Source organism: Aliidongia dinghuensis (assembly GCF_014643535.1).
Taxonomy (GTDB): domain Bacteria; phylum Pseudomonadota; class Alphaproteobacteria; order ATCC43930; family CGMCC-115725; genus Aliidongia; species Aliidongia dinghuensis.
In genome coordinates this window covers 1-55,527 of sequence record NZ_BMJQ01000027.1, presented here as the reverse complement: position 1 = coordinate 55,527, position 55,527 = coordinate 1, and the positions used below count along the sequence as shown (strand labels likewise).

At 69.0% G+C, this 55,527-nt stretch carries 51 protein-coding genes and 1 riboswitch (1 of these 52 only partly in view); of the genes, 31 read left to right on the top strand and 20 right to left on the bottom strand.

What is annotated here, in order from left to right:
* On the top strand, positions 1 to 1,022 hold the 3' portion of the coding sequence (locus IEY58_RS31855; RefSeq protein ID WP_189052221.1) for an alpha/beta hydrolase. The gene continues 46 nt to the left of window position 1, outside the view; 1,022 of the gene's 1,068 nt are visible here — the last part of the coding sequence; its start codon lies off the left edge, out of view; its stop codon occupies positions 1,020 to 1,022.
* Between the two features lie 25 nt (positions 1,023 to 1,047).
* Here IEY58_RS31855 and IEY58_RS31850 read toward each other — a convergent pair whose 3' ends face one another.
* Complete coding sequence (locus IEY58_RS31850; protein WP_189052220.1) at positions 1,048 to 2,190, bottom strand: glycosyltransferase family 4 protein; 1,143 nt, start codon at positions 2,188 to 2,190, stop codon at positions 1,048 to 1,050.
* Between the two features lie 285 nt (positions 2,191 to 2,475).
* Here IEY58_RS31850 and IEY58_RS31845 point away from each other — a divergent pair, with 285 nt between their 5' ends.
* Entirely contained in the window at positions 2,476 to 4,416 is a 1,941-nt protein-coding gene (locus tag IEY58_RS31845) for a polysaccharide biosynthesis protein (protein WP_229744118.1), read from the top strand.
* 6 nt (positions 4,417 to 4,422) lie between these two features.
* On the opposite strand, the gene IEY58_RS31840 is transcribed toward IEY58_RS31845, so the two are convergent.
* The 3 genes from IEY58_RS31840 to IEY58_RS31830 all read right to left on the bottom strand — a co-directional run bounded on the left by IEY58_RS31840 (position 4,423) and on the right by IEY58_RS31830 (position 7,383).
* Entirely contained in the window at positions 4,423 to 5,064 is a 642-nt protein-coding gene (locus tag IEY58_RS31840; protein ID WP_456057537.1) for a LysE family translocator, read from the bottom strand.
* A 76-nt stretch (positions 5,065 to 5,140) separates the two neighbouring features.
* Positions 5,141 to 6,199, bottom strand: coding sequence for a class I SAM-dependent methyltransferase (locus IEY58_RS31835; protein ID WP_189052219.1), 1,059 nt, complete (start codon positions 6,197 to 6,199; stop codon positions 5,141 to 5,143).
* Positions 6,200 to 6,369: 170 nt separating this feature from the next.
* Complete coding sequence (locus tag IEY58_RS31830) at positions 6,370 to 7,383, bottom strand: aldo/keto reductase (RefSeq protein ID WP_229744117.1); 1,014 nt, start codon at positions 7,381 to 7,383, stop codon at positions 6,370 to 6,372.
* A gap of 115 nt (positions 7,384 to 7,498) precedes the next feature.
* Here IEY58_RS31830 and IEY58_RS31825 point away from each other — a divergent pair, with 115 nt between their 5' ends.
* Entirely contained in the window at positions 7,499 to 8,449 is a 951-nt protein-coding gene (locus IEY58_RS31825) for a LysR family transcriptional regulator (protein ID WP_189052218.1), read from the top strand.
* A 3-nt stretch (positions 8,450 to 8,452) separates the two neighbouring features.
* On the opposite strand, the gene IEY58_RS31820 is transcribed toward IEY58_RS31825, so the two are convergent.
* The 3 genes from IEY58_RS31820 to IEY58_RS31810 are packed head-to-tail and all read right to left on the bottom strand — an operon-like array spanning position 8,453 to position 11,479.
* Complete coding sequence (locus IEY58_RS31820) at positions 8,453 to 10,018, bottom strand: cisplatin damage response ATP-dependent DNA ligase (RefSeq protein WP_189052217.1); 1,566 nt, start codon at positions 10,016 to 10,018, stop codon at positions 8,453 to 8,455.
* A gap of 13 nt (positions 10,019 to 10,031) precedes the next feature.
* Positions 10,032 to 10,472 carry a nuclear transport factor 2 family protein gene (locus IEY58_RS31815; protein ID WP_229744116.1) on the bottom strand — a complete coding sequence of 147 codons (441 nt, stop codon included), beginning with the start codon at positions 10,470 to 10,472 and terminating at the stop codon, positions 10,032 to 10,034.
* A gap of 2 nt (positions 10,473 to 10,474) precedes the next feature.
* Positions 10,475 to 11,479 carry a ligase-associated DNA damage response exonuclease gene (locus IEY58_RS31810; protein WP_456057536.1) on the bottom strand — a complete coding sequence of 335 codons (1,005 nt, stop codon included), beginning with the start codon at positions 11,477 to 11,479 and terminating at the stop codon, positions 10,475 to 10,477.
* A 69-nt stretch (positions 11,480 to 11,548) separates the two neighbouring features.
* Here IEY58_RS31810 and IEY58_RS31805 point away from each other — a divergent pair, with 69 nt between their 5' ends.
* On the top strand, positions 11,549 to 13,993 hold the full coding sequence (locus IEY58_RS31805; protein WP_189052214.1) for a ligase-associated DNA damage response DEXH box helicase: 2,445 nt from the start codon (positions 11,549 to 11,551) through the stop codon (positions 13,991 to 13,993).
* Between the two features lie 98 nt (positions 13,994 to 14,091).
* Here IEY58_RS31805 and IEY58_RS31800 read toward each other — a convergent pair whose 3' ends face one another.
* Together IEY58_RS31800 and IEY58_RS31795 are read right to left on the bottom strand one after the other, a co-directional pair.
* Positions 14,092 to 14,565 (bottom strand): molybdopterin-dependent oxidoreductase, encoded by a 474-nt coding sequence (locus IEY58_RS31800; RefSeq protein ID WP_189052213.1) that lies wholly within the window; start codon positions 14,563 to 14,565, stop codon positions 14,092 to 14,094.
* A gap of 8 nt (positions 14,566 to 14,573) precedes the next feature.
* Positions 14,574 to 14,780 carry a TOBE domain-containing protein gene (locus tag IEY58_RS31795; RefSeq protein WP_189052212.1) on the bottom strand — a complete coding sequence of 69 codons (207 nt, stop codon included), beginning with the start codon at positions 14,778 to 14,780 and terminating at the stop codon, positions 14,574 to 14,576.
* A 146-nt stretch (positions 14,781 to 14,926) separates the two neighbouring features.
* Here IEY58_RS31795 and IEY58_RS31790 point away from each other — a divergent pair, with 146 nt between their 5' ends.
* The 13 genes from IEY58_RS31790 (at position 14,927) to IEY58_RS31730 (ending at position 27,745) form a co-directional block, all read left to right on the top strand.
* Positions 14,927 to 16,183, top strand: coding sequence for a DUF2325 domain-containing protein (locus IEY58_RS31790; protein ID WP_189052211.1), 1,257 nt, complete (start codon positions 14,927 to 14,929; stop codon positions 16,181 to 16,183).
* Positions 16,184 to 16,316: 133 nt separating this feature from the next.
* The gene (locus tag IEY58_RS31785) at positions 16,317 to 17,873 is read left to right on the top strand and encodes a S41 family peptidase (RefSeq protein ID WP_189052210.1); all 1,557 of its coding nucleotides are present in this window, start codon (positions 16,317 to 16,319) and stop codon (positions 17,871 to 17,873) included.
* Positions 17,874 to 17,984: 111 nt separating this feature from the next.
* A complete protein-coding gene (locus IEY58_RS31780; protein ID WP_189052209.1) occupies positions 17,985 to 18,569 on the top strand; it encodes a TetR/AcrR family transcriptional regulator in 585 nt (194 codons plus the stop codon).
* 370 nt (positions 18,570 to 18,939) lie between these two features.
* Positions 18,940 to 19,998 (top strand): fatty acid desaturase family protein, encoded by a 1,059-nt coding sequence (locus tag IEY58_RS31775; RefSeq protein ID WP_189052208.1) that lies wholly within the window; start codon positions 18,940 to 18,942, stop codon positions 19,996 to 19,998.
* Between the two features lie 341 nt (positions 19,999 to 20,339).
* A complete protein-coding gene (locus IEY58_RS31770) occupies positions 20,340 to 20,528 on the top strand; it encodes a DUF6726 family protein (protein ID WP_189052207.1) in 189 nt (62 codons plus the stop codon).
* A 94-nt stretch (positions 20,529 to 20,622) separates the two neighbouring features.
* Entirely contained in the window at positions 20,623 to 20,826 is a 204-nt protein-coding gene (locus IEY58_RS31765; protein ID WP_189052206.1) for a hypothetical protein, read from the top strand.
* Positions 20,827 to 20,858: 32 nt separating this feature from the next.
* Positions 20,859 to 21,521 carry a DUF3313 domain-containing protein gene (locus IEY58_RS31760; protein ID WP_189052205.1) on the top strand — a complete coding sequence of 221 codons (663 nt, stop codon included), beginning with the start codon at positions 20,859 to 20,861 and terminating at the stop codon, positions 21,519 to 21,521.
* A gap of 72 nt (positions 21,522 to 21,593) precedes the next feature.
* Positions 21,594 to 22,454, top strand: a complete 861-nt coding sequence (locus tag IEY58_RS31755; RefSeq protein ID WP_229744115.1) for an intradiol ring-cleavage dioxygenase — start codon at positions 21,594 to 21,596, stop codon at positions 22,452 to 22,454.
* 55 nt (positions 22,455 to 22,509) lie between these two features.
* Positions 22,510 to 23,292, top strand: coding sequence for a ligase-associated DNA damage response endonuclease PdeM (gene pdeM, locus IEY58_RS31750; protein ID WP_229744114.1), 783 nt, complete (start codon positions 22,510 to 22,512; stop codon positions 23,290 to 23,292).
* The gene (locus tag IEY58_RS31745; RefSeq protein WP_189052204.1) at positions 23,289 to 24,092 is read left to right on the top strand and encodes an MBL fold metallo-hydrolase; all 804 of its coding nucleotides are present in this window, start codon (positions 23,289 to 23,291) and stop codon (positions 24,090 to 24,092) included. The genes pdeM and IEY58_RS31745 overlap by 4 nt, the downstream gene beginning before the upstream one ends.
* A gap of 131 nt (positions 24,093 to 24,223) precedes the next feature.
* The gene (gene queE / locus IEY58_RS31740) at positions 24,224 to 24,856 is read left to right on the top strand and encodes a 7-carboxy-7-deazaguanine synthase (protein ID WP_189052203.1); all 633 of its coding nucleotides are present in this window, start codon (positions 24,224 to 24,226) and stop codon (positions 24,854 to 24,856) included.
* Between the two features lies 1 nt (position 24,857).
* The gene (locus tag IEY58_RS31735; protein WP_229744113.1) at positions 24,858 to 25,235 is read left to right on the top strand and encodes a 6-pyruvoyl trahydropterin synthase family protein; all 378 of its coding nucleotides are present in this window, start codon (positions 24,858 to 24,860) and stop codon (positions 25,233 to 25,235) included.
* Between the two features lie 188 nt (positions 25,236 to 25,423).
* The gene (locus IEY58_RS31730) at positions 25,424 to 27,745 is read left to right on the top strand and encodes a xanthine dehydrogenase family protein molybdopterin-binding subunit (RefSeq protein WP_189052202.1); all 2,322 of its coding nucleotides are present in this window, start codon (positions 25,424 to 25,426) and stop codon (positions 27,743 to 27,745) included.
* Here IEY58_RS31730 and IEY58_RS31725 read toward each other — a convergent pair.
* Together IEY58_RS31725 and ribB are read right to left on the bottom strand one after the other, a co-directional pair.
* Complete coding sequence (locus IEY58_RS31725) at positions 27,742 to 28,545, bottom strand: sulfite exporter TauE/SafE family protein (RefSeq protein ID WP_229744112.1); 804 nt, start codon at positions 28,543 to 28,545, stop codon at positions 27,742 to 27,744. The genes IEY58_RS31730 and IEY58_RS31725 overlap by 4 nt on opposite strands.
* Positions 28,546 to 28,689: 144 nt before the next feature.
* Entirely contained in the window at positions 28,690 to 29,352 is a 663-nt protein-coding gene (gene ribB / locus IEY58_RS31720) for a 3,4-dihydroxy-2-butanone-4-phosphate synthase (protein WP_189052201.1), read from the bottom strand.
* Positions 29,353 to 29,489: 137 nt separating this feature from the next.
* Positions 29,490 to 29,648: riboswitch (FMN riboswitch) on the bottom strand.
* A gap of 187 nt (positions 29,649 to 29,835) precedes the next feature.
* Between ribB and IEY58_RS31715 the strand changes: the two genes are divergently transcribed.
* From IEY58_RS31715 to IEY58_RS31705, 3 genes are read left to right on the top strand one after another with little or no spacing between them, the layout of a single operon-like run.
* Positions 29,836 to 30,189: a hypothetical protein gene (locus IEY58_RS31715; protein WP_189052200.1), complete on the top strand. Its 354-nt coding sequence runs from the start codon at positions 29,836 to 29,838 to the stop codon at positions 30,187 to 30,189.
* A gap of 6 nt (positions 30,190 to 30,195) precedes the next feature.
* Positions 30,196 to 30,690: a Fur family transcriptional regulator gene (locus tag IEY58_RS31710; RefSeq protein ID WP_189052199.1), complete on the top strand. Its 495-nt coding sequence runs from the start codon at positions 30,196 to 30,198 to the stop codon at positions 30,688 to 30,690.
* Positions 30,687 to 31,742 carry a CobW family GTP-binding protein gene (locus IEY58_RS31705; protein WP_189052198.1) on the top strand — a complete coding sequence of 352 codons (1,056 nt, stop codon included), beginning with the start codon at positions 30,687 to 30,689 and terminating at the stop codon, positions 31,740 to 31,742. The genes IEY58_RS31710 and IEY58_RS31705 overlap by 4 nt, the downstream gene beginning before the upstream one ends.
* A gap of 31 nt (positions 31,743 to 31,773) precedes the next feature.
* Here IEY58_RS31705 and IEY58_RS31700 read toward each other — a convergent pair whose 3' ends face one another.
* Entirely contained in the window at positions 31,774 to 32,184 is a 411-nt protein-coding gene (locus IEY58_RS31700) for a DUF2000 family protein (protein WP_189052197.1), read from the bottom strand.
* 123 nt (positions 32,185 to 32,307) lie between these two features.
* On the opposite strand from IEY58_RS31700, the gene IEY58_RS31695 reads away from it, so the two are divergent.
* Entirely contained in the window at positions 32,308 to 33,168 is an 861-nt protein-coding gene (locus IEY58_RS31695) for an AraC family transcriptional regulator (RefSeq protein WP_189052196.1), read from the top strand.
* On the opposite strand, the gene IEY58_RS31690 is transcribed toward IEY58_RS31695, so the two are convergent.
* Positions 33,144 to 34,328, bottom strand: a complete 1,185-nt coding sequence (locus IEY58_RS31690; protein WP_229744111.1) for a citrate synthase family protein — start codon at positions 34,326 to 34,328, stop codon at positions 33,144 to 33,146. The two genes, IEY58_RS31695 and IEY58_RS31690, sit on opposite strands and share 25 nt — an antisense overlap.
* Before the next feature lie 91 nt (positions 34,329 to 34,419).
* On the opposite strand from IEY58_RS31690, the gene IEY58_RS31685 reads away from it, so the two are divergent.
* Positions 34,420 to 35,508 carry a citrate synthase/methylcitrate synthase gene (locus IEY58_RS31685; protein ID WP_189052194.1) on the top strand — a complete coding sequence of 363 codons (1,089 nt, stop codon included), beginning with the start codon at positions 34,420 to 34,422 and terminating at the stop codon, positions 35,506 to 35,508.
* On the opposite strand, the gene IEY58_RS31680 is transcribed toward IEY58_RS31685, so the two are convergent.
* The 3 genes from IEY58_RS31680 to IEY58_RS31670 all read right to left on the bottom strand — a co-directional run bounded on the left by IEY58_RS31680 (position 35,475) and on the right by IEY58_RS31670 (position 39,004).
* The gene (locus tag IEY58_RS31680; RefSeq protein ID WP_189052193.1) at positions 35,475 to 35,924 is read right to left on the bottom strand and encodes an NUDIX hydrolase; all 450 of its coding nucleotides are present in this window, start codon (positions 35,922 to 35,924) and stop codon (positions 35,475 to 35,477) included. The genes IEY58_RS31685 and IEY58_RS31680 overlap by 34 nt on opposite strands.
* Positions 35,925 to 36,043: 119 nt before the next feature.
* Positions 36,044 to 37,384: a 2-hydroxycarboxylate transporter family protein gene (locus tag IEY58_RS31675; RefSeq protein ID WP_189052192.1), complete on the bottom strand. Its 1,341-nt coding sequence runs from the start codon at positions 37,382 to 37,384 to the stop codon at positions 36,044 to 36,046.
* A 150-nt stretch (positions 37,385 to 37,534) separates the two neighbouring features.
* Complete coding sequence (locus IEY58_RS31670; RefSeq protein ID WP_189052191.1) at positions 37,535 to 39,004, bottom strand: porin; 1,470 nt, start codon at positions 39,002 to 39,004, stop codon at positions 37,535 to 37,537.
* A 346-nt stretch (positions 39,005 to 39,350) separates the two neighbouring features.
* On the opposite strand from IEY58_RS31670, the gene IEY58_RS31665 reads away from it, so the two are divergent.
* The 3 genes from IEY58_RS31665 (at position 39,351) to IEY58_RS31655 (ending at position 41,865) form a co-directional block, all read left to right on the top strand.
* Positions 39,351 to 39,707, top strand: coding sequence for a LuxR C-terminal-related transcriptional regulator (locus tag IEY58_RS31665; RefSeq protein ID WP_189052190.1), 357 nt, complete (start codon positions 39,351 to 39,353; stop codon positions 39,705 to 39,707).
* A gap of 113 nt (positions 39,708 to 39,820) precedes the next feature.
* Entirely contained in the window at positions 39,821 to 40,492 is a 672-nt protein-coding gene (locus IEY58_RS31660) for a response regulator (protein WP_189052189.1), read from the top strand.
* Positions 40,486 to 41,865: a sensor histidine kinase gene (locus tag IEY58_RS31655; RefSeq protein ID WP_189052188.1), complete on the top strand. Its 1,380-nt coding sequence runs from the start codon at positions 40,486 to 40,488 to the stop codon at positions 41,863 to 41,865. The genes IEY58_RS31660 and IEY58_RS31655 overlap by 7 nt, the downstream gene beginning before the upstream one ends.
* Positions 41,866 to 41,877: 12 nt before the next feature.
* Here IEY58_RS31655 and IEY58_RS31650 read toward each other — a convergent pair whose 3' ends face one another.
* Entirely contained in the window at positions 41,878 to 42,864 is a 987-nt protein-coding gene (locus IEY58_RS31650; protein ID WP_229744110.1) for an ABC transporter substrate-binding protein, read from the bottom strand.
* A 198-nt stretch (positions 42,865 to 43,062) separates the two neighbouring features.
* Complete coding sequence (locus IEY58_RS31645; protein WP_189052186.1) at positions 43,063 to 48,165, bottom strand: diguanylate cyclase; 5,103 nt, start codon at positions 48,163 to 48,165, stop codon at positions 43,063 to 43,065.
* Positions 48,166 to 48,552: 387 nt separating this feature from the next.
* Here IEY58_RS31645 and IEY58_RS31640 point away from each other — a divergent pair, with 387 nt between their 5' ends.
* Genes IEY58_RS31640 through IEY58_RS31615 form a run of 6 tightly spaced genes read left to right on the top strand, consistent with a single transcriptional unit; the run spans position 48,553 to position 54,492 of the window.
* Positions 48,553 to 49,680 (top strand): ABC transporter substrate-binding protein, encoded by a 1,128-nt coding sequence (locus IEY58_RS31640; protein WP_189052185.1) that lies wholly within the window; start codon positions 48,553 to 48,555, stop codon positions 49,678 to 49,680.
* Between the two features lie 4 nt (positions 49,681 to 49,684).
* Complete coding sequence (locus IEY58_RS31635) at positions 49,685 to 50,554, top strand: branched-chain amino acid ABC transporter permease (protein WP_189052184.1); 870 nt, start codon at positions 49,685 to 49,687, stop codon at positions 50,552 to 50,554.
* On the top strand, positions 50,551 to 51,429 hold the full coding sequence (locus tag IEY58_RS31630; protein WP_189052183.1) for a branched-chain amino acid ABC transporter permease: 879 nt from the start codon (positions 50,551 to 50,553) through the stop codon (positions 51,427 to 51,429). Before IEY58_RS31635 ends, IEY58_RS31630 begins: the two co-directional genes overlap by 4 nt.
* On the top strand, positions 51,429 to 52,166 hold the full coding sequence (locus IEY58_RS31625; RefSeq protein ID WP_189052182.1) for an ABC transporter ATP-binding protein: 738 nt from the start codon (positions 51,429 to 51,431) through the stop codon (positions 52,164 to 52,166). The genes IEY58_RS31630 and IEY58_RS31625 overlap by 1 nt, the downstream gene beginning before the upstream one ends.
* Entirely contained in the window at positions 52,163 to 52,912 is a 750-nt protein-coding gene (locus tag IEY58_RS31620) for an ABC transporter ATP-binding protein (protein WP_229744109.1), read from the top strand. Before IEY58_RS31625 ends, IEY58_RS31620 begins: the two co-directional genes overlap by 4 nt.
* Positions 52,912 to 54,492, top strand: coding sequence for an AMP-binding protein (locus IEY58_RS31615; protein ID WP_189052181.1), 1,581 nt, complete (start codon positions 52,912 to 52,914; stop codon positions 54,490 to 54,492). Before IEY58_RS31620 ends, IEY58_RS31615 begins: the two co-directional genes overlap by 1 nt.
* Positions 54,493 to 54,507: 15 nt before the next feature.
* Here IEY58_RS31615 and IEY58_RS31610 read toward each other — a convergent pair whose 3' ends face one another.
* Together IEY58_RS31610 and IEY58_RS34515 are read right to left on the bottom strand one after the other, a co-directional pair.
* On the bottom strand, positions 54,508 to 55,197 hold the full coding sequence (locus IEY58_RS31610; RefSeq protein ID WP_189052180.1) for a hypothetical protein: 690 nt from the start codon (positions 55,195 to 55,197) through the stop codon (positions 54,508 to 54,510).
* A gap of 83 nt (positions 55,198 to 55,280) precedes the next feature.
* A partial coding sequence (locus IEY58_RS34515) for a hypothetical protein (protein WP_229744108.1) occupies positions 55,281 to 55,527 on the bottom strand: 247 nt, incomplete at its 5' end.

Sequence of the window (55,527 nt, the reverse complement as noted above, 5' to 3'; positions counted from 1 at the left end):
CCGGCATCGTCGCCGCGTCCGACGCCTCAGCCGCGGACGAGACCGACCCGCACAAGCTGCCGGTCAAGGTGGTGGCGGACCAGCGCCTGGCGGTGACCGGGGCCGGCGGCGCCGGCGTCCTGCCGCTCTATGTCACGGGCGACTGGACGCGGCCCGAGCCTGCCGTGACGCGCGCGATCATCGTCATCCACGGCCTCCTGCGTGACGCCGACACCTACCTCCGCTCGGCCGAGACGGCGCTCAGCGAAGCGGGCGACGCCGGCCGCGGCACCCTGCTGATCGTGCCGCAGTTCCTGGCCGACCTCGACATCGCGCCGCACGACCTGCCGGCCGAGACGCTGCGCTGGGGCCGGTCAAGCTGGACCGGCGGCGAGCCGGCGCACAGGCCAGCGCCGGTGAGCTCGTTCGAGGCGATCGACGCCATCCTGGCGCGGCTTGCCGATCCCGATCTGTTTCCTGCCTTGCAGACCGTCGTCGTCGCCGGCCATTCCGCCGGGGCCCAGGTGGCGCAGCGCTACGCCGTCGCCGGCAACGGCGAGGCGGCGCTCACCCAGCACGGCGTGCACGTGCGCTACGTCGTCGCGAACCCGTCGTCCTACGTCTATTTCAGCGCCGACCGGCCGCTCGCCGCCGGCGGCACGGGGCCGTTTCCGGCCGCCACCTGCCCCGACTTCAACCAGTGGAAATACGGCTTCGAGGCGCCGCCGCCCTATGTCGCGGCCAGCACGCCCGACGCACTGGAGCGGCGCTATGCGGCGCGCGATGTCGTCTATCTGCTGGGCACGGCCGACATCGACCCGAACCATCCGGCGCTCGACAAGAGCTGTGCCGCCGAGGCCGAGGGGCCCTATCGCTTCGCTCGCGGCCATGCCTATTTCGCCTATCTCCAGGCGCGCCACCCGACAGGCTTTGCCCAGAGCCTGCACGATGTGCCGGGCGTCGCCCATGACGGCGGCCGGATGCTGGGCTCTACCTGCGGGCTCGCCGCCCTGTTCGACGCGCCCGGCTGTCCCGCCGGCTGATATCCCGTCAGCTAAAGCGCCAGGGCTAAAGCGCCAAGACGCGCCGGTAGGTGTCGAGCATGCCGGCCTGGACGCGGGCGTCGGCGAATTCGGCGAGCGCCTTGGCGCGCGCGGCTTGCCCCATGCGCCGGCGGAGCTCCGGGTCGAGCGCCAGCTGTTTCAAGCGCGCCGCGACCGCCGCGTCGTCGTCGACCGGCACCAGGAACCCGGTCTCGCCGTCGACCAGCGCCTCGCGGCAGCCGGGCATATCGGTCGTGACCACCGGCCGGCCGCATGATGCTGCCTCGAGCAACGTCTTCGGCACGCCCTCGCCGTAGCGCGACGGATAGACCGCCATGTGGCAGCCCTGCCAGAACGAGACGACGTCGGAGATATGGCCGACCCATTCGACCAGCCCCTCGGCAACCCAGCTCTCGACCTCTTCCTTGGTATGGGAATCGGCGCTGCCCTTGTCGGTACCGCCGGCGAGCAGGAAGCGGATCGGCACGCCCTCGGCCTTCAAGCGGCGCATGGCCGCGACGGCGACGGCCGGCCCCTTGTCGCGCACGAGGCGGCAGGCCATGGCGACGATCGGCACGCCATCGGGCTCGGGCTTGGGGGCGAAACGGTCGGTATCGACGCCGCAGCTGCAGACGAGCGCCACCTGGCTCTGCCGCATGGCGCCGCCGGCGGCGAGCCGGTCGCCGTCATCCGGGTTCTCGAGTGTCACCAGCGCGTCCGGCCCGCGCATGCCGAGCGCCAGCGCCAGCAGCACCGGGCGGCGCAGCACTCGCGCCTTCAGGCGCTGCGAGGTGAAGACGTAACCCAGGCCCGCCACGGTCGAGACCCTGGCCCTGACCCCGGCCAGGCGCGCCATGAGCCCGCCGTAGATGATCGCCTTCAGGGCGATGGAATGGACGATGTCCGGCCGCTCGCGCCGGAACAACCGCCACAGCATCCAGAGCGTCTTGATCTCGTTCAGGAGCGGCCCGCCGCCGCGCCGCCAGGGCAGCGCCACCACGGTGAAGCCGAGCTGCTCCAGGATCTCGCGGTGGGCCTGCACGCGCGCGCAGACGAAGACGCGATATCCCGCCGCAAGCGCCGCCTGGCCGATGGCCAGGCGATGCAGCCAGAAATACCAATCCTCGGTGACCACGTAGATGAGCGTCTTCTGGCGTGCCGGCATCATGATCCGTTGTTGTGCCGTAAGGGCCGTCATCCCCGCGGAGGCGGGGATCCAGAGCGGCCGCAAAGGCTGACAGCCGTCGCTCGCCCTGGATCCCCGCCTTCGCGGGCATGACGGCAGGAAGGGCAGCGGGCGGGAGTACCATTCCCCTCCGGCGAGATCAAGCCGCCCCCAGTTGCGCGCCTAGTTGTGCCCGGGGCGCGATGCTGCCTTCTGCCGGGTGTACGGACCCTCCGCTTTTGCTATGGTCGCGCCGGATCGAGAATTCCGGCGGTTTGGGCATATCGGGTGAAGCGGATCAATCGGACATTCCTGGCGCTGGTGCACGACGCCCTCATGACGGCGCTGTCGCTGCTGCTGTCGCTTTATCTGCGCCTCGGCGCGGACATGGCGGCGCTCGACCGGACGATGCTGCTGCAGGACATGGCGCTGTTCACGGTCATCGTGCTCGTCTTCCTGCGCCTGACCGGGCTCTATCGCGGCATCTGGCGCTATGCCTCGCTCAACGACCTGTTCGCGATCGGCCGCGCCGTCACCGTGGCGGTGCTCGCCTATACGCTGGTCCTGTTCCTCTCGACCCGCCTCGAGGGGCAGCCGCGCTCGACGCTCGTCATCAACTGGTTCGTGCTGATCGGCCTCCTGTCCGGCCCGCGCATTCTCTATCGCCTGTTCAAGGACGGCCGGCTCGACCGGGTGTTCGAGCGCGACGCCCATCGCCGCATCCCGGTGCTGCTGGTCGGCGCCGGCGATGGGGCCGAGCTGTTCGTCAACGAGATGCGCCGCGACCGGCGCTCGAACTACGATCCGATCGGCATCATCGCCGTCAACGAAGGCCGCGTCGGCCGGACGATTCACCGCGTGCCGGTCGTGGGCACGATCGACCAGCTGACGGGCGCGGTCGAGAAGCTGACCGAGACCGACCGTCGGCCGCAGCGCATCATCCTGACCAACGACATGATCGACGGCGCGCTCATCAGCCGCGTGGTCGACCAGGCCTCCGCCCTCGGCATCGACATCGCACGCATGCCGCGCGTGAGCGAGCTCAAGTCCGGCGTCGGCGACGGGCTGGAGATCCGGCCGATCGCGATCGAGGATCTGTTGGGCCGGGCGCAGCGCGTGCTCGACCGCGAGGCCATGGCGCACCTCATCCGCGGCCGCCGCGTGCTGGTGACCGGCGCCGGCGGCACGATTGGCTCGGAGCTCGTCCGCCAGATCGCGGCGCTCGCGCCCTCGCACCTGACGCTCGTCGACAGTGCCGAATACCAGCTCTACCTGATCGACCTGGACCTGGCTGAGAATTTCGCGACCCTGCCGCGGACGACCAGCCTCGGCGACGTGCGTGACCGCCACCGGCTCGACGAGATCATGGCCGAGGCGCGGCCGGAGCTCGTATTCCACGCCGCCGCCTACAAGCACGTGCCGATGGTCGAGGCAAACCCGACCGAGGGCGTGCTGACCAACGTCATCGGCACGCGCAACCTGGCCGAGGCGTGCCGGACGGCCGGTGTCGCGGCCATGGTCATGATCTCGACCGACAAGGCGGTGCATCCGACCAACGTCATGGGGGCGTCCAAGCGCCTGGCCGAATGCATCTGCCAGGCGCTCGATCTCGCCGGCCGTGCCGGCGGCCAGAAGAACGCGACCCGCTTCGTCACCGTCCGCTTCGGCAACGTGCTGGGCTCGACCGGCTCGGTCGTGCCGCTGTTCCGGCGTCAGCTGCAGGCCGGCGGACCGCTGACCGTCACCCACAAGGACGTGACGCGCTTCTTCATGACCGTGCGCGAGGCGGTCGAGCTCGTGCTGCAGGCGTCCGCCGTCGCCATGTCCGACCATCCGCCCAAGGGGCTGGAGCGCGGCGGCATCTTCGTGCTCGAGATGGGCGAATCGGTCAAGATCGCCGACCTCGCGCGCCAGATGATCCGGCTCGCGGGCCTCGTGCCCGACCGCGACATCAAGATCGAGTACATCGGGCTCCGTCCGGGCGAGAAGCTCTACGAGGAGCTGTTCCACGAGGCCGAGCCGCCGGTGAAGACCGAGGCCGACGGCATCCTCCTGGCCGCCCCGCGTACCGCCGACTATGCGGTCTTGAGCCGCGCGCTCGACGAGATGGACGAGGCCGCCCGCGGCCGGGACACGGCACGCGTGCTGACGCTCTTGAGCCATCTCGTGCCGGAGCTGCAGCGCGAGGCCGGACAGATGGCCTTACCGGCGGCCGACGCCGCCCGCTGATATCGTTCAGGCCGCCGCCTTCTTCCACGCCGCCGCGAACAGGCCCGCGCCGATCAGCATGGAGCCGCCGACGCGATTGACCCGGCGCTGCACTTCGGGCCGCTTGACCGCGCGGCGGGCGGCCGAGGCGAGCAGCGCGTAGCCGATCGTGTTCACGGCCGCGAGCACCAGGAAGGTCGCTTCGAAAATCACCATCTGCGGCACGATCGGCGCGCTCGCCAGGAAGAATTGCGGCAGGAAGGCCACGAAGAACACGATGCTCTTGGGATTGAGCGCCGTCACCGCATAGGCGTGCAGAAACATGCGCCAGCCGTTGGTCTCGGCCGTCTCCTCCGTTGTCATCGCGCCGACCGGCGCGCGCCACAGCTTGATGCCGAGATAGATGAGATAGGCCGCCCCGACCCAGCGCAGGCCGGTAAACAAGGCAGCCGAGGTCGTGAGCAGAACGCCCAGGCCCAGCATTGAGGCGGTCATCGCCGTGAAATCGCCGAGCGTCACGCCGGCAACCGTCGCGAAGGCCGAGCGCCGGCCATGCCCGAGGGCATAGGACACGACCAGCAACACGGTCGGTCCCGGGAGAGCCAGCACGACCGCGGCGGCAGCGGTGAAGGCGAGCCAATGGTCGAGCGGCATTGCGGCACCCATCATGGTAAGCAAAGCCTGATCAATCCACGGCGCGGTGCCGAACGCAACCGGTTCGGCACCGACGGCCGCGGGACCCGGCCTACGGCCGAAGCTCCAGCACGATGTTGAACGGCGTCTCGGCCGCGCGCCGGAACTGCCCGTAGCCGGCCTCGTCCGCCACTTGTTTGAGGCGCGCCTCGCCCGCCTGCGCACCCAGGGCCAGCGCCACCTCCTGGCTCATCGACGCCGGCGTGCAGATCATGGTCGAGGCCGCATAGTAGATCCGCCCGACCGGGTTGAGATTGCCGGCGAGATCGTCATTGGCAAAAGGCTCGACCAGCATGAAGGTGCCGTCCGGCGCGAGGCTCTCCCGGATGTGGCGCGCGGCGCCGACCGGATCGCCCATGTCGTGCAGTGCGTCGAAGATGGTGACGAGCCCATAGCCCGCGCCCGGGAAATCCTTGGCCGACGCGGTCTCGAACCGGACACGGTCGCCCAGGCCCTGCTCGCGCGCCGCCTCGCGCGCCCGCTCGATCGAGGCGCCGTGGTAGTCGAAACCGGTGAAGCGCGAGTTCGGGAAGGCCTTCGCCATGACGATGGTCGAGGCGCCGTGGCCGCAGCCGACGTCGGCAACCGTGGTGCCGGCCTCGAGCTTGGCCTTGACCCCGTCGAGCGCCGGGATCCAGGCATCCACCAGATTGGCGTTGTAGCCGGGACGGAAGAACCGCTCGGTGCCGCGGAACAGGCACGAAGCATGCTCGTGCCATCCCATGCCCTTGCCGGTCCGGAACGCTTCCTCGACCCGTTGCTCGTCCTGGAACATGGCCGAGATGATGTCGAAGCCGCCGGCCATGAAAGCTGGCCCGTCCTCGTCCGCGAACACCATCGACTGCTCGTCGTTGAGCCAGAACTGGCCCGTTTTCGGATCGCAATCGACGTAGCCGGACGCCGCCTGCGCCGCGAGCCATTCCCTGAGATTGCGCTCGTTCATGCCGGTTTCGGCCGCGAGCATGGCCGAATTCGCCCGCCCAAGGCGCTTCAGCGCCTTGTAGAGTCCGAGATGGTCGCCCAGCACGACGAGAGCCGCGGACGCCGCCGCGCCCAGATCGCCAGCCATCTTGCCCACGAACGCCTGAAGCCTGTCCGGATCCGCCGTCATGATCGCCCTCCCGTAAGCCGCGCTCGGCCGCCTCGGCTCGAACTTGATGGGACCGAGCTCCGATGATTAAGCGCTTTTTCGGTGGGTTTGTCAGATCAACTCGACGGGATCCGGATACCGTTCAGGTGAGGCGACGATCGGCCCGATCGCCGTAACACCGTCAAGCCCGATCAGGGCTCCGCCGGACCGGACCCGGCGCCTGTGCGGTCGATGACCCCGGCGATTTCCGCGAGTTCCGCCTTGGTGAGCGACAGGCTCGCGGCGTCGATCCAGCCGTCGACCTGGGCTGGCCGGCGGGCGCCGACGATGGCGCCGGTGACGCCGGGCCAGGCAAGCGTCCAGGCGACCGCGACGGCGGCGACGCTGGTATGCCGGCGATCCGCGATGCCCTTCATGATCTCGGCGACGGCGAGATTGCGGGCGAGCGCCGGCGGCTTGAAATTGTCGTTGCGCGAGCGCCAGTCGTTTGCCGGCAATGCCGCCGCCCGCTCGGCCGTGAAGCCGCCGCTGAGCAAGCCGGCCTGCATCGGGCTGTAGACGATCACGCCCGTCTCGTGCTGGGCGCACCACGGCAGTTCGGCCACGGCCACATCGCGCCGGATCGCCGAGAACGGCGGCTGCAGCGTGTCGACATGGCCAAGAGCCTCGGCGGCAGCCAGCTGCTGGGCCGAGTGGTTGGACAGGCCGACGGCTGCCACCTTGCCCTCGCGCTTCAGGTCGAGCAGCACCTGCCAATAGACCTCGAGCGGCGTGCCGTCTTCGGTCGGCCAATGCATCTGGTAGAGGTCGATATGGTCGACGCGCAGCCGGCTGAGCGACGCCTCGAGCTCGCGGCGGAGGCTCGCCGGCGCGCCGATCCGGCTCGGCAGCGCGTTGCGATCCGTCGGATGCGGGATCAGGCCGCATTTCGTGAAGACATAGGGCCGCTCGCTCTTCGGGATGCCGGCGAGCGCTTCGGCCACGACCTCCTCGGAATGGCCGACGCCATAGATCGCCGCGGTGTCGATCCAGTTGACGCCGCGCTCGACGGCGCGCCGGATCGCGGCAACCGAATCCCGGTCGTCCTGGTTGCCCCAGCCGACCGCCCAGTCGCCGCCGACGGCCCAGGAGCCGAACCCGACCCGGGTAATATGCATGTCGGTCCGGCCGAGCCGCCGGACGGGCAGAGAATTATCGCGAGGCATGCTGTGTTCCTGGTGTGGTGAACCAATCGACGGGACGGTCGCACAGGGCTATTATGATGGTCCAACGCATTATTCTTCTCAGACTCAGCACTAATTCTGATTAATTGGACCGCCGATGGACCTGAAGCAGCTCGAGCATTTCGTGACCGTCGCCGCCGAGCAGAACTTCACGCGCGCGGCGCACAAGCTCCATATCGTGCAGTCGGGCCTGTCCGCCTCGATCCGGACGCTCGAAGAGGAGCTGGGCGCCGCCCTCTTCATCCGGACGACGCGCCGCGTCTCCCTGACCACGACCGGCCGCGCCTTCCTGATCGAGGCGCGCCGCGTGCTGGCGGCAGCGGCGGACGCGCGGCGGCTCGTCGACCAGATGCGCGGGCTCGAGCGCGGCACGCTGTCGATCGGCACGATCCAGGGCCTGTCGCCGCTCATCGACATCGCCCAAGTGCTGGGCCGCTTCCGTGCCGCCTATCCGGGCATCGAGATCCGCCTTGTCTCGGGCGGCTCGCTCTCGCTCATCGAGGGGGTGCGCACGGGCGCGCTCGACCTTGCCTTCACCCAGTTCGTCGGCACCATCCCGCCGAATACCACGGCCTGGATGCTTGCCTGCGAGCCGCTGGTCGCGGCCTCGGCACCCGACCATCCGCTCGCCGGCCGCACGGAAGTGACGCTCGCCGAGCTCACCCGCGAGACCTTCGTCGACCTGCAGCCGGATTGGGGCACGCGTCAGCTGATCGACCGCAGCTTCGCCGAGGCACGGCTCAGCCGCCGCATCGGCTTCGAGGTGAACGATCCCGCGACCCAGCTGGATCTCGTGGCCCACGGGCTCGGCATCGCGCTCGTGCCCCAGGCGGTGATCGCGAACCGGATCGCCACGCGGACACCCGCCATCGTGGGCTATGCCGAGCTCGCCGAGCCGGAGATCTGCTGGGAACTGGCCGCCGTCTTCGCCCATGACGAGCAGCGCCAGCCGCTGAGCGCCGTGACCCGGCACTTCACGGAGCTGCTGCGCGCGTCCGTCGAGATCCTCGAGGAGTCCGAGGCACCTCCCCTCGCCGCCGCCGACTGAGCATCACTCCACCAGGGCCTGCAGCGTCTCGACCCGGTCGGCCTCGGCGGCGGGCTTGTCCCAGCGGATGCGATGGACGCGCGGGAAGCGCATGGCGAGGCCGGATTTGTGGCGGGTCGAGGCTTGGACCGCGTCGAACGCGATCTCCAGCACCAGCGCCTGCTCGACCTCGCGCACCGGGCCGAAGCGGTTGGTCGTGTGATGGCGGACCCAGCGGTCGAGCTCGATCAGCTCCTCGTCGGTGAAGCCCGAATAGGCCTTGCCGACCGGCACCAGCTCGTCGCCGCGCCAGGCACCGAACGTATAGTCGGAATAATAGGATGAGCGCTTGCCGTGGCCGCGCTGGGCGTACATCAGCACGCAGTCGAGCGTAAGCGCGCCGCGCTTCCACTTGAACCACGGCCCCTTGGGCCGGCCGGCGAGATAGGGCGTGTCGCGCCGCTTCAGCATCAGCCCCTCGATGCCACGCTCGCGCGCCTCGTCCCTGAGCGTCGCAAGCTCGCCCCATTGGTCGAACGGGATGAGCGGCGACAAGTCGAGCCGCGGCCGCGGCTGGCGGCGGAACCAGGCCTCGAGCAGCGCCCGCCGCTCGGCCTGGGCCAGGCCCCGGAGGTCCTCGCCCTCGATCCAGAGCGCGTCATAGAGCCGGACGAAGGCCGGGTAGCGCTGGATCAGCTTCGGGTCCGGCTTCTTGCGGTTCAGGCGCTGCTGCAGGTCGTTGAACGAGCCGATCGCTTCGAACGAGCCGACCAGCAGCTCGCCGTCGAGCACGATGCCGTCGGGCAGGGTTGCGACCAGGTCCGGAAAGGCGGCCGAGACCTCGTCGCCGGTGCGCGAATAGAGCCGCTTCTCGCCGCCGCGCACCGCGATCTGCACGCGGATGCCGTCCCATTTCCATTCGGCGAGATATTCGGCGGCCGGCATCTGGTCGAGCTCGCCCTCGTCGAGCGGGTTCGCCAGCATGAGCGGCAGGAAGGTCGGCCGCTCGCCCGGGTCGGGCTTGGGCGCCCGGCCTTCGAGCCAGGCGAAGAGCGGCTCGTAGGGCGCGTCGAGCCCATGCCAGACCTCCTCGACCAGATCCGGGTCGACAGGTCCGAGCGAGGCGACCGCCGTCTTGGCGAGCCGGGCCGAGACGCCGACGCGCAGGCCACCAGTCATGAGCTTGAGCAACGCCCAGCGCCCGGTGGCGTCGAGCGCGTCGAGCCAGCCTTCGAGGAGGCGCCCGACCTGGCCGCGCCCGACCGTCATGAGCCCGTCGACGATCTCCGTCAGGTCGGGCACGCGGTTGGCGCCGGGCCGCTCGGGCCAGATGAGCGCCGCCGTCTCGGCCAGGTCGCCGACGAAATCGTAGGACCAGCCGAACAGTTCCTCATCGACCCGCTCCAGCACCAGCGCGCGGATCTGGGCCGCCTTTGCCTCCGGGAACGACAGCGCGCCGGTCAGTGCCGCCAGCGCCCAGCCACGCTCCGGATCGGCGGTGGTGCGGAAATATTCCTCCATCAGCCTGAGCTTGCCGTTGCGCGCCGGCGTGAACAGCAGCGCGTCGAGCAGGCGGGCGAAGGCGATCACGTCGCGCCGCCCGCTACGACGCCCCGGCCAAGAGCGCCTTCAAGCCCGGGCCGGCGCGTTCCGCCATGGTCTGGCCGAGCGCCATCAGCGCGTTGCCGGGCCGGACCATCACCTCCATCTCGACGATCAGGCCCGTGTCGTCGAAGCGGAAGATGTCGACGCCTTTCAACCGCTTGTCGCCGATGCGCGCGGAGAATTCGAGGATGACGCTGCGGCCGTCCAGGCTCAGGAACTCGCGGTGATAGGCGAAATCCTCGAACACGGTCAGCACGGTGCCAAGCACCAGCAGGATTGCCTCTCGGCCCGGATAGGGCTTGAAGAAGGCCGGCGAGCGGAACACCACATCCTCGGCGATGATCGACGGCAGGTCGGTTGCGTCCTTTGCCGCGACGATGCGATGCCAGGTTTCGAGCGTGCGGGAGATCTCGGGCGCAGGCCCGGCGGTCGTGGTCATGGTCATTCTTCCTCCCCTAGTCCGACGAGCCTGAGGGCCCGCGCCCGGCGGCCCGTGAGCGTCGCCTGGCGGATCAGCGCCTCCTCGGCCCCATGGGTCACCCAGATTTCCGGTGCCGCGACATCGTCGAACGTCCGATTGAGCTCGTCCCAATCGGCATGGTCTGAAATCACCAGCGGCAGCTCGACGCCCCATTGCTTGGCGCGCTGCTTGACCCGCATCCAGCCGGATGCCATGGCGACCACCGGGTCGGGCAGCTTGCGCGCCCAGAGATCGGCCGTGTTGCCGGGCGGCGCCAGGATGATGCGGCCCTTGAGATCCTCTTTCGCGGCGCCCTGCCAGGGCCGGATATCGCCAAAATCCTGGCCGAATTCCCGGTAGAGGTCGCAGAGCGCCGAAATCGCGCCATGGAGATAGATCGGCGCGTCATGGCCCTTGGCCCGGATCAGGGCCAAAAGGCGCTGCGCCTTCCCCAGCGAATAGGCGCCGACCAGCAAGCAGCGCTCCGGATAGAGTGCTTGCGCGTGCAGCAGCTTGTCGATCTCCTCGCCATCCGGCGGATGGCGGAACACCGGCAGGCCGAACGTCGCCTCGGTCACGAACACATCGCACGGCACCGGCTCGAACGGGGCACAGGTCGGGTCCGGCCGGCGCTTGTAGTCGCCCGAGACCACGGCCCGGCTGCCCTGCCAATCGAGCACGACCTGGGCGCTGCCCAGCACATGGCCGGCCGGCACGAGCCGGACCCGGACCTCGCCGATCGTGACCGTCTCGCCATAGGCCACCGGCTGCAGGCTCGTGCCGGCCGCCTCGCCCAGGCGATGGCGCATGATGGCGAGCGTCTCGGCCGTCGCCAGCACGGCGCCGTTGCCGCCGCGTGCATGGTCGGAATGGCCATGGGTGATGACCGCCCGCGCCGCCGCCCGCGTCGGGTCGATGAAGAAGTCGCCGGGCAGGCAATAGAGCCCGCCGGTGACTGGCTTCAGCCAGGTTTCGGGATGCGGCACGCTTGTCATGCCGGCAGGATGCCGCCATGGGGCTGGCAAAACCAGGGCCTTGAGCCAAACTAAGGCGACATGCCCGACGACGCCCCACCGCCCGACACCATCCTGCCCGAGCGTTTCCGCGCCTGGTTCACCCAACGCGGCTGGCGGCCGCACGGCCATCAGCTCGCCATGCTGGCGGCGGCCGAGGCCGGGCGATCGGCGCTGCTGGTCGCCCCCACCGGCGGCGGCAAGACCTTGGCCGGGTTCCTGCCGAGCCTGATCGAACTCGCCCGCGCGGCACCGCCCGGCCTGCACACGCTCTATGTCTCGCCCTTGAAGGCGCTCACCGCCGACATCCAGCGCAACCTGATGGTGCCGGCGAGCGAGATGGCGCTCGATCTGCGCATCGAGACCCGGACCGGCGACACGGGCGCCAAGGAGCGGCAGCGACAGAAGACCGATCCGCCGCATATGCTCTTGACCACGCCCGAGTCGCTGGCGCTGCTCGTCTCCTACCCCGAGGCGCGGACGATCTTCGCCGGCCTCAAGGCGATCGTGATCGACGAACTGCACGCGCTCGCCGGGACCAAGCGCGGCGATCTCTTGGCCTTGGGCCTCGCGCGCCTCGCGAAGCTGGCGCCGGGCGCGCGCCGCGTCGGCCTGTCGGCGACGGTCGCCTGGCCGGACGATCTCGCGGCCTATCTCGCCCCCGACGGCGCGCCGGTCGCGCGCATCAAGGGGGCGGCGACACCCGAGCCCGAGATCTCGATCCTGGAGCCCGCGGCGGAACTGCCCTGGGCCGGGCACATGGGCGTGCATGCGCTGCCCGAGATCTATCTCGCGATCAAGGCGCACCGGACCACGCTCGTCTTCGTCAATACGCGCGCCCAGGCCGAGATCATTTTTCAGGAGCTGTGGAAGCTCAACGACGACAACCTGCCGATTGCGCTGCATCACGGCAGCCTCGCGACCGAGCAGCGGCTGAAGGTCGAGGCGGCCATGGCCTCGGGCCGGCTCCGGGCCGTCGTTGCCACCTCCTCGCTCGACCTGGGCGTCGACTGGGCCGCGGTCGACCTCGTGGTGCAGCTGGGCGCCCCCAAGGGCGTCGCACGCCTGGTCCAGCGCATCGGCCGCGCCAACCACCGGTTCGATGCGCCGAGCCGCGCCATCCTGGCGCCGGCCAACCGGTTCGAGGTGCTGGAATGCCAGGCGGCGCTCGACGCGGTCGCGGCACACGAGCTCGACGGCGAGCGGCCGAAGCCGGGCGGGCTCGATGTCTTGGCCCAGCACATCCTGGGCGTCGCCTGCGCCGAGCCGGTGACGGCCGACGCGCTCTATGCCGAAGTCTCAGGGGCGGCGCCCTATCGGACGCTCGACCGCAAGACGTTCGACGACTGCCTCGAGTTCGTCGCGACCGGCGGCTATGCGCTCGCGAGCTACGAGCGCTGGCACAAGCTGTTCTGCGATTCGCTCGGCCGCTGGCAGGTTGCGGGCGAGCAGACGGCGCGGCGCTACCGCATGAACATCGGCACCATTGTCGAGGCAACCGTGCTCAAGGTGCGCCTCGGCGGCGGGCCGACCCTGGGCGAGGTCGAGGAATATTTCGCCCAGCAGCTCAGGTTCGGCGACACGTTCCTGTTCGCGGGCCAGCTGCTGCGCTTCATCGAGATCCGCGACATGGTCGTGATCGCCCAGCGCGCAACGGGCGGCGGCGCGCCGAAGATCCCGGCCTACGAGGGCGGCAAGCTGCCGCTCACGACCTACCTCGCCGACCGGGTGCGCGGCATCATCGCCGATCCCGGCCGCTGGGCGGGTCTCCCGGTCGACGTCAAGGAGTGGCTGGGCCTGCAGCGCTGGCGCAGCCAGATGCCGCCGCCGGGAGGGCTCCTGGTCGAGAGCTTCCCGCGGGGGCCGCGCTGGTTCCTCATCGCCTATTGCTTCGAGGGCCGCAATGCGCACCAGACCTTGGGCATGCTCCTGACCAAGCGCATGGAGCGCATGGGGCTCCGACCGCTGGGCTTCGTCGCGTCGGACTATGTGTTGGCGGTCTGGAGCGTCGAGCAGCCGGGCCGGCACCGGGGCGAGCTCGACGAGCTGTTCGACGAGGACATGCTGGGCGACGATCTCGAGGCCTGGATGGCTGAATCCTCGATGCTCCGCCGCACCTTCCGCAATTGCGCGATCATCGCGGGGCTCATCGACCGCAACCTGCCCGGACTCGCCAAGACCGGGCGGCAGGTGACCTTCAACAGCGACCTGATCTACGACGTGCTGCGCAAGCACCAGCCGGACCATATCCTCTTGCGCGCGACCCGCGCCGACGCGGCGACGGGCCTGACCGACATCAAGCGGCTTGGCGAGTTGCTCAGCCGCATCAAGGGCCGCATCACCCACCGAAGGCTCGACCGCATTTCGCCGCTCGCCGTCCCGGTGCTGCTGGAGATCGGCCGCGAGACCATCTACGGCAACGAGGACGCACTCCTGGAAGACGCCGAGACGCTGATCCGCGACGCAATGGGTGGGGACGAAGGCTAATTCTAACCGTCCCGCGCAGGCGGGAATCCAGGATTGCCGCAAAGGCTCGTAGCAGCCGTCGCCGGCTCCGGATCCCCGCCTGCACGGGGATTGGGGCCCTACTCCACCTCGATCTTCACGACATGGCGCACGCTGCGGCCGCCGCGTTTGTCGCCGGGCACGACGAGGCGGACGCCCTCGTCGCCGGCCAAGGGCTGGCCGTCGCGCTTGACCGCCAGGATCACCTGCTTGCCGGCAAACTCGGGATCGAGCTCGCCGATCGCGAGCAGCACGCCATAGCCATCGGCGCCGGTTACCAGGATGCCGTGGCGCAGATGCGCGCCCTTGGCCTGGCCGTCGACCAGGCCGGCCCGCTGCAGCACGGTCCAGAGCGGCACGCCGGCGTAATCCGCCGCCTCGTCGCCATGGCTGGTCGCGAATGCCACGTGCAGCGATACCAGCGGCTCGGCCGCGAGTGCTGCCGGCGTGAGCGCGAGCGGCTTCGTGACGGCGCCGGTCACGGCGACGTCAGCCCAGGCCGAGGGTGCCGCCAGCGCCAGCGCAGCCACGACCCCCGCAAGCAGGACGCGCATCGTCCGCGCTATTTCGCGACCATCACGTCGGACGCCTTGATCACGGCGACGGCGGCGTCGCCGACCGCGAGGCCCAGGTCGTCGACCGCCTCGTTGGTGATCGACGAGGTGACGATCACGCCACCGCCGATATCGATTTGCACATGAGCCGTCGTCTGTCCCTTGGTCACGGCGACGATCTTGCCCTTGAGCTGGTTACGCGCGCTGAGCTTCACGGTTTTCCCCCTTTGATCCGGTTGGCGCGATGATCCTACTCGCCGCCTCTGTTCAGAGCGCTATATTTGTACGAATATATCGATCTGGAAAGCGTGGGACGGGAGACGAACTCGTGTTTTCATCTGCAGGATCGCCGCGGCTGGTATTGGGCCAGCTTAAGGACGCGCCGGCCTTCTCCGCGGTCAGCGACGACGAGCTGGCCGCGATGCTGAATGCGCCGGCCAAGCGGCGCAGCCGGATCTGGGACCTGGCGCCGAACCTGCACTGCTCCATCGTCGGCACCTGCCTTTCGACGCGCGAGCTGCGGCAGATCGTCGGCAAGCTCGGCGGCCGCGACCTCGACGCGCTCAGCGACCACGAGATCCACGGCGAGGGCGTGCGCCTCGCCGGGCGCCACGACGACGGCGGCAAGCTGCTGCAGAAGGCGCTCGACAAGCGGCACCATGCCGCACTCAACCGTTTCGCCGCCGCCCGGTCGGCCGATGCGGTCGCAGCATTCTGGGACGAAGCCAAGCGGGCCGGCGAGATTCCCGGCGCCTACTGGGCGCTCCTCAGCCATCCGGCCGCGACCGACGCGCTGGTGAAGCAGGCCTTCGCCGATGTGCACATGCTGTCCCACCTGGTGGGCGCCGCCAACCGGGCGGACATCCGGCGCCTGACTGCGCTCGAGAAGGAAAAGGCCGAGCTCGAGCGCAAGCTCGAGAAGAGCCAGGCCCATATCCAGACCGCCGACGCGACGATCCGCCAGCTCGACGCCGCCCTGGCCGCAGCGGTCGCGCGGAATGCCGATAAGCTCGCAACCGGCAAGTCTGCAGAGACAGCAGACGACGAGGTCGCCGCCCTCCGGCGCCTGGTGGGCGAGCTCGACGCGCGGCTCAGGACCGAGGCGGCACGCGCTCTGCGTGCGGAGCGGCGCGCCGAGAAAGCGCAGCGCGACCTGGCCGCGAGCGAGACGGCCCGGCAGCAGGCCGGGGCCCGGGCCGATACCCTGGCGGAGGAACTGGCGGCGATCGAGGCCGAACTCGCTCCGCCGGAAGCCTCGTCCGCCGATTTGCCGGCCGGCGACGGTCGGCCGTCGCTGCCGCCCGGCATCGAAAGCCTGCTCTATGTCGGCGGCCGGCCGGCGGAGATCCGCCGGCTCCGCGCCTTTGCCGATCGCGCGGATATCGAGCTGCTGCATCACGACGGCGGCATCGAGGACCGGTCGGGCCTGCTGCCCGGCCTCGTCAGCCGGGCCGACGTCGCCTGCTTCCCGGTCGATTGCATCAGCCACGACGCGGCGGCAGCGGTGAAGCGCCTGTGCCGCCAGGCCGGCAAGCCGTTCTTGCCGTTGCGCAGCGTCGGCATCGGCTCGCTCCTCGCCGGTCTCGGCCGGCTCGACGCTCTGGCCGTGCGTTCGTAGTGGCCGTGCGTTCGTAGTGGCCGTTCGCCCGTGGGTAGCCTGGCTGCCGGGCCCGTCGTGAATATCCTGTTTACTTCTCTCGACGACCATTGCTGTCTGTTAACAGACCGACAGTCGGGAGCCGCACGTCACGATGCTTCGCGCGTGGTCGCACTTTTCAGCCGTTGCCCTCGCTCTCAGCGGGCTTGCCGGTTGCGTCGACCAGCCGCCGCGAGCCCGCCCCGCCCCACCAACGACCGGCCCGGAAGCGCGGCTGGACGCCGCTTGGCGCCTGACCCTCGGCAGCTATGTCGTACCGGTCGACCCGACCGTGCTGGCCGACGCCGCGACCGAGGGCATGGATGCCGCGGCCGCCGGGCGCACCCCCAACCTAACACCCGGCAGCGCGCCGCGCCCCGATTGGCCGCAACGGCCCGACCTGCAGTGGTCGAGGACGCTCGAGACCAACGTCCTCGATCATCTCCGCACGCTCGCCACCAAGCCCGACGCCAACGCCGACAAGCTGTCGGACGCGGCGATTTCGGCCATGACCGCCGTGCTCGACCCCCATTCCAAGCTGGAGCCGCCCGGCGGCGAGGCGGTGTGGGAGAAGCACGCCGACACAGCCGAGCATTACCGCGGCCTGGGATTCCAGGTTCGGCCGGTGCCGACCGGCTATCTCGTGACCCGGCTCTATCAAAACAGCCCCGCGGTCCATGCCGGGGTCCTGGTCGGCGACATCATCACCGGCTTTGACGGCAAGCGCGCGGTCGACATCGACAACAAAAGCTTCACCCGGCTCTCGCACGAGGAGACGCCCGCCGCTGCCCGGCTCGACATCGATCGCCAGGGCCGGCACCTGCACCTGACGGCGAGCCGCGCCGAGGTCGAGATCCCGCGCGTCGAAGCGCGCCTCGTCGGCGACGTCGCGGTCCTGCGCCTGAACGCCTTCACCCGTGACGCCGGCCCGGAACTGCGCCGCGCCGCTGCCCGCCTGTTCGCCGCCTCGCCGCAGCCACGCGGCCTCGTGCTCGATCTGCGCGGCAACCTGGGCGGGCTTATCTCCGAGGCGGAGGATGCCGCCGGCCTGCTGCTGCCCGACGGTGCCTCGCTCGCCACCTTCTGGAGCGTGGGCCATCCGGACGAGCATCACGTGGCCCATGCCCCCACAGGACTGCCCCGGTCGGTCCCGGTCGTGGTCCTGATCAATGCCGACACCGCGTCCGCCGCCGAGGTGCTGGCCGCGGCGCTGCGCGACCACGGGCGCGCGACGCTCGTCGGATCGCGCAGCTTCGGCAAGGGCATCAGCCAAGGCCATCAGGCTCTGCCCGACGGTCGGACCCTGGTCGCGACCGGCTGGTTCCTGCGCCGGCCGTCCGGCGCCTGGCTGCAGAGCGACGGGCTGGTGCCCGATCTGAAAGTGGCGGGGCTCGAAGAGACATATGCCGGGCACGAGGCCAGCCTGCCGGGCGCGCTGAAGCCCCCGACCCAGGTCGAAGCCGTCGCCGAGCACCCGCCGCCGGCCTCGCCCGCCTGCCTCGCCGCCGGCCGCGCTGCGGCCAACCGCCCGGGCGACCCGCAGCTGCTGGCGGCCATCGCCATGCTCGATTGCCAACATGCAATCGCCCCTGTGATGGAGGCGCATACACCGCTCCCGGCTCCGGCCCAGCCGACGCGCCAGTCCGGCGCCGTCGCGACGAAGGCGAACTGACGCGGCCGCACAAAACCGACCGAACGGATTGTTTCTCGCGCGTGCTTTAGCTACCTCTGTCGGGCTGTCTTGCGGCAATGTCGATGCCGCCCTGGTTCCGAGAGAGTCACGATGGAGAATGCCGCCCGCTCCGAACGTTCCCGCAACGCCGCCATCCAGGCCGCGCTGACCATCATCGCGCGCGATGGCCCGGGTCGGCTCACGCTCGACGCCATCGCGCGCGAAAGCGGCATCAGCAAAGGCGGCGTGATGCACCATTTCCGCACCAAGGGCGCGGTGGTGAAGGCGCTGCTCGAGCATCAGATCGAGCATTTCGAGAAATTCGGCCGCGATTATAGGGCCGCCCTGCCCCCGGGGCATCCCGAGCCGGAACTCGCGACACGAATCGCGACGTCGCGCGAGGCCATCTCCACCCAGAACTCGGTCGCCTTCGCCGTCATCGGCGCGCTCGCCGAAGAGCCTGGCCTCATGTCCATCGTTCGAGAGATCGATGCGACAGCGGTGGAACTCATCAAGGCCGAGGCAACCGATCCGGATCTGGCGCTCCTCCGCTGGGAAGCCGCCAGAGGCCTCATCATCACATCTCTGCTGGGGCATTGCCCGCTCACGGTAGAGCAGCGGCAACGCTTGTTCGATCGCCTGCTCGACAGCCGGCAATGGGCCGCACTGGCGAAGGCCGCGCCCCAGGGTGTTTAGTCCCAGTGCGTGATGGCTGGGCTGGACGTTGAAGATCTCCAGCTTTTGCTTCCAGAGCGCCTCGATGGCCGCGGCTGTACTTTCGGCTTGGAGGGCAGCAGGGACCCGAGTCGCAACCGCCCCACTCGCAACGACAGTCTTCGGCCAGCGATATCACAGGCTTGAGCCATCGGGCGCACCCAAGGCGGCGGCGAACACCGACGCAGCCTGCGGTCGCACGCCGTAATCCGCTTGCCGTGGCGCCCCGAAGGCCCGATGGTGGGCTGGATCGTCACGACCGGTTCCCGAGACGCTCGACACGGCCCCGCTTCCTCCGACCTTGCGGAGGGGCATTCCTTTGAACGACGATCCATCCGGAACGGCAGCAACCATGACCCCGAACGACCCGTCCGGCGACGAGCGCGACGCGCTTCGCCGCAGCACCCGCGCCTTCGAGCGCCCCACGCTCGGGCGCAGCCTGTGGCAGATGGCGAACTCGTTCCTGCCGTTCCTTGCCACCTGCGCGCTTATGTACTGGACGCTTACCTTCTCTCCCCTGCTGACCGCGGCCTTGGGTGTCGCCGCCGCGGGCTTTCTCGTGCGCATCTTCATCATCCAGCACGATTGCGGCCATGGCTCGTTCTTCCGCTCGCGCGCGGCCAACAACGCGGTCGGCACGCTGTGCAGCCTGGTAACCTTCACGCCCTACCTGATGTGGCGGCGCCAGCATGCCGGCCATCACAGCCATTGGAACAATCTCGACCGCCGGCTGTCGGGCACCGACATCTATTCGGGCTGCCTGACGCTCGCGGAATACCAGGCGCTGCCCGGCACCCAGCGCCGGCTCTATCGGGTCATGCAGCATCCTGTCGTCTCCTGGCTCGTCCTGCCGCCGCTCGTCTTCACGCTGCTCTACCGGCTGCCGTTCGATGCGCCGCGCTCCTGGCGCCGGGAACGCTGGGCGGTGCAACTGACCAACTTGGCACTGCTCGCTCTCTATCTGGGGCTAGGCTTCGCGCTGGGCTTCCGCACCGTGTTGCTGGTCCAGGGACCGGTTCTCGCCCTCGGCGCGATCGTCGGCGTCTGGCTGTTCTCGGTCCAGCACCGGTTCGAGGACGCGCTCTGGACGCGGCAGCCGGCGTGGCACCCGGTCTCGGCCTCGATCGAGGGCAGCTCCTATCTCGAACTGCCGGCCCTCTTGCAATGGTTCACCGGCAACATCGGCTTCCACCATGTGCACCATCTGAACCCGCGCATCCCGAACTACCGGCTCGAAGCCTGCCATGACGCGACCCCGGCCCTGCAGACGGCCTTCGTCATGAAGCCCTGGCACGCGCTCAAGTCCTGGCGCGCGGCGCTCTGGGACGAAGGCACGGCACGCATGGTGCCGATCCCGAAGTCGGTGCCGTTGTTCGCAGAGGCCGATACGGTCAGCGATCGCGTCGGGTGACGCCCGACGTCCAAGGTGCCATCGCCCGCTAGATCCGGCAGCACAACAAGAACTCCAAGCCCCTCGTTTGGACGAAGCCCGCCGCAACCATCCTCGACAGCTCAGCCGCTTCCATGAACCGTCTGAATGAGTCGGTGCACGAGCTTCGACCCCGCACCAGCCGGGCGCCTGCGGCGTGGCAAAGGCCGCGCCAATTCCAGCGCGACAAATAAAAAACCGTCTAGACGGTTTTTAAATAGGATGCTAGATATGCCCTTAGAGGTTGGTGAACCGGATTGTCTCAGCGGAGGCCGCATCGCCTGCGCTTCGAACCCGGTCCATGCCGATAAGGAGATGCCAGCATGGTCAAGCGTTACGCATGGAGCCCAGGACGAGGTCTGATGCTGATCATGGTCTTAAGCGCAGGCCTGGCCGGCTGCGGCGTCGTGGCGTTGCCGGTCCGCACGGCCAGCGCCGTGGTCAAGACGGTCCCGGTGGCAGGCCATGTTGCCGCCGCCCCCCTCGACGCGGCGGCCGACGCCATCGACTGATTTCTCCCGATCGATCGGTAACGATCGGCCGAAAAACAAACCGCCCAGACGGCTTATTGACGCTACTGCCCCGGATCAATCGGAGGGCGAGGGAATGGCAACCAGCAAACCGACGCCCGCGGCACAACTCGAACCTGCCGGCATCACCCGCGACGAAGCGGACCCGCTGTTCGAAGCACCGGACCGCTGGTCCATGGCGGACGTGTTGATCCTCGCCGCCCTCGTCACTGGCATTGCCCTGATGGCTGCGGGTGTCTGGTGCGATCCCTTATCCCCGATCACCACCCTGATCGGCTGAAACCCACGCCCATAACCCCAATGGAGATTTGAATGTCCAGTCCAGTGCCCATGCGGCCGCTGTCGATCCTTGCTGTCTGTGCCGCATTGGCCAGCTGCGCGAGTCCCGACCCTGTGTCCTACACGGGCCTTGCCTCCGCGTCCTATTTGAAGCCCAACACGCAGGATACGACCGGCCGGATTCCGTATCGTTATTCCGGTCCGACGGACTGGCGCGGCTATTCGAGGGTCATCATCGATCCGGTCGAGATCTACCAGGGTGCCGACAACCAATTCGGCGACATGGACCAGGAGGATCGTGCCGAACTCGCCAGCTATATGCGAAGCCAGTTCACCCAGAAACTGGGGCAGCGCTTCACGCTTACGGACCGGCCGGCGTCGGGCACGCTGCGCGTCAAGCTGACCCTGACGGGTGCCGCGACGAATACCGCGTTTCTCAGCACCTTCACCCGGTTCGATATCGCCGGCGGCCTCTATAACGGCGTCCAGGCCATCCGAGGGCGCGAAGGCATGATGACGGGCTCCGTGATCTACGCCGTCGAGATCTACGACGCCACCAGCAACCAGCTGCTCGACGCGTTCGTGACGAAGCAATATCCGGGCGCCTACAACGTCGGCGCCAGCATAGGATCGCTCGCGGCCGCCAAGACCGGCATCGACAAGGGTGCCGATGCGCTGGCCGAGCAGCTCACATGATTGCCCGCAATATTTAAAAAGGCCGAGTGCCCTCCGGCCCCCTATCCTTGCCCGCGATTGGAGCGGACGAGGATGAAGACAATGCCGATCACGCGGCGACAGGCCTTGACCGGGCTCGCTCTCACCGCGGCGGCCCGGCCGACCCTGGCCGCGGCCGCCGCACCGCCGGACACGGCCGGCCTGCTGCCGGCGACGAATGTCTGCGTGCTGACGGCCCAGTCGGTCGAAGGGCCGTTCTATTTCGACCCGAAGCTCGAACGGTCCGACATTACCGACGGCCGGGTCGGTGTGCCGCTGCACCTTTTGTTCCAGATCGTCGACGCCGGAACCTGCGCGCCGCTCGCGGGCGCCCGCGTCGACGTCTGGCACGCGGATGCCGACGGGTTCTATTCCGGCTACGACCAGCCGGACAATCACGGCGACACGAGCGTCAAGGCGGCCCGTTTCCTGCGCGGCACCCAGTTCGCCGACCGGACGGGCCTCGTCCGCTTCGACACGATCTATCCCGGCTGGTACCGCGGGCGGACGCCGCACATCCATTTCAAGGTCCTGCTGGACCAGACCTGCGTGCTGAACGGCCAGCTCTATCTGCCCGACGCGCTCAGCGAGTTCATCTATCAGCACGTCCCGCCCTACAACCGCCGCAAGGAAGCACGCGACACGACCAACGCCACGGACGGGATCCTGCGGATGGGCGGCGGCGGGCACGGCGCGTTCTGCTCGATCAAGGAAGAGGCCGACCGCTATCTGGCATCGCTCGTCGTCGCTACGGATCGGAACAGCAAGACGATCGCCGACCGTCCTGGAGACTTTCCCGGCGGCCCACCGCCCGAGGGTATGCCACACGGTCCGCCCCCCGGTCCCCCGCCGACTACAGCGCGGCCCCGGCCCACCGGCTGGGAGCGCTCCCTCGTTCCGGGCGCGCCCAAATAGTCGCAGGGACGCATCCCACTGGCGCGCCGTCGCCGGATGGCCTAACAACGACGGCGTGAACGCACCATTCGCCATACCGGCCCACGCCCCCGCCCCCGCCCCTGCCACGAAGCCGCTCGCCCTGTCGCTCGCCGGCGTCGATCTTCTCGCCGAGCCGAGCGGTGCGCTGTGGTGGCCCGCCGAGCGGACGCTTGTGGTCGCCGACCTGCATTTCGAGAAGGGTGCCGCCTTCGCCCGGCGCGGCACCCTGCTGCCGCCCTACGACACGCGCGCGACGCTGGCAACTCTGGCAGCACTGATCGAGCGCCTCGCCCCGGCGCGAGTCGTAGCACTCGGCGACTCGTTCCATGACGCCGACGGCGCCGAACAGATCGGCCACGACGACGCTGAGCGGCTGGCGATGCTGGTCGCGCACCAGGACTGGATCTGGATCGCCGGCAACCATGATCCGGCACCCGGCCCGGCGCTTGGCGGCCGCATCGTCCCGGATGCGCTGCGGCTGGGTCCGCTCACGCTGCGCCACGAAGCCGCGCGTGACACTGCGCCCGGCGAGCTCAGCGGCCATTTCCACCCCAAGGCCGGCATCTCGATCCATGGCCGGCGGCTCACCTGCCGCTGCTTCGTCGCCGACGACCGGCGCGTGATCCTGCCGGCGTTCGGCGCCTATGCCGGCGGGCTGGACGTGCGCGATCCGGCGATCGCCGATCTGTTCCCGAACGGCTTCGCCGCCTATCTCGCGGGCAAGACGCGCTTGACCATGGTACCGTTCCCGAAAGCGCCCGATGCGCAGCGGCCATTGCCGTTCGACGAGGTCGAAACCGTGAGGACCGATCGATGACGCCCGACATCACCGGCTTCTTCGACGAGACGACGAAGACCGTTTCCTACCTGGTGGCGGATCCCGAGACCGGCGCTGCGGCGATCATCGACCCGGTGCTCGATTTCGATCCCGCGACCGGTGCCGCCTCGACCGTGAATGCCGACCAGATCATCGACACGGTCCGGCAGCGGCATTTCGAGGTGCAGTGGCTGCTCGAAACCCACATCCATGCCGACCATCTGTCGGCAGGCGCCTATCTCAAAGAGCGGCTGGGCGGCCAGCGGGCGATTGGTGCCGGCGTCCGCCAGGTCCGCGCGACCTTCGCCGACCAGTTCGCCCTCGACCCGGACAGCCCGCTCGAGTTCGATCACCTGTTCGCGCCGGAGGAGGCGTTCCGCATCGGCCGGCTCGACGCCCGGGCGCTCGCGACGCCGGGCCACACGCCGGCCTGCCTCAGCTATCTGATCGGCGACGCGATCTTCCTCGGCGACACGCTGTTCATGCCGGACTGCGGCACCGCGCGCGCGGATTTCCCCGGCGGCGACGCGCGCACGCTTTATCGCTCGATCCGCCGCATCCTGGCTCTGCCGGACGAGACCCGGCTGTTCGTCGGCCATGATTATCCGCCGGCGACGCGGCCGGCCGACTGGATGACCACGGTGCCGGATGAGCGCGCCGGCAATACCCATGTGCGCGACGGCATCGACGAGGCAGCCTTCGTCGCCATGCGCGAGGCGCGCGACGCGACGCTCGACCTGCCCCGGCTGTTCCATCCGGCCGTGCGCTTCAACCTGGGCGGCGGCCTGTCCCAGCGCTAGCGTCCGGATCTGAGTGCCTGGGGACGACGCAAGGCTTCCGTCGCGAGGCTGCATGAGCGCGGGCGCGGAAAATTTGCTATGGTCGCGCCCGGCGTCGGCGTTCAGGCCGGTGGCTGTTGTGCGTGGGATCAATGACCTACACCGTCAAGGAACTGTTCCACACCCTGCAGGGTGAGGGTGGACAGGCCGGTCGTTCGGCCGTCTTTTGCCGTTTTGCCGGCTGCAACCTGTGGTCCGGCCGCGAGGCCGACCGGGCGTCGGCAACCTGTCAATTCTGCGATACCGACTTCGTTGGCACGGATGGCCCGGGCGGCGGCAAGTTCGCCGATGCCGCGGCGCTCGCCGACCGTATCCTCGCGACTTGGGCCGCCGGATCCGAGCGGCGCTATGTGGTGATGACCGGCGGCGAGCCGCTGTTGCAGCTGGACCGGCCGGTCATCGACGCCCTCCATGCCCGCGGCTTCGAGATCGCGGTCGAGACCAACGGCACGATCGAACCGCCGCAAGGGCTCGACTGGATCTGCGTCAGCCCGAAGCAAGGGGCTGACCTGGTCGCCCGGCGCGGCTCGGAACTCAAGGTCGTCTATCCCCAGCCGGGACAGGACCTGGATGCGCTCGCCCGGCTCGATTTCCAGCATTTCTTCCTGCAGCCCATGGACGGGCCCGACCGCGCGGCCAATACCGCCGCCGCCGTCGCCTATTGCCTTGCCCATCCGCACTGGCGCCTGTCGCTGCAGACCCACAAATTTATTGGGATCGCCTGAGTTGGCCTACGACATCGAAATCACCAAGGAATTCCGCTTCGACGCGGCCCATTGCCTGCCGAACATGCCGGACGGGCACATGTATCGCCGCCTGCACGGCCATTCCTTCCGGGTCGAGGTCTCGCTCGACGGCGCGCCCGACCCGAAGCTCGGCTGGATTGCCGACTTCAGCGAGGTCGACCGGGTGCTGGCCGGCCTCGCGGCCGAGCTCGACCACACGACCCTGAACGAGATCCCCGGCCTCGAAAACCCGACCCTGGAAGTGATCGGCACCTGGATCTTCGAACGCGCCGCAGAGCGCCTGTCCGGAGTCGTCCGCGTGACAATCCACCGCGATTCGATCGGCGAGCGCTGCACGATCCGGCGGCGCGGCGCCTGACCCTGCCTGCGTTATAACCCGTCATCCCCGCGAAGGTGGGGATGACGGAATAAGCAGAGGTGGGTCCTCGCGCCCCATCCGACAACCCACCTGCCGGCCTGACCGCCGCGCGTCCGTCGCGATAGAAAACATCGATCACGTTCGTTAACCTTGTTCCCGATCCATCAGACGGACGAGAGGAAGACGGCATGTCGGCGCAATCGGCGATCGGACGTTTCGGCAGCGGCCGTGAGGTGCGGCGGATCGAGGACGCGGCCCTGCTCGCCGGGCGCGGCCGGTTCACGGACGACGTCGCGACCGCCGGCCAGACGGCGCTCGCTTTCCTGCGCTCGCCCCACGCCCATGCGCGCATCGTCTCGATCGATGCCAGCGAGGCGCTCGCCATGCCGGGCGTCGTCGCCGTGCTGACCGGCGCCGACCTGGTCGCGGCCGGCGTGAAGCCGCTGCCGCTGGCACCAATGTTCAAGAGGCCGGACGGCTCACCCGCCGAGACGCCGTTGCGTCCGGCGCTCGCCCACGAGGTCGTCCGCTTCGTCGGCGAGGCGGTTGCCGCTGTGATCGCCGAGACGCGCGACCAGGCGAAGGACGCGCTCGAGGGCATCCAGGTCGAGTACGAGGAGTTGCCGGTCGTGACCGCCCTCGCGGATGCCGTAGCGCCCGGCGCGCCGCAGGTCTGGCCGGCCGCGAGCGACAATATCGCGGCGCAGATGCGGCACGGCGATGCCGCGGCGACCGACGCCGCCTTCGCGGCCGCCGCTCATGTCGTCTCACTCGACGTCGTCAACCAGCGCCTGGCGCCGACGCCCTTGGAGCCGCGCAGCGCGCTCGGCATCTACGACGCCGCGACCGATCGGCTGACGCTCCGCCTTTCGAGCCAGATGCCGTCGGGCGCCCGTGACACGCTGTGCAATGCCGTGCTCGGCATTCCGACCGACAAGGTGCGCGTGGTCGTCGACGATGTCGGCGGCGGCTTCGGCATGAAGACCGGCCTCTATCCGGAAGATATCGTCGTGGCCTATGCGGCGCGCCAGCTGAAGCGGCCGGTGAAATGGACGGCCGAGCGGATCGAGGAATTCCTGGCCGCGACCCACGGGCGCGACACCGAGAGCCGGGCCGAGCTGGCGCTCGACGCGAACGGCAAGGTGCTGGGCTATCGCGTCCGCTCGCTCTGCAACATGGGCGCCTATGCCGGCACGTCGGGCATCATCATCCAGCTGCTGATCGGCCCCTGGGTCACGACCAGCATCTACGACATCCGCACGATCGATCTCGAACTGAATGCCGTGCTGACCAACACCGCACCGACCGCCGCCTATCGCGGCGCCGGCCGGCCGGAGGCGATCTTCCTGATCGAGCGGCTGTTCGACGTAGCCGCGCGCGAACTCGGCCTCGACCCGGCCGAGATCCGCCGGCGCAACCTGATCGATCCGCAGCAGATGCCCTACACCAACGCCATGGGCCAGACCTACGACAGCGGCAAGTTCGGCTCGGTCCTGACCCAGGCGCTCGAGCTCGCGCAATGGGACGCGTTCCCGGCACGCGAGGCGGCATCGCGCGCCCGCGGCAAGCTGCGCGGCGGCGGCCTCGCCTCGTTCCTCGAATGGACCGGCGGCAACGTGTTCGAGGAGCGTGTCACGGTCGCGGTCTCAGGCGCGGGCGAGATCGAGGTCTATGCCGCGACCATGCCGATGGGCCAGGGCATCGCGACCTCCTACGCCCAGCTGGTGGTCGACACGTTCGGCGTGCCGATCGACAAGATCCGCATCATCATGGGCGACACCGACCGCGGCCAGGGCTTCGGCAGTGCCGGCTCGCGCTCGCTCTTCACTGCAGGCTCGGCGATCCGGCACGCCACCGAACAGGCAGTCACGACCGGACGCGAGCTCGCGGGCGACGTGCTCGAGGCCGCCGCCGTCGACATCGAATATGCCGAGGGCGTGTTCCGCGTCGCCGGCACCGATCGTGAGATCGGCCTGTTCGAGCTGGCGGACCGCCAGCCCGACCGTCGCATCTTCGTCGACATGACGAGCAAGGTGCAGGGGCCGAGCTGGCCCAACGGCGCCCATATCTGCGAGGTCGAGGTCGATCCGGACACCGGCGTGGTCGAGATCCAGTCCTACGTCTCGGCCAACGACGTCGGCCGCGTCGTCAACCCGCTGATCGTGCGCGGCCAGCTCGACGGCGGCGCCGTGCAGGGCATCGGTCAGGCGCTGGGCGAATACATGCGCTACGACGAGGCGTCCGGTCAGGCAGTGACGGCGAGCCTCATGGACTATGCGATGCCGCGCGCCGATATCTTGCGCGACTTCGTCCATGTGCTCGACCAGTCGACGCCGTGTCTCAACAACCCGCTCGGCGTCAAGGGCGTGGGCGAGCTCGGCACGATCGGTGCCACGCCTGCGGTGGTGAACGCGGTCGCCGATGCGCTCGTCCGCGCCGGCCGAGCGTCGGAAGCAGATGCGCTGCAGATGCCGCTGACGCCGCTCAAGCTCTGGCAGGCGTTGCACTAACCGGCGGCAGCGGTTCCGAGGATGGTCGCCGCACTGCTCCAGACGAAGCGCACGCCCAGCAGGAACACCAGCGCAAAGGAGATCCGGTAGAACAGCGCTGGATCGAGGCGCCGGTGCAGCCAGAAGCCGAGCGCAATGCCGACGAGCGCCACGGGGCTCAACGCCGCCGAGGTGATGAGGCTCGTGCGCGTGAACAGGCCGAGCCAGGCGAATGGCACGAGCTTCGTGAAATTGACCACGGCGAAGAAGACCGCCGTGGTGCCGACGAACAGCGTCTTGTCGAGCCGGAGCGTCATCAGATAGATCGAGAACGGCGGCCCGCCGGCGTTCGCGAGAAAGCTCGTGATGCCGGAGAGGAACGACCAGAACACGCCCTGCGCCGGCCGTCTCCCGCTGAATCGCCCCTCGCCCCCCGGCCCTTCATGGGTGCGTTGCCGGCGTGGTGCCGCGAGCCAGCGCCGCAAGGGAAAGGCGACAGCGATCGTGCCGATCGCCAGACGCAACCAGACGTCCGGCAGGGTGCCGACACCGACCGCGCCGAGCGCAATGCCGATTAGCGCGCCCGGCAGGGTGATCGCCAGGATCCGGCCGTCCCAGCGGCCGCGATAGCCCCAGAGCGACGCCGCATCCATCAGGCAGATGATCGGCAGCAGGATCGGCGTCACCTCAGCGACCGGCAGGCGGAGCGCAATGAGCGGCACCGCGAGCACGCCGAGCCCGGCGCCGAAACCGCCCTTGGAAATGCTGGTGATGAGCAGCGCCGGGATCGCCAACGCATAGAACCAGGGATCGGTGATCACGGTGGCGACCTGCGCAAGCTCCTGAAAACAGAGGCGCCTTATAGCAACCAGTCGCCACGCCCTCTATGCGACCGATAATCACTCTCAATAACGTGACCCAAAAACCAAAGAGAGGAGGCTGCTGCCCCCTCTCCGTCTTGCGCGTCAGGCTGCGGCCCGCTGCTCGATATAGGCCGTAAGATCCTCGATGGTGACGACGGGCATGGCGTGGCGTCGCGCGAACTCCAGGAGCTCGGGCAGGCGCGCCATGGTGCCGTCCTCGTTCATGACCTCGCACAGCACGCCGGCCGGCTTGCGCCCGGCGAGTTGCATGAGCTCGATCGTCGCTTCCGTATGGCCGCGCCGGGCGAGCACCCCGCCCGGATGCGCCCGGAGCGGAAAGACATGGCCCGGCCGCGCCAGGTCTTCGGGCCGGCAGTCGTCGGCGATCGCCGTGCGGATCGTCGTCACCCGATCAGCGGCCGAGACGCCGGTCGTCACCCCCTCCTTGGCCTCGATCGAGACCGTGAAGGGCGTGCCGTAGCGCCCGGTGTTCCGGCTTACCATCGGCGGCAAGTCGAGTGCCCTCGCCCGCTCGTCGGTGATGACCAGGCAGACGATGCCCGAGCACGCCCGGATCAAGAGGTTCATCTGTTGGGGAGAAATCGTCTCGGCGGCGAAGATGATGTCGCCTTCGTTTTCGCGATCCTCGTCGTCGACGACGATCACGCCGCCGCCGGCCCGGATCTGGGCCGCCGCCCGCTCGACCCGCACGTTGGCCGTACCGAAATCGGCCAGGGTCAGCGGGGTTTCGTCATTCTGATTCATGTCACTCACTCCAAATGGGGCGAGCCTGAATCAGGGCGCGTCAAAGAGTGACCGAAGATCGCCCGCAAACGCGCGAGACGAACCCCGGGCGTAGGCAGCCGTCAGCCGGGGAAGATCCCCCGGACGAACGTCCACCAACTCGTCCTCTTCCATCCGGACTATACCGTCGGCCCCGGCTTCACACCGGATCTGCTGACCTTCGCGGCCTTCAAGGCCTCGAAGCGCTCGCGGGCTCCCGCCCTCTTGCGAGGACGATTACCGCCGGTCGGGAATTGCACCCTGCCCTGAGAACAAGCATCCGTTCGATCCTTCTCGAAGAAGGACCATTTCCAACATGGGATGGCTCGTCGGGCGCGTCAAGCCGCCTCGCCTACCACTTTGTCGCGGCGATGGTCACGGTCCGGCCCGTCCGTTGACCCCCGGAGGGCGCGCGCCTAACTTAGGAGCCGTGCGGGCATCCCCGATCGCCTGCGGAGGAGAGACATGAGCGAGACCGATCGCGTGGCATCCGCGGCCCGGCGCCGTTTCCTGAGCTCGACCGCGCTCGGCGGGCTCAGCCTGCTCGGTGGCGTCGGCCTGCTCATGAGCGCCCGGACGGCGCGTGCCTGGTCCGAGCAGCCGATGGATGCGGCGACTCACAGGCTCTATGCCGACCGCTGCAAGCTCGCGACCGACGGCTATCACGAGCAGCTGGCAGCGGAAGAGCGCACCAAGCTCGCCGGCACCATGAGCGACGCCCAGATCACGGCGGCGCTCGCGGCCATGCGCTGCCCGATTTGCGGCTGTCCGGTCGTGGCCTCTGCGCCGGTCGCGACCACTGCAGGCAAAGCAGGCTGAGCCACTATGTTCGAGCCCAAGAGCCACGACCACGCCCATTGCATCGAGGATGCGATCGACCGCGCGGAGCTCGTGTGCGGCGCGCGCGGCGCGCGGCTGACCGACATCCGCCGCCAGGTGCTGGAACTGATCTGGAAGCGCCACGAGCCGATCGGCGCCTATGATTTGCTCGACGCGCTGCGCACCACCCATCGGCGCGCGGCACCGCCGACCGTCTATCGCGCGCTCGATTTCCTGATGGAGCACGGCCTGGTGCATCGCATCGAATCGCTCAACGCCTATGTCGGCTGCCCGCACCCGGAACAGGCGCACAGCGGCCAGTTCCTGATCTGCCGCGGCTGCGGCTCGATCGGCGAGCTCGACGATCCGGAAATCGCCGAGGCGGTCCGCGCGCGCGCCGCGCGCCTGGGCTTCCGCGCCGAGCGCCAGACGATCGAGGTGCGCGGCCTCTGCGCGGAATGCAGTCGGGTCAATACTGAAGCAGCACGGGTCGTCCAATGACTAAGCGTCTGCCGGTCACGGTGCTGACCGGTTTCCTCGGCAGCGGCAAGACCACGCTGCTCGCCCGGCTGCTGCAGCGACCGGAGATGAAGAACACGGCCGTCATCATCAATGAGTTCGGCGAGGTCGGGCTCGACCACGAATTGATCCGGACCGGCGACGAGACGGTGGCGCTTTTGGAGAGCGGCTGCGTCTGCTGCACGCTCCGGAGCGATCTCGCCGACACGCTCAAGGAACTGTTCCTGAAGCGGGTCAAAGGTCAGATCCCGGAATTCGACCGCGTCATCGTCGAGACCACGGGCTTGGCCGACCCGGCGCCGCTGCTCCATACGCTGATCGTCGAGCCCTTGACGGCGGCGCGCTATCGGCTCGAAGGCGTGGTCACGACCGTCGATGCGGTCAATGCCGACGCCCAGATGGACGTGCACCGCGAGGCGGTGAAGCAGGCCGCCGTCGCCGACCGCATCGTGCTCACCAAGACGGACATCGCGACGCCCGAGGCGATCCAGCGCGTCCGTGCACGGCTCGCGGACATCAATCCAGGCGCCGAACCGATCGTCGCCAGCCACGGCTCCGTCGATCCTGACCAATTGTTCGGCATGGCGCTCGACAACCGCGGCGACCGGCTCGAGGCCTGGCTCGCCGCCGACGCCCATGCCGCCCGGCACGATCACCGCGGCCACCATGATCACGATCATCACGACCACGATCATGATCATGATGATGCGCACCATCACCACGACGGCATCGAGAGCTTCTGCGTCGCCTATGCCGAGCCGCTCGACTGGGAGGCGATCGCCGAGGCGCTCGACCGGCTGGTCTCGATCTCGGGCGACAAGATCCTGCGCGTGAAGGGCATCCTCGATATCGCCGGCAACGACCGGCCGGTCGTCGTGCACGGCGTGCAGCACCTGTTCCATCCGCCGAGCCAGCTCGACGGCTGGCCCGCCGGCACGCCGCGCTCGAGCCGGCTCGTGTTCATCACGAACGGCCTCGGCCGCGAGCCGATCCAGCGCAGCCTCGACCTGTTCCTCGACCGCGCCCGGCTTTGATCGACCAGTTCTGCCCCCGGGGCTCCGATCGTCAGCTGTGGAGCGACAAGCCCTTCAGGATCTTGTCGACGTCCTTGCGGTCGGCGCGCAGCGCGAAACCGACCAGGTTGAGCTCGGCACTCGCGACGGCGCGGACCGCGGCGCGGTTCGCCTCGTCATGGCCGGTCACGAACAGCTCCTCGGTGAAGATCGCAAGCCGGACGTCCCGCTCCATCGCGCGCTCATAGGCGCGTCGTAGGTCAGCCGCGTCGCCGGCGAACACCAGCACCGGCTGGCGGAACATCGGCAGATATTCCTGGCCCGAGGCGTCGCGATACGGCTCGCCCACCGTCGCGGGATCGGTCGCGGCAAGGCCGCTCACCGTGAAGGCGGTCACGTTCAGCTTCTGCCAGACCGGCAAATCGGCGCGCAGCACCACGGCAATCTTGGTATCGAATCGCATGCCCGTCGTCGTCCTTCTTGGATGATCCGACGAGGATGTTATCCTCAAGCCCCGCTTGCCCGCTTGTACCGGGTTGCCGGCCGGGACCCGCCATGGGACCCGGAACCCGCCATGGGACTTGGCATGCCCCGAGACCTCGCCGCCGATTGGACCGAATATGCGACCGCGCCCGAACCGGGCGTCGAGCTGTTGCGCGCCCGCATGCGCCGCCATGTCTACGAACGCCACGCCCATGACGGCTATGCGCTGGGCGTCACCGACTGGGGCGTCCAGGCCTTCCGCTGCCGCGGCGGCGCCCATGCCAGCACGGCGGGCATGGTCATGGCGTTCAACCCGGACGAGCCACACGACGGCCACGCCGGCGACGACGCGGGCTTCGCCTATCGCATGCTCTATATCGAGACCGCAGCCGTCCGCGCCGTGCTGGAGGATGCGCGCGAGCGGCCCGGCCCGCTGCCGTTCTTTGCCGCCCCGCTCATCGCCGATCCGACCGCCGGCCTGCTCGTCGCCCGCACGCACGCGCTCCTCACCACATCGTCGTCCCGCCTCGAGCGCGACGCTGCCTTCAGCGCCATGATCCGGCGGCTCGCGGCCCATGGCGGCCTCGGCACCGAGCCGCGCGCGGCAGGCCGCCACGACCGGGCGCTCGACCGGGTGCGCGAGCGGCTGCACGCCGACGCAGCGACGGAGGTCGCGACCGCGGAACTCGCGGCCCTCGCCAGCATGAGCCGCTACGAGCTGTGCCGCCAGTTCCATCGCCGCTTCGGCCTGCCGCCGCACGCCTATCAGCTGCGGCTCCGGCTGGCGGAAGCGAAACGGCTGCTGGCCGCAGGCGAGCCGGCGGCGGAAGTCGCAGCCGCAGCAGGATTCGTCGACCAGAGCCACCTCAATCGGCGCTTCAAGGGCGCCTTCGGCATCACGCCGGTCCAGTTCGCACGCGCGGTTCAGCAGTCCGGCGGTCAGTTCGGTAGCGGGCCGACATAGCGCGCCCGCGGCCGGATCAGGCGGCCCTCGCCGACCTGCTCCAGCGCATGGGCGAGCCAGCCGGCGGTGCGGCCGATCGCGAACAGGGCAATCGCAGCACCTGCCGGCAGAACCAGTCCACGGCTGAGGGCGACGAGCCCGACGTCGATCGTCGGCGCCTGGCCGGCGAGGTCGGCCACGGCGCGCACCAAAGCCTCGGCACGCGCATCCGGCGCCGCAAGCGCCAGCAGGGCCGCACCGCGCGGATCACCCGCCGGATAGAGCGGATGGCCGAACCCCGGCACCCCCTCGCCGCGCGCGAGCCGGCCGGCAACGAGCCGCTCCGCATCGCCGTCGCGCGCGAGCGCCTCGAACAGCACCTCGACCTGCGCCGTCATGCCGCCGTGGCGCGGCCCGGAGAGGGCGGCAAGCCCGCCCAGGAGCGCTGCCGGCAGCGAGGCGCCGGTCGAGGCGACACACCGCATGGTGAAGGCCGAGGTGTTCAATTCATGGTCGGCCGACAGCACCAGCGCCGCCCTGAGCCGGTCCGCCCCCGCCGCATCGAGCCCCCAGGCCTCGGCCAGTACCTGATGAATGGGCTGGTCCGACGGCGCCCGGCCGATCGCGGCGGCCGCGACCAGGCGCAGCAACTCCGAGGCCTCGGGCCACAGCCGCGCTGCCGCGCGACCGGTGGTCGGCAAGGACGGCGGCGTCAGCGCCAGCAGGGCTGCGGCCCGCTCGATTGGCGTCAGCGCCGTGAGGTGCGGCAGGACGGCCGGCCAGGCCGCCGGCATCGGCGGCGCCGGCCGATCGAACGGGTCCGTTGCACCGCAGTCCCATAGCAGCCGCGCGGTCGCCTCGAGCGTCGCCGTGCCGGCGAGCGCCGTCGCATCCCGCCCGCGATAATGAAGCCGCCCGTCAGCGATCAGGGTGATGCCCGATTCGAGCACCGGCAGACCCCAGTCGAGCGTCGTCTCCGCCACCGTCTCAGGCCGGCGGCCGCGCGCCTTGCGCGTCTTCAGTGCCTCGATGTCGACCCGGCGATAGAGCCGGCGCCGTGGGTCGGCCGGGTCCGGCTCCGCCCGGATCTGGCCGCGGCTGACATAGGCATAGAGCGTCGCCCGCCCGACGCCCAGCAGCGCCGTCGCCTCGGCGGCATCGATCAGATCTCCGGCCGGCAACGCGATCTCCATATATTGATGTATTGAATCAATATTGACGATATTAACCACCGATCCGATGTCTGGCGAGTGCGCAATTTGGAGATTCGCCATGACGGCAGCATCGGACGGTTTGGACGGCATCATCGCGGCGGAGACCGTGCTGAGCCATGTGGACGGCGAACAGGGGCGCCTGATCTTCCGGGGCCACGACATCGAGGAATTGGCAGGGCATGTGAGCCAGGAGGCGGTCGCAGCCTTGCTGTGGCACGGCTTCACAGACGAGGCCGCAGCCCCGGAGACGATCTCCCGCGCTCTCGGCGAGGCCCGGGTCGCGGCGTTCGAGATCGGGCGGCCGCTGCTGCCGGCGGCGGCGGGCCTGACCGTGACTGAAGGCTTGCGGCTGCTGCTCGCGGCGTTGCCGGACACGTACCCGTTGCCCCATCATCTGCTCGCGACAGCTGCCATGCCGGTGTTCGTCGCCGCCCTCGCCCGCGCTCGGCAGGATGCGGCAGCGGTACCGCCCGACCCGGCGCTACCCCAGGCCGCGGATTTCCTGCGCATGCTGCGCGGAATGCCGGCCACGCCCGATCATGTCGCCGCCCTCGAGACCTATCTGGTGACGGTCGCCGACCACGGGCTCAACGCCTCGACCTTCACGGCGCGCGTCGTAGCGTCGACCCGCGCCGGCGTCTTCTCGTCGGTCGTGGCGGCGCTCTGCGCGCTCAAGGGGCCGCTGCACGGCGGCGCGCCGGGCCCGGTGCTCGACATGCTGGACGCGATCGGCTACGAGGATCAGATCGAGCCCTGGCTCGAGCATGCCATCTCCGACGGTGACCGGCTGATGGGCTTCGGCCATCGCGTCTATCGGGTGCGCGATCCGCGCGCCGACGTGCTGAAGACGGTGGCGCTGTCCTTGCGCGCCGGATCGAACCGCATCCGCTTCGCCGAGGCCGTCGAGGCCGGGGCACTCCGGGTCCTGGCCCGGCTCAAGCCCGGCCGCCGGCTCGACACCAATGTCGAGTTCTATACCGCCCTCGTGCTGGAGGCCTTGGAACTGCCGCGCGACCTGTTCACGCCGATCTTCGCGATCGGCCGGGTTGTCGGCTGGACCGCGCATATCATGGAGCAGACGCGGGGCGGCCGGATCATCCGCCCGCAATCGGCCTATGTCGGGCCGATGCCCAAGGCCGCGGCCTGACCCAAGATCTCGACCATCAGCGGCCGCACGGCCGCGATGGTCGGGATGCGTTCGACGTCATCGAGGCCGAACCAGCCGACCTCCGCCGCATCGTCGCCGGCGACCGGCTCGCCCGCGACGTCCGTCATGAGGACCACGACCAGCGTGTAGTGGTAGCGGATGCGACCCGCCTCATCGTGCTCGATCGCGTCGAGCGCCGTGGTCGTGCGCCCGCCGCCGGATGAGAGGCCAGTCTCTTCGAGGAGCTCGCGGCGGGCGCCGTCGATCACGGTCTCGCCCAGCTCCTGGACGCCGCCCGGGAAGCCCCAGCGTCCGAGATTGGGTTGCTTGGCGCGGCGCACGAGCAGGAACCGGTCGCCGCGGCGGACGACCGAGAGGATGCCGACCATCGGCGAATAGGGATAATCGCGGTTCATGGCCCGACTATGGGCGGTCGGGCCGATGCCGTCAAAGGGCGACCCATGGGGCCGGGCGCGGCAATTGCTCCGTCTGAGCATCGTCTCATTGGAGTATTGCCGGGCCCGGCTCCGGTTCGTCAGGTAAAGAAGCGTGCGAGGGCGATCAGGGTCAGCGTCACGGTGATGGCGCCGCCGATGCGCGTCGCGATCTGGGCGAACGGCATCAGTTGCATACGATTGGCTGCGGTCAGGATCGCGACGTCGCCCGTGCCGCCCTGCCCGCTGTGGCAGGCATTCACGATCGCCACATCGATCGGATACATCTTGAGCAGCCGCGCCACGAAGAAGCCGGTCGCCATCAGCGTCGCGACGGTTGCGATGATCGTCAGGATGTAGGGCAGCGTGAAGGAGGCGACGAGCTTGTCCCAAGGCGTCATCGCGACGCCGATCGCGAACAGCAGCGGATATGTGACGGCCGTCGAGAAGAACTTGTAGACGATGAAGGCGCCGTTCTGCAGGCGCGGCGAGACAGAGCGCGTGAGCTTCAAGAGCACGGCGATGAACAACATGGTCACCGGCGCCGGGAAATCCCAAAGGCGCTGCGACAAGACGCCGATCAGATAGAGCGTCACCGCCGTCACCCCGGCCGCCGCGATGGTGGTCACATCCGGCACGGCGCCCGCAGGCTCCTCACCCGGCTCGATCTCCGGATGCGTGCCCGGTTGCAGCCGCCCCTCGCCGGTCAGATGCGGGTAGCGCTTGCCGAGGAAATTGAGGCCGCCCGAGAGCAGGATCGCGGTCAGGCTGCCGAGCATCACCGGCGGCAGCACCTGGGCGAATAGTTCGCCCTGCGGTGAATGCAGGATCGCGGCATAGCCGATCGACAGCGGGATCGCCCCCTCGCCGACGCCGCCGGCCATGATCGGCACTACGACGAAGAAGAAGCTGTGATAGGCGCCGAGGCCGAGGGCCGTGCCGACGAGCGTGCCGACGATGCCGGCCACGACCGAGCCCAGCGCCAGCGGCACAAAGATCTTGAGGAATCCCGCGATCAGCACATGGCGATCCATGCCGAGGATGCTGCCGACGATGATCGACGAGATGAAGAGATAGAGAAAATTGCTGAACTTCGTGAACTCGGTGACCGAGCTCAGGATCGAATCCGGCAGCACATGGCGGAACGCCAGGTAGGACGGGATGAAGGTCGCGAAGATGGCGGCCGCGCCGACATGGCGGATCAGCGGCAGCCGCTTGCCGAGCTCGGCACAGGTAAAGCCGCCCATCGCGAGCAGCACGATCGCCATCAGGATGTCGGACGGCACCTTGCCGGTCATGACGAAGGCCGCGATGAGCCCGAACAGGAGAACGAAGATCGGCAGCGGGATGATACCGATCTGCCAGTCGACGATCTTCCACCAGCCGTAGGGCCAGAAGCCGTCGGCCCGTTTGGCTGTAGGCCGGATCGTGGTGTCGGTCATAAGGGATCTCCAGAAGTCTGCGGGCGGGCGCATGAGCGCATCAAATGTTCGGGTACCGGGGACCCGGACCGACCTCTGAGAGGCCGACCGGATCCCCGGCTTTCGCCGCAGGCGGGTGCCGCGCCCCGGCGACTCAGAACTTGAGGCGCCTCAGAACTTGAAGCGGAAGCCGGTCGCGACCTCGACTTCGTCGTCATGCGCACGGCCGTGGCCGATGCCGTCGACGTTGCCCTGGGCATCCCCGACCGACCAGCCGCCGTCGACCTTCAGGTAGTCCGAGGCCAGGTAGAAATCGGTCTGCTTGTCGGCGTGGAAGATGACCGAGCCGAACACCGTTCCCCTGCCGCCGTTGGCGACGGTCGCGCGCGTCACGCAGCTTGCGTCCTGCAGGAAGGGCAGCAGCGTGTTGCCGCCACAATTGCCGGCATGCGTACCGTCCATGCGGACGTAGCCGATGTCCGTCTCGACCTTTGCCGCCGGCCAATAGCTGCCCGAGACCGTCCAGGCATTGTCGGTGCGCGTTCCGGCGCTGTTGTGCTCGCCCTGCTCGCCCGTGTAGTGGATGTAGCCGGCGTTCAACCGGAACGGCCCGATCGAATAGTTGCCGCCGACCAGCTCGGCCTGGTTGACGTTTTCGTGGTTGTTGGCCCGGTTGTAGCTCACGTTGAAGTTCGCCTTGCCGGGGCCGATGGCGAGATTGTTGTAGGCGATCGACACGGCCTCGTTGCTGCCGAGCGAGAACTGGCCAGGCGTGCCGCCGCCGCCGGCGTTGAACTGGCCCGGCCCGCCGTTGCCGCTGCCGCCGACGCCGCCGGAACCGAACGCATAGCCGAGGCCGACCAGCCAGTGGTCGCCCAGATGCTTCTTCCATTCGATGGCGCTGTTGTTGCGCGTGCCGGTCGAGCTCGCCGAGTAGAAGATGAGCTGCTTGAAGTTGTTGACGTTGCTGTAGCCGCCTTCCTTCGTGGTGACCTCCGGCGTGCCGTAGGCATCGCCCCAGTTCTGGGTGAAATCGCGGGTCAGCGAGTTCTGGCGACCGAATGTGATCTTGCCGAGATCATCCGATTCGAAACCGACCCAGGCGTCGCGATTGAAGATGACGCCGGGCGTGTCGGCATTGCCGGTCGGCGATTCGAACTCAGTTTCGAGCTTCGAGATCACCTTCAGGCCCGGCAGGCCGATCTGGTCGCCCAAGCTCAGGGCGTGGAAAGCGTCGAAGCCCAGGCGGTTGCCGCTGAACCAGGACGTCTGATAGCCGACCGCCAGATCGCCCTTGTTGTTCTGGTTGTTCGCGACGCCGAGCGTCGCCTCGATGAGGCCGTAGAGACGCACGCTCGTGTTCTTGTCGTCGTAGAGCATGACCGGGTTGTTCAGGATCCCGATCGCATTGCCGCCCGTGTCCTTCTGCAGGGTCGCCGGCACCGAGGTGTCGACGACCGCCGTCGTGCCGCCGGGCGTGTTGCCTTGCTGGTCCTTCTGGAGCGTCGCCGGGACCGAGGTCTGCTTCGGCGCGCCGGTCGTCGTCTGGACCGCCGGCACTTTAGCCGCGGCGGCGCGCTCCGCCTCGATCTGGCTCAGACGATCGCTCAAGGCTTTGATCTGCGCCTTGAGATCTGCCATGTCGTCCGCCCGGGCGGCGCCGGAGAACAATAGAGCAGCGGCAGTAGATGCAAGTAGAACTGCTGATATTCCGCGCTTAGGCATGTATCTCTCCCCCATGATTTTTGAAAAATAGGCCCCGCCCCGGAAAACTGAGTTTTCCAGCCAAGGTGCGATGCTAGATTTCGAGTGAATGGTCGCATTTCACTGCGACGTAATCTGACCATTTCAAGGGGGACAGGCTGTCCCCCCGAATGGGGAAGCGAAGTTCTGCCCTGAAAGCTAAATGAAAGTTTGGCGGTGCTAGATTTCAGCGAGGTGAAGCCGGCCCGAGGCCGGAGAAATATAAAAATTTAGGGAGTGGCGGATGTACGAGCACTTGTCTCAGTCGATCGCGCGGGAAGTGCTCCGGCTGGCGCTCCAGATCGCGCCGACCTTGGGACAGGCATCCCCGGGAGGACAGGCAATCTCGGGCGACGCGGAGGCGACCGCGCGCTCCAAGGACACATCGCTCCGCTTCTACCGGCAACGGCTCCTGGCCTTGGACCGCGGTCTCACGGGCCGCGAAATCGACGTCTGCACCCGTGCGCTCGCCGGCATGACCGCCGAAGGGATCGCGCTCGAGCTCGAGATCAAGAAGAGCAGCGTCGTGACATACCGGAAGCGGGCGTATGAGCGGCTCGGCATCTCCTCTCAGCACGAGCTGTTCCGGCTGCTCGCCTGAGCCGTGACCAAAGCCCCGGCCCGTCGTGAGCGTCGCGTTCCGGCGATGGGCGGTGTACCGTCGCGGGCAGACGACGGCGGCCGTGCCGTGAAGCGCGGTCCGAGAGGGACGAAATGCGGATTCTGATTGTCGAGGATAATCGGAAACTGTCCGACTGGATCGCCATGCTGCTGCGCCGCAGCAAATATGTGATCGACTGCGTCTATGACGGCGAGGACGCGGACTACGCCCTCAAGACCCAGGACTATTCGCTCGTCATCCTCGACCTGGCCCTGCCGGCGCTGAGCGGGACCGAGGTGCTGGCGCGCCTCAGGGCGCGCGGCAGCACGACGCCGGTGCTCGTGCTGACGGCGGACGACAGCGTGCCGAGCCGCGTCTCGGCGCTCGATGGCGGGGCCGACGACTATCTCGCGAAACCGTTCAACATCGAGGAGCTGGAAGCCCGCATCCGCGCCCGCCTGCGCCGCCGGCACGAACCGCTGAGCCCGACCACCCGCTACGGCGCCCTCTCGCTCGACCGCAACAGCGGGCAATTCTTCCTGGCCGGCGCCGATCTCGTGCTCACCCCCCGCGAGCATGTCGTGCTGGAGAGCCTGATCCTCAAAGAGGGCGGCACGGTCAGCAAGACCAGCCTGATGGAAAGCGTCTTCGGCTTCGGCGACAGCGGCAACGTCAATTCGATCGAGATCTACGTCCACCGGGTGCGCAAGAAGCTCGAAGGCAGCGGCGTCGGCATCGTCACTTTCCGGGGCTTGGGCTACGCCTTGCGCCAGGATCCATGCTGAGCAGCAGCCTGCACTTGCAGCTGCTGCGTTGGATCCTGGCACCGCTCTTCGTCCTGGTGCTGTTCAACGCGTGGCAGAGCTATTCGAACGCCCGCCTCGTCGCCGGCATCGTCACGGACCGCACGCTTGTCGGCTCCGCGCACACCATCGCCGAGCAGATCAAGGTCGTCGACGGCCTGGTCGAGGCCATCGTGCCGCCCTCGGCGCTCGAGATGTTCGCGTCGGGCTTCCAGGACCGGGTGGTCTATCGCGTCGCCAATGCTGACGGCACGCTGCTCGCCGGCTATTCCGACGTGCCCGGACCGGTGAACGCGACGGAGGCCTTTGAGCCGCGCTATTTCGACGCCATGTTCCGCGGCCAGCCGATCCGGGCCGTGGCGCTCAGCCAGCCGCTGATCGGCGACAGCGACCGGCAATTTGCGCTCGTCATCGTCGGACAGACCCTGCGCGGTCATCGGCGCATGATCGCCGACCTGTGGGTGGCGGAGACGGAGCGTCAGCTGGGCCTCGTCGTCATCGCCGCGGCGCTCGCCTGGTTCGGCCTCAATCGCGGCCTGGCGCCGCTCGTGCGGTTGAGCGAGGAGATCGCGGCGCGTGCGCCGGACACGCTCGACCCGATCGCGACCGACCTGGTGCAGAAGGAGCTGCGCCCGCTGGTGGCCGCGCTCAACCATTCGGTCGAGCGCGTGCGCAACCAGATCGCCGTACAGCGGCGCTTCATCGCCGACGCCGCCCACCAGCTGCGCACGCCGCTTACCCTGCTGAAGACGCAGGTGTTCTACGGCCTCAGCACGACCGACCAGGACGAGAAGAACAAGTCGCTCGCGGCCGTCGACGAGAGCGTCGGCCAGATGGTTCATCTGACCAACCAGCTGCTGATGCTCGCCAAGATCGAGCCCGGCGCGCTCTCGATCGTGCGCGAGCCGGTCGATCTCGCCCAGACGGCGCGGCACGTGCTCGAGACCGTGGCGGATCGGGCGCTCGACCGGAACATCGAGCTCAGCTTCGACGCCACACCCGTCCGGGTGCTGGCGAATCGTGCCATGCTGCACGAGCTCGTCATGAACATCGTCGACAATGCGCTGCGCTACAGCCCGCCCGGCGGCGCCATCAACGCCACGGTCGCGGCCGGTGACGGCGTCGGCATCCTGCGCGTTGCCGATCAAGGACCGGGCATCCCACTGCACGAGCGGGAACGCGTGTTCGACCGGTTCTACCGGATGCTCGGCACCGACGGCGACGGCAGCGGTCTCGGCCTGTCGATCGTGCGGGAGATCGCCGGGCGCTACGACGGCACGGTGACGCTCGCCGACTCACCGCTCGGGTCGGGCCTGCTCGTCGAGGTCACCCTTCCCGCGGCACCCGACGATTAGGCACGCGGGCCTTCACTTCGCGGCGTTGACGAACTCGTTGGTGTAGGTCTTCGAGAGATCGATCGTCTTGCCGCGTACGTTTTGCGAGAAGCCGCTCAGCACCGCGAGCACGGTCGGCGGCCCGTCGCCCGGCATCTTGCCGCTGGGCGTGAAGCGCGCCTTGCCCTCGGCGAGCGCCTGGATGTAGCTCAGCTTGTCGCCCGCGAAATATTCGCTCGGCATACGGTCCGCGATCTCGGCGGCGTTGTGGGTGTCAATGAAACGGAGCGTCTTGACGAAGGCGTTGACCAGGCGCTGCGCCACGTCCCGATGGTGCCGCACCCAGGAGGATTGAACATAGAGACAGGCGGATGGATAGATGCCGCCGAGCGCTTCCCGGGTCGCCTCCGGCGTTCGCATGTCGACGAGAATCTGGGCGCCGCCGGTCTTGAGCAGACGGGAGACGGTGGGCTCCGTCGTCATGCCTGCGTCGATCCGGCCGTCGAGCATCGCGGCGATGAACGTGTCGCCGGCACCGACCGGCAGCAGGGAAATGTCGCGCAGCGGCACGCCGTGCTTCACGGCCAGGTATTGCGTGAGGAAATCGGTCGATGAGCCGAGGCCGGTGACACCGAGCGTGCGCCCTTTGAAATCGGCCGGCGACCGGATTTCCCCGACAAGACGGGTCGGAATGAGCTCGGCCTCGCCAGGCGTCAGGCCGAAGAGCACGATTGATTCGATGAATTTGCCGCGCGCCTGCAGGTCGACGGCGTGATCGTAGAAACCAACCACACCGTCGACCGCGCCGGCCAGGAGCTCGTCCTCGGCTTCGATGCCGACAGGCTCGGACCGGATCTCCACATCCAGATCCTGCTCCTGAAACGCGCCGAGCTGCTCGCCGAGCGCCGCCGGCAGATAGATGATCTTCTCGATGCCGCCGACCATCAGCGTAACCTTGTCGGCGCCGCGGGCGGTCGTCGCCAGCGCAGACAGAAGCAGCGCCAGCATCAGTCGTCGCATGGATCTCATCACGGTCCCATGAACGCGATGGCGCGGCGGGGCAAGCGGATTGTTCGCGGCGCGATCGTTCGCAGCATGGGCGGCCTCCCGGCGGCCGTCTCGGCCGCTTATCGTTCTCGGATACCATTCTAAGGGCCGAACCTTTCACGAAGCTGTCGAGCGGCGTTGTGCCGCGCCTGGGCCGACCGCTCAGCCGCCCTAGTCGACCGCAGGCTCCGCCTCTGGCCGCTCCGACCGTTGTATCGGTGCCGTCCCGACCGCGATCGCGTTGCGGCCCTCGTGCTTCACGCGATAGAGCGCCGTGTCGGCGCGGGCCATCACGCGCGCGATCTCCTCGTCGGCACCGGACCAGCTGGCGACGCCGACGCTGGTCGTGACCGAGAAGCTCAGGTCCTCGTGCCGGATCACCGTGCGCTCCAGCATCACGCGGAAGCGCTCGGCGACACAGGCCGCATCCGCAAGCGCCGTCTCGGGCAAGAGCGCGATCAGCTCCTCGCCGCCCAGCCGCCCGGCGATGTCGACCGAGCGCAGGCTCGCCTTCAGGCACTGTGCCACCGCCCTGAGCGCAGCGTCGCCGGCGGCATGGCCATAGGTGTCGTTGATCCGTTTGAAATGGTCGAGATCGGCCACGAAGATGCTGCCGGTGTGGTTCGTGCGGCGCGCCCGCGCCTGCTCCAGCTCCGCCGCCTCGAAGAAGCGCCGGCGCGTGAACAGCCCCGTCAGCATGTCGTGGTTGGCGAGCCGCTCCAGCTCGACATTGGCCTCCTCGAGCCGCTGGAGCGACGCCTCGAGGTCACTGGTCCGCTCGGCGACCTTGCGCTCGAGCTCGCGGTTCGAATTCTCGAGCGCCTCGTTCGACCGCTTGAGCGCCGCCCGCGTCTCGTCAAGCTCGGTGAACAGCCGGGCATTGGCAATGGCAATTGCCGCCTGGCCGGCGAGCACGCGCAGCAGCTCGACCCGTTCCTGGGTGAAAGCGCCGGTCGCGAGGTCGTTCTCGAGATAAAGCGCGCCCGTGAGCCGGCCGCGATCGGTGATCGGCAAGCAGAGCACGGAGCGCGGCACGCCGTCGGCCCAGCGGGCGGAATTGCCGAACTGGAGCGAGGCACCGGCGTCCTCGAGCACGACCGTCTCGCCCGTGTGGGTCACGTAATGGACCACAGCGGCCGGCAGATCGGTCTCGGCGAGCGGCCGGTCGAGGATGAAGAGCCGTTCGTCCCCGTCGACCCGATGTTCGGCCGGCACCGTGAGCTCGCCACCGTCGGCGAGGATGAGGGCTGCGAAACGGGCCCCGGCGTTCTCCATGGCGAGATCGAGCAGCCGAACGACCAGCGGCTCCAGCAAGAGCTCGCTCGAGACCGCGGCGGCGAGCTTGATCGCGGTCGCGGCGTCGAGTGCATCGGCGCCAAATGCGCCCGACAGCGCCCCCGGCCGCGCCGCTGGACGGGCCGCCGCCTCGCCCGGTCCCGGACGGAACAGGGTCGGATGCTGGGTTGCGAGCTGCTGGCATTTCGCGCGGGCACCCCAGGCCCGGTAATAGCCGTGCGCCTCGATCAGATAGCGGTCGGCGCGCAGATCGCGGCCGAGCGCGCGATGGAGCCGTGCCGCCGCCTCGGCGATGAGGCCGCAATCCATCTGGAAGCCCGCGGCCGCGGCCCGCTCGAGGGCCGCGAGATAGAGACCGGCCGCCCGGTCGTGGCGCCCGGCGACACGCGCCAGCTCCGCCTCGATCAGGAAGACACGGTGATCGTGATCGCCCGGCGACAGGCGCGCCCAGCGGCGCTGGCGGCGCAGGACCGAGCGGACGCGGCGGAGGCCCCGGCGCCGTGCCTGGGCCGGCATCCGGTCGAGCTCGCCCAGAACCGCCAGCGCCTCGTAGAACGGCGCGATGGTGAAGGCGACGGTGCTGAGCAGCGTGTTGCGCAGCGGCTCGAGCGCAGCGGCATCGGCGAGTGCTGCGCCGGTCGCGCCGAAGACGAGGCGCAGCATGCAGCGGGCGACCAGGAAATAGGCGCGATGCAGGCCCGACAGCTCAGTCCTGTCCTCGATCGGGGCGCCGAAATCCTGAGCGCCGACATCGATCTCAAGATGCTCCGAGCGCAGGGCGTCGATGAAGAACAGCACCATGTCGACGCCGCCATTGCCGAACGGCGAGCCGCGGCGGCGGATGCGCGGCAGGATTTCCGCGCGGAAATTGTCGGCGCCCGCGAGGTCGGCGCCAGCATAGAGCAGATGGGTGATCTCGGCCCAGGCGGCATATTCGGCGAAATTGTAGTCGCCCGCCTCGTGCAGCGCGATGCAGGAGCGCCGGAGCGGCACCAGGCTGTCGGCAACCCGATGCTTCCAGTGATGGGTGTTGAAGGCGAAGACGAAGTCCTGCTTCAAGGCGCCGAGCCGGGGGCCCAGTTCGAGCGCCAGCCGGCCGAGCCGCGTGCCGGCCTCGACGTCGCCCACGACGCACAGCACCACGGCGCAGGAACTGAAGCTGTGCGGTGTCGCCGGCGCCAGCCCATAGCGGATCGACAGTTCCGTCTGCAGCAGGATAAGCAGCGGCCAGACGTCGGCCCCCAGCACGTAGGCCGGGACCGAGCAGGCCGAGATGATCCGCATGGCGAGCCGCGCGCGCGGGTCCGTCATCGCCGGCAGATCGGCCAGCTGCTCGATCGGGCGGCGCCAGAACGTGAGCTTGAGTTTCGCGATCGCCGGCAGCAGGCGAAGCTTGGCGAAACGCTCCGACAGCGGCAGGCCGAGCAGCGCCAGCGCTTCGAGCGCGCTTGCGACGCTGCCGGCGAGATCGCCGAGCACGACCCGGTTCTCGGTCACCATTTCGAGCACCGCGGCCTCGTCGTGCGCCGAGGCAACGAAGCGGCGCGCCTCGGCGATCAAGCGCTCCGACAGGGCCTCCTGCTGCTCGAGCCGGGCCGCCTCGGACGCCTCAAGATGCAGCCGGAGCGCAAAGGCGCGGTCGAACGGCTCGCCGCCCAGGAGTTCGAGCGCCACGGTGAGCGAGCGCAGGACCGCATCGAAGGCGGCAGCGCTGCGCGCCCGATCGGCCGCCGCCACGTTGAGGCGGGAAAGCGCCTCCCGCTCGGTCGGGTCCGAGATCAGGACGCGGGCGATATTGAGATGGCCGACCGCGTCGAAGAAGCCGGGATCCTCCGGGGCCGGTGCCAGCCCGCGCAGCAAGCGGCCGAGCTTCAGATGGACCGTCGGCCGCTCACCCTCCGGCACCAGCCGGTAGGCCGCCTGCTGCAGCCGGTCGTGGGCGAATTGCAAGACCGGTGCTTTGTCGCCGTCGTCGAGCGCGATCAGCAGGCCCGCCCGAAGTGCCGGCACGAGCTCGGCCGCCGTCGCCTCCTCCGTCTGATCACAGAGGGCGGCGAGCGTCGTGAGCGCGAACCGGTTGCCGATTGCGGCGGCCTGTCCCAGCGCCGACGCGGTCGCGGGCGGCAGCTGGTCGAGCCGGCGGGCCAGCAGGTCGGCGAGCGGGTCCGTCGCCGCCTGGCGCAGGATCGCCGCCCGGTCGATCACCCAGCCGTCGACGCCCAGTTCGCGCCGGATCGAGCCGGCTTGCGCGAGCGACAGCAGCAGCTGCCCAAGGAAGAACGGATTGCCCTCGCTGCGCGCCGCCAGGATCTCGGCCAAGGGCAGCAGGTCCGGCCGGTCTTCCTGGAGCGCATCCGCCAGATAGGTCGCGATCTCGTCGCGCGTGAGCGGGGCAAGGTCGAGCCGCGTCACGCGCGCCGCCGCTTCGATGCGCCGGACACCGCGGGCGAGCGGCCCCTCGGCCAGGATCTCGTTGTCGCGATAGGCGCCGATCACCAGGAAATGCCGGCTGTCCGGATCGGTCAAAAGACCGGCCAGCAGCTCGACCGACGCGGAGTCCGCCCATTGCAGGTCGTCGAGCACGAGCGCCACCGGATGCTCGTCGCTGGCAAGCGTCTGGACGAGGCGCGTCACGGCATTGTGGAAGCGGTTCTTCGCCTCGCTCGGCGGCACCGGCGCCGGCACGATCGTGGGCCCAAGCGTGCGCGCGAGCTCCGGGATCACGTCCGTCACCAGCGCCGCGTTGGCGCCAAGCGCCTGGAGCGTCGCCTCGCGCCAGCGCCGGACGCGGACCGGCCCTTCGGTCAGCCGGCTGCGCACCAGCGTCCGGAGCGCGTCGATGACGGCGGCATAGGGCGTGTCGTGCCGATATTGGTCGAACTTGCCCTGGGCGAAATAGCCGCGCTCGCGCGTGATCGGCTTCAGCACCTCGTGCACGAGCGCCGACTTGCCGATGCCTGACGGCCCCGTGACCAGCAGCAGCTCGGCATTGCCGGCCCGCGCCCGTTCGAACGCGTCGAGCAGTTCTCCGACGTCCGCATCGCGGCCGTAGAGGCGGTGCGGCAGCACCAGCTCCCTACGCCGCTGATGCCGCTCGAGTGGAAAGCCCGCCTCGCCATTGTCGGCCGCGAGCCGCACGCGGAATTCCTCGAGATCGGCCTTGAGGCCGGCCGCCGACTGGTAGCGCTGCTCGACGCTCTTCGCGAGCAGCTTGAGCACGATCGACGCCAGCATCGGCGGCAGGTCGGGGCGCGAGGCCGTGACCGGCGCCGGCTGGCGCGCAATATGGCAATGCACCCAGCCGATCGGGTCGTGGGCCTGGAACGGCGTGGCACCGGTCAAGAGCTCGTGGAACAGGACGCCCAGCGAATAGAGATCGCTGCGCCAGTCGACCGGCCGATTGGTCCGACCGGTCTGCTCGGGCGACATGTAGGGCAGATCGCCATGCAGCGGCGCCGACGGATCGACCGCGCCGGCGCGATGCAGTTCCGCCGCAAGCGAGAAGCCGGCAAGCCGCACCGACCCGGTTTCGGGCGCGTAGCGCACGTTCGCCGGACGAACGTCGCGATGCACGATCTCGCGCTCGTGCAGCCGCGCCAGCGCGTCGGCGAGGCCGATCGCGATCGTTAAAAACCGGTCGAGATCCCCAATCGGCGTGCCGCAGAGCTCCGACAGGAACGCGGCATGCCCGTCGTGTGCCAGGACCATCGCCGGCCGGCCGGCCAGCTCGGTGAGATCGAGCATGCGATCGATGGCCGGATCGGCAATCGGCGCCAGCAGCGCCCGCTGGCGTTCCAGCACCGGACGCCGCATCTGGTGCGGCAGATAGAGCACGACCGGCTGGCCATCTGCCAACCGGGTTGCTCTGTACCAATATGCGTGCGGCTCGTCCTGGGCCAGGCCAAGTATGCGAAAGGCACCGAGCGTGATGCCTGCGGCGAAGGGCTTGTCGTCGCGGGCAATAGACGTGGCTTCCAAACGGCAGGCCCCTCGTCCGGCGAATGTGTCACGGCATCGCGCAACACGCGCGCCGATCGATGGCGACGATACCCACGGCTGTAGACGCTGTCACGCCAATGCGCAAAGGGTCGCGCGGCAAACCGCCGCCTCATGGCATCGAGCATCTGCCGATGGTCGGTCACGATCCATCCATCGCCCGCTTATCGGGATTGTCATTTCACGGCAAAAATGCGCCTTGGCAGAAACGGCGAAAAATCCGGCCGAGAGCGCCAACCTTCATCCCCATACGGAATGGCGTTCCGATTGTTGAATATGCACTTGATTTCTGGCGGCCCCGATGGTCCCCTTTCCGACAAAATGACGATGGCGCGCCCAAGACGCGTCCCGGGCTGGGGAGGAACGATCATGATTCGACGCCGAACGCTGCTCATGGGGTCCGCCGCCTCCGCGGCGCTGCTGCTCGCCTGCCGCCGCGCCTTTGCCGAGGAGGCGGCCAGCTACATCATCGGCACCCTCTTCCCCATGGCCGGGCCGAACGCGGAATACGGCGCCATCTTCACGGCCGGTGCGCAAATGGCGCTCGCGCACCTCGCCGAGGACAAGATGCTGCGCAAGCCCGTGGAGCTGCGCGCCGAGGACAGCCAGGCGACGCCCCAGGGCGGCGCCACCGGCATGACCAAGCTCGCGAACGTCGATCACGCGGTCTACACGCTGATCGGCTTTACCGGCGTCTCCAAGGCGGCCGCCCCGATCGGCCAGCGCAACAAGGTGGTGATGGTCAACGGCGGCGGCGTCGGGCCGGACCTCTCCGGCCTGGCGCCCTTGTTCTGGAACGTCATCCCGCTGATCGACAAGGAGATCGCGGCCATCATCCCGTGGCTCAAGGCGCAGGGCGCCAAGCGGGTCGCCGTGCTCTATGTCGACGATCCGCTCGGCAACGCGGCGCTGAAGCAGATTTCCGACGCCCTGCCGGCAAACGGCGGCACGCTCGCCGGCAGCTTCAGCATCGCACCCACCGCCCAGCAGTTCGGCCCGATCGCGGCCAAGATCCGCGAAAGCACGCCGGACGCCGTCTATTTCGCGAGCTACGGCGCGCAGCAGGCGCAGATCATCAAGCAGCTGCGCGACAATGGCGTGAGCCAGCAGCTCGTGACCTATTCGGCGGCGACCATCCCCTCGGTGCGCGACCTCGCGGAGGCGGAGGGCCTTGTGTTCACCGCCCAGCTGAGCGACTGGACGCTCCAGGACCCGGTGACCCAGCGCTTCGTCAAGGACTGGCGCGAGAAGTACCACAGCGATCCCACGACCTATCACCAGAACTACTACAACGCGGTCCGCCTGTTCGGCCTCCTGGCGCAGGGGCTCGAGAAGGCCGGCAAGCCGGTCGATGGTGAGGCGCTTCGAGCCGAACTGCTGCGCGTGCGCAAATTCGCGCTGGTCGGCGGCGAAGGCACGTTCGACGACAATTGCAACATCTCGATCCCGATCCAGATCAACCGGATGAAGGGAGGCAAGGCCGAGCGGATCGGCTGAGCCGATGCTGCTCGTCCAGCTGCTCGCATCCGGCATCCAGACCGGCCTCATCTATGCGCTGACGGCCGCGGGCTTCGCGCTGATCTTCGGGGCGACCCGCGTCTTCCATGTGGCGCATGGCGCCACCTTCGCGCTCGCCGGCTATGCCTTCCTGGAGACGGCGGATGCCGGCCTCGCCTGGCCGCTTGCCTGCGTTGCCTCACTCGTCGTGGCCGTGGGCTTCGGGCTCGCGATGGATGCGCTCGTCTATCGGCCGATCCTCAGGCACGAAGGCTCGTTCTTCACGGTGTTCGTCGCGGCGTTCGGCATGGTCGTCGTCGTGCAGAGCCTGCTTGAGCTGGCGTTCGGCCGCAGCTTCGTCGCCTATAGCTCGCCGCTCACCCGGGCGACGGCCGTGCTGCCGGGCCTCTATCTCGCCCCCGTGTTCTGGGTCGCGATCCTGGTTACGATCCTGCTGCTGGTACTCACCGGCCTGTTCCTCGGCCGGACCCGGGCCGGCGTGGCGCTCCGGGCGCTCTCGGAGAACCCGGAGCTGCTCAGGGCCTACGGGCTGTCCGCTCGCCGGCTCTCTGCCCTCGCCTTCGCGCTGGGCTCGGCGCTCGCCGTGCCGGGCGCGGTGCTGATCGCGGCGACGAGCGGCCTGCAGCCCTCGATCGGCCCCCATGTCATGCTGATCAGCCTCGCCGCCTCGATCGTCGGCGGCATCGGCAGCCTGCGCGGCGCCGTCGCAGCCGGCCTGCTCTTGGGCGTGACCGAGAGCCTCGTCGTGGCCGTGCTCGACACGCAATGGAGCGAGGCGGCGGGCTTCGTGCTGCTGTTCGGCTTCATCCTGTTCCGCCCGAGCGGGCTCCTGGGCCAGCCGGTGCCGCGATGACCGCCTATCTGCTCAATCTCGCGACGCTCGCGGCCATCTTCGGCATCCTCGCCGTCAGCCTGAACGTGCTGGTGGGATATGCCGGCATCTTCAGCACGGCGCACGCCGTGTTCTTCGGCCTCGGCGCCTATGCCGGGGCGCAGGTGGCGCTGCTCGTCACACCGGACGTGGCGCTGGCCTCACTCGCGGCGACGGCGCTCGCCGGTGCCGCCTCGCTCTGCCTCGCCCTTCCCGCGCTCCGCGTGCGCGGCGAATATTTCGTGGCGGCGAGCCTGGGGCTGCAGATGCTGGCGACGACCGTCTTCACCCAGGCCCAGTCGCTCACCGGCGGCATCGGCGGGCTGGTCGGCATTCCGCCGCCGACGCTCCTGGGCCTCGACGTCTCCTCGCCCTGGGCGTTTTTTGCCGTCTGCCTCGCAGCACTCGGCGCCTGCCTCATCGGCATTCGGCTCTTGATGCGCGGCAGCTTCGGTCGCTCGCTGATGGCGCTGCGCGACAGCGAGAGTGCGGCGCGCGCCTTCGGCAAGGATGTGGCGCGCTTGAAGACGCTCGCCGTCGCCGTCGGCTGCGCGCTCGCCGGCCTCGCGGGAGCGCTGTTCGCGTTCCAGGAGGCGTTCGTCAATGTCGAGAGCTTCACGCTCGAACAGTCGATCCTGCTCCTCGCCATGGTCATCATCGGCGGCGTCGGCACACTCGCCGGGCCGCTCGTCGGCGCCGTGCTCCTCTTGCTGCTGCCGGCCGGGCTCTCGTTCCTGCCCTTCATCCCGCCGACCGACATTGGCGCGGTGCAGCAACTGATCTACGGCCTCGCCATGACGCTGCTCATGATCTTCCGCCCTGCGGGGCTCGCCGGCCGGCCCGTGGGACAGCGCTGATGACGGCGCTCCTCAGCCTCAACGGCCTGTCGAAGCGCTTCGGCGGCCTCGCCGCGATCCAGGCGCTCGATCTCGAGCTGCACGAGGGCATCATCACCGCCCTCGTCGGCCCGAACGGCGCCGGCAAGACGACGATGTTCAACCTCGTGACCGGCAATCTCATGCCGGACGCGGGTGCTGTGAGCCTCGCCGGCCGACCGATCACGGGCCTGGCACCGCATCGCGTGGCGCGCCTCGGCATCGCGCGCAGCTTCCAGGACTTGCGCCTCTTTACCCATATGTCGGTCCGGGACAATGTGCTGGCGAGCCTCGAGCGCCGGGCCTGGTTCTGGCAGCCCGGCGGCGGGCTGGAACGGCGGGCGGCGGCGGAGGCGGCGCTGGAGCGCACCGGGCTCCTGCCGCTCGCCCGTGCCCGCGCGATCGATCTTTCCTATGCCGAGGCGAAGTTCCTGTCCTTGGCCCGCATCATGGCGTCCGGCGCCAAGATCTGGCTTTTGGACGAGCCGGCGTCCGGCCTCGACCCCGCCTCGCGCAGCCGCTTCACGGCGCTGCTGCGCGGTGCCATGGCCGAGGGCGTCACGATCTGCCTGATCGAGCATAATCTCGACATCGTGACGGAGGTGGCGGACCGTATCGCCTTCCTCGACCAGGGCCGCAAGCTCGCCGAGGGCGAACCGGATGAGATCATGCGGAACCCGGACCTGCGCCGGATCTATTTCGGGGAGCGCCGGCAATGATCCCGGCGCCGACGATGGAGGCAGCAACGACGGCGGCAACCACCGCAGCCCTGGCGGCCCATGATCTGGTCGCAGGCTACGCCGGGCGTCGTGTGCTCGACGGCGTCAGCCTCAGCCTCGCCAAAGGTACAGTGCTCTGTCTGATCGGGCATAACGGCGCCGGCAAATCCACGCTGATGAGACTGCTGTTCGGCCTGCACACGCCCTCGGCCGGCCACGTCACGCTCGATGGCGCGACGATCAGGCCGAGCCCGGCTGCCATGGCGCGGGCCGGCGTCGCCTATGTGCCGGAAGGCCGCGGCGTCTTTCCTGGCCTGACGGTGGCGGAAACCTTCGCACTCGCCGCCTGGTCGGCGGGCCTTGGCGGCGGCGAGGAAGCGGCCCGCACCGACGAGGTGCTGGAGATCCTGCCGGTCTTGAAGACCGTCTGGCGCCGGCGCGCCGGACAATTGTCGGGCGGGCAGCAGCAGATGGTCTCGATCGGCCGGGCGCTGCTGGCGCGCCCCTCGATCCTGCTACTCGATGAGCCGTCGATCGGCCTGGCGCCGAAGCTGTTCCAGGACCTGCTCGCCCCGGTGCGGGCGCTGCAGCAGGCACGCGGCATGTCGATCCTGCTGGTCGAGCAGAATGTGCACGAGGCCTTCGCCGTCGCCGACGCGGTCGCGGTGATGAAGTCCGGCCGCGTGATCTTCGAAGGCGTGCCGGCCGACCTGGCAGACCACGCGACGCTGATGGAGCTGTTCTGATGTCGACGCTCACCGCCCTCCTCGCCGAGGGGGCTGCCCGCAAACCAGATGCCGCGGCGGTGACCGACGGCACCGGCACGCTCGACTGGCGCGCGTTCTCGGCCCGGGTCGCGGGCACGGCGGCGCAGCTCCGCGCAGCGGGTGTCCGGCCTGGCGATCGCGTCGCTCTTTGGCTGCCGAACAGCGCCGACTATCTGGCGCTCGTCTTCGCATCCGCCAGGCTCGGCGCCGTGGCGATCCATGTGAACACGCGGTTCCGCACGGCCGAGGTCGGCAGCCTGCTCCATCGGTCGGCGGCGCGTGTGCTGGTAACGGAATGGGGCTTCGAGCCGGTCGACTTCCCGGCCCTCCTGGCGGCGATCCCCAAGACGGACCGACCGGCGCTGCGCCTCGTGATCGGGCGCCGGCTGCCCGCGGGCGTAAGCGCCGTCGCCGGCCTGCCGGCGGAGCGGCTCGATCCCGAGGCCCGTTTCGCCGGCGACGTGCCCGACGCGGCGGCACCGGACCTGCCCTGCCTCACCTTTACTACCTCCGGCACGACCAGCGGGTCGAAGCTCGTGCTGCACAGCCAGCGCGCGATCGCCGGCCACGCGGCCGACGTCATGCGCGCGTTCGAGACCGACCGGCCGACCAGCGCGCTGCTCGCTTGCATCCCGCTGTGCGGCACGTTCGGCAATGCCGCGGCGATGGCGGCCATCGCCGGCGGCGCCCATGTCGTGTGCATGGACCGCTTCGACGGCGCCGAGGCGGCGCACCTCATCCGCCGGCACGGCATCACCCATGCGGTCGGCGGCGATGATCTCCTGGCCCGCATCATCGACGGTGCCGCGGGCGAGCCCTTTACGACCATGCGGCTCTTCGGTTTCGCCGCGTTCCATCCCGGCGCCGCGGCAACGGCCGCTGCGGCCGAGGCGATCGGGCTCGCACCGCGCGGGGTGTACGGCAGTTCCGAAATGCAGGCGCTGTTCGCGGCGTCGCACGGGCCGAACCGCCTCATGGCCGGGGGCCGCCCGGTCAATCAGGAGGCCGAGGTCTCGGTGCGCGATCCCGAAACCGGGGCGGTCTTGCCACCGGGCCAGTCGGGCGAGCTCTGCTTCAAGGCGCCGTCGCGCTTCATGAGCTATCTCGGCAACGACGAAGCGACGCGGCGCGCCACGACAGCCGACGGCTTCTTCCGCAGCGGCGACCTCGGCCGCCTCGACGGCGATGGGTTCATTTACGAGACGCGGCTCGGCGACACGCTCCGGCTCGGCGGCTTCCTGGTCAATCCTGAAGAGATCGAGGGGTTCCTCGTGACCCTGCCCGGCGTCGCGAGTGCCCAGGTGGTAGCCGCCACCAAAGGGGCCGCCAGCAACGCCGCCGACGCCGTGCCCGTCGCCTTCGTCACGGCCGAGCCCGGCACCCGCCTTGAAGAGGCGGCGTTGCAGGCGCTTTGCCGCGAACGGATCGCCCGGTTCAAGGTGCCGGCGCGCATCGCCGTGGTCGAGGCCTTCCCGACCACGGCAAGCCCGAACGGCATCAAGATCCAGCGGGCGAAACTGCGCGAAATGGCGGAGCAGTTGATGAAGGAGACGGTGTAAGAAGGCCAGCGTCCTTCAATACGGCTCCATCTGCTCGTCCGGGAAGTCGCCTTCGACGTAATGCAGCATGATCACGAGGCAGCGGTCCTTATCGAGCGCGGTCGGACGCCCATGCCTGAGTTCCCTGCCCTTGATCAGGACGCCCTCGCCGCGCGCCTGGTGGAAATGCAGGGTCTCCGCATGGAGCGGCGATTCGACGTCGAGCGGCCAGGGCGACCGCTCTCCCTCGGGCAGCGGATCGTAATCGAGCAGCAACGAGATCGTATATTCGCATTGCAGGCGGTCGATGTGCATCGGCAACGCCGCGCCCGGCAGATATTCGGCCGTGAAGGTGTAGCTGTCGCGGAGCGGTCGGCCGGCGATCGCTTCGACGAGCGGGCGGAACTGCTGCAAGAGCGCGCGGCCGACCGGATCGTTGCTGGTCACCCAGCGCACTGGATCCTGGACCGCTACCATCCATCCGGCCTCGATCAGGGTCCGATAATAATTCGCGACGAGCGCCGTATCGCCGGCCGAGAGCATTCCGGGGAGGGCGAGAAACCGCTCGGCAGCGAAACGGGACCTGGCCGCAGCGCCATCGGCGGCGTTCCACGCGGTTTCGGCGCTACCCTCCAAGACCGGGATCAATTCAGGGCGGTATTCAGCGACCAGCGCGGCGCTCAGCCGCGTGCTGGGCGGCGCGCTGGACGTTTCAGCGGTTATCATTGCCGTAGGTCTCCGGCCGAAGACGGTAAGCGGCCTGATCACGACGGGGCGAGGTCGGCCGATCTCACCCCGTCGATCAGGGATCAGTCTTTAGGGGGAGGCGGCGGGAACGGCGGGCCTTTCGGCGGCGAACCGGGCGGGTTCTCCGGCGGCGGCGGGAACGGCGGGCCCTTCGGCGGCGTACCGGGCGGGTTCTCCGGCGGCGGCGGGAACGGCGGGCCCTTCGGCGGCGTACCGGGCGGGTTTTCCGGCGGCGGCGGGAACGGCGGGCCCTTCGGCGGCGTACCGGGCGGGTTCTCCGGCGGCGGCGGGAACGGCGGGCCCTTCGGC

What these genes read in the sequence shown, in the direction of transcription:
- IEY58_RS31695 (WP_189052196.1), top strand. Translation starts at nt 32,308, where the DNA reads ATGCCCCGAGACCTCGCCGCCGATTGGACCGAATATGCGACCGCGCCC.
- IEY58_RS31670 (WP_189052191.1), bottom strand. Translation starts at nt 39,004, where the DNA reads ATGGCAGATCTCAAGGCGCAGATCAAAGCCTTGAGCGATCGTCTGAGC.
- IEY58_RS31835 (WP_189052219.1), bottom strand. Translation starts at nt 6,199, where the DNA reads ATGACGGCGGATCCGGACAGGCTTCAGGCGTTCGTGGGCAAGATGGCT.
- IEY58_RS31815 (WP_229744116.1), bottom strand. Translation starts at nt 10,472, where the DNA reads ATGACCACGACCGCCGGGCCTGCGCCCGAGATCTCCCGCACGCTCGAA.
- IEY58_RS31635 (WP_189052184.1), top strand. Translation starts at nt 49,685, where the DNA reads ATGCTGCTCGTCCAGCTGCTCGCATCCGGCATCCAGACCGGCCTCATC.
- IEY58_RS31640 (WP_189052185.1), top strand. Translation starts at nt 48,553, where the DNA reads ATGATTCGACGCCGAACGCTGCTCATGGGGTCCGCCGCCTCCGCGGCG.
- IEY58_RS31685 (WP_189052194.1), top strand. Translation starts at nt 34,420, where the DNA reads ATGACGGCAGCATCGGACGGTTTGGACGGCATCATCGCGGCGGAGACC.
- IEY58_RS31825 (WP_189052218.1), top strand. Translation starts at nt 7,499, where the DNA reads ATGGACCTGAAGCAGCTCGAGCATTTCGTGACCGTCGCCGCCGAGCAG.
- IEY58_RS31760 (WP_189052205.1), top strand. Translation starts at nt 20,859, where the DNA reads ATGTCCAGTCCAGTGCCCATGCGGCCGCTGTCGATCCTTGCTGTCTGT.
- IEY58_RS31650 (WP_229744110.1), bottom strand. Translation starts at nt 42,864, where the DNA reads ATGCGACGACTGATGCTGGCGCTGCTTCTGTCTGCGCTGGCGACGACC.
- IEY58_RS31675 (WP_189052192.1), bottom strand. Translation starts at nt 37,384, where the DNA reads ATGACCGACACCACGATCCGGCCTACAGCCAAACGGGCCGACGGCTTC.
- IEY58_RS31610 (WP_189052180.1), bottom strand. Translation starts at nt 55,197, where the DNA reads ATGATAACCGCTGAAACGTCCAGCGCGCCGCCCAGCACGCGGCTGAGC.
- IEY58_RS31745 (WP_189052204.1), top strand. Translation starts at nt 23,289, where the DNA reads ATGACGCCCGACATCACCGGCTTCTTCGACGAGACGACGAAGACCGTT.
- IEY58_RS31785 (WP_189052210.1), top strand. Translation starts at nt 16,317, where the DNA reads ATGCTTCGCGCGTGGTCGCACTTTTCAGCCGTTGCCCTCGCTCTCAGC.
- IEY58_RS31730 (WP_189052202.1), top strand. Translation starts at nt 25,424, where the DNA reads ATGTCGGCGCAATCGGCGATCGGACGTTTCGGCAGCGGCCGTGAGGTG.
- IEY58_RS31680 (WP_189052193.1), bottom strand. Translation starts at nt 35,924, where the DNA reads ATGAACCGCGATTATCCCTATTCGCCGATGGTCGGCATCCTCTCGGTC.
- IEY58_RS31805 (WP_189052214.1), top strand. Translation starts at nt 11,549, where the DNA reads ATGCCCGACGACGCCCCACCGCCCGACACCATCCTGCCCGAGCGTTTC.
- IEY58_RS31715 (WP_189052200.1), top strand. Translation starts at nt 29,836, where the DNA reads ATGAGCGAGACCGATCGCGTGGCATCCGCGGCCCGGCGCCGTTTCCTG.
- IEY58_RS31770 (WP_189052207.1), top strand. Translation starts at nt 20,340, where the DNA reads ATGGTCAAGCGTTACGCATGGAGCCCAGGACGAGGTCTGATGCTGATC.
- IEY58_RS31625 (WP_189052182.1), top strand. Translation starts at nt 51,429, where the DNA reads ATGACGGCGCTCCTCAGCCTCAACGGCCTGTCGAAGCGCTTCGGCGGC.
- IEY58_RS31665 (WP_189052190.1), top strand. Translation starts at nt 39,351, where the DNA reads ATGTACGAGCACTTGTCTCAGTCGATCGCGCGGGAAGTGCTCCGGCTG.
- IEY58_RS31780 (WP_189052209.1), top strand. Translation starts at nt 17,985, where the DNA reads ATGGAGAATGCCGCCCGCTCCGAACGTTCCCGCAACGCCGCCATCCAG.
- ribB (WP_189052201.1), bottom strand. Translation starts at nt 29,352, where the DNA reads ATGAATCAGAATGACGAAACCCCGCTGACCCTGGCCGATTTCGGTACG.
- IEY58_RS31615 (WP_189052181.1), top strand. Translation starts at nt 52,912, where the DNA reads ATGTCGACGCTCACCGCCCTCCTCGCCGAGGGGGCTGCCCGCAAACCA.
- IEY58_RS31660 (WP_189052189.1), top strand. Translation starts at nt 39,821, where the DNA reads ATGCGGATTCTGATTGTCGAGGATAATCGGAAACTGTCCGACTGGATC.
- IEY58_RS31755 (WP_229744115.1), top strand. Translation starts at nt 21,594, where the DNA reads ATGAAGACAATGCCGATCACGCGGCGACAGGCCTTGACCGGGCTCGCT.
- IEY58_RS31700 (WP_189052197.1), bottom strand. Translation starts at nt 32,184, where the DNA reads ATGCGATTCGATACCAAGATTGCCGTGGTGCTGCGCGCCGATTTGCCG.
- IEY58_RS31710 (WP_189052199.1), top strand. Translation starts at nt 30,196, where the DNA reads ATGTTCGAGCCCAAGAGCCACGACCACGCCCATTGCATCGAGGATGCG.
- IEY58_RS31620 (WP_229744109.1), top strand. Translation starts at nt 52,163, where the DNA reads ATGATCCCGGCGCCGACGATGGAGGCAGCAACGACGGCGGCAACCACC.
- IEY58_RS31765 (WP_189052206.1), top strand. Translation starts at nt 20,623, where the DNA reads ATGGCAACCAGCAAACCGACGCCCGCGGCACAACTCGAACCTGCCGGC.
- IEY58_RS31705 (WP_189052198.1), top strand. Translation starts at nt 30,687, where the DNA reads ATGACTAAGCGTCTGCCGGTCACGGTGCTGACCGGTTTCCTCGGCAGC.
- queE (WP_189052203.1), top strand. Translation starts at nt 24,224, where the DNA reads ATGACCTACACCGTCAAGGAACTGTTCCACACCCTGCAGGGTGAGGGT.
- IEY58_RS31775 (WP_189052208.1), top strand. Translation starts at nt 18,940, where the DNA reads ATGACCCCGAACGACCCGTCCGGCGACGAGCGCGACGCGCTTCGCCGC.
- IEY58_RS31850 (WP_189052220.1), bottom strand. Translation starts at nt 2,190, where the DNA reads ATGATGCCGGCACGCCAGAAGACGCTCATCTACGTGGTCACCGAGGAT.
- IEY58_RS31830 (WP_229744117.1), bottom strand. Translation starts at nt 7,383, where the DNA reads ATGCCTCGCGATAATTCTCTGCCCGTCCGGCGGCTCGGCCGGACCGAC.
- IEY58_RS31630 (WP_189052183.1), top strand. Translation starts at nt 50,551, where the DNA reads ATGACCGCCTATCTGCTCAATCTCGCGACGCTCGCGGCCATCTTCGGC.
- IEY58_RS31840 (WP_456057537.1), bottom strand. Translation starts at nt 5,064, where the DNA reads ATGATGGGTGCCGCAATGCCGCTCGACCATTGGCTCGCCTTCACCGCT.
- IEY58_RS31800 (WP_189052213.1), bottom strand. Translation starts at nt 14,565, where the DNA reads ATGCGCGTCCTGCTTGCGGGGGTCGTGGCTGCGCTGGCGCTGGCGGCA.
- IEY58_RS31655 (WP_189052188.1), top strand. Translation starts at nt 40,486, where the DNA reads ATGCTGAGCAGCAGCCTGCACTTGCAGCTGCTGCGTTGGATCCTGGCA.